Consider the following 56040-nt stretch of genomic DNA (forward strand, 5'->3'; position numbering starts at 1 on the left):
TGATGACCTCGACGCCTTCGGGGACGTGGATCTCCAGGCCGCCGAAGACGAGCGTGGCGGTGATGACGACGCGGTGGCTCTGCATGATGGCGTCGCGCAGGTCGAGCTTGGTGGTGCCGAACATGGCGGTCACCGCGAACTCCGACGGCACCACCCAGCGCCCTTCGCGCTGCTCCTTCTTGAAGATGGACGCCACGTTGCGCCCGCCCTCGATCCGCAGCGGCTGCTGGTCGGGCGGCAGCAGGTCGGTGGTGACGGAGGCGAGTTCGCCCAGCGTGCGCGCCTGGTAGGTGTAGGCGACGCGCTCCTCGAACTCCTCCAGGCGCAGCCTGCCGTCGGCGAAGGCGTCGTTGAGCACCTGGACGACGTGCTCCCTGTCGGCGTCGGAGGCCCGTAGTTCGTGCGGTTCGGGACCTTCGCTCTTCGGCCTTCTGCTCGACTGCCACTCTTCGGCCAGGCGTTCCCCGACCTCGGCCAGGCGCGGCAGCCACGACGATCCCGGGCGTTCATTCACACTTATCACGATATCCGCCTCTGTCCGATCGCGGAGTCGGCCGCGCCGCCGTACTCGGTGAGAATGCTGTGGAAGGGGCGCCTTTCGCCCGGCGTCGAGGAAGTGGGGGATGCGGGTGCGAGCGGTGGCGTGGGCCGGGCTGGCCGGGGTCGGGGTGGGGGCGGCGGCGGTCGTGGCGCTGGATGTGGCCGCTCTGGCCGAGCGGGATCCGCTGCGCCGGACGATCAGCGAGCACGGGCTGGGCGCGCACGGCTGGATCTTCACCTCGGCCGTGCTGGTCCTCGCCCTGGGCTCGGCGGCCATCGCGGCGGCGCTGGTGCGCGGGCGGCTCGCGGGTGTGTTCGGCGCGGTGACGATGCTGGGATGGAGTGCGGGGCTGGCCGTCACCGGGTGGTTCCCCAAGCACGACTGGTCGGTGGGGCCGAGCCTGAGCGGCGACATCCATCGGGCGGGCAGCCTGGTGGCGTTCCTGTGCCTGCCGGTGGCGGCGCTGGTCATCGCGCGCAGGGGTCCGGGCGTCAGGGCGGCGGCGCTCGCACGCTGGTTCGGCGCCGGGGCGCTGGTGTGGGTGGCGGGCATCGTGGCCACGGTGGTGTGGGGAGCGGGCGCGGGGCTGGCCTGGTGGCAGGTGATGCCGCTCGGGCTGGTCGAACGCGGCCTCGCGGCCATCGAGGTGGCGGCCGTCGCCGCACTGGGCGTCTGGGCGGCGACACAGGCGACACAGGCGCCACGGACGCCGTCCGGTCAGGGCCGCAGGGCCGCGATCACATCGTCGACGTAACCCCTGAACACGGTCGCCATGTCGACCCGGTCCGGATCGATCAGCCACTGGGTCTGCAGGCCGTCCATCATCGCGATCAGCCGATCGGCGTGCGCCTCGGCGTCGAGGTCCGGCCTGAACTCACCCGCCGCCACCCCCTGGCGCAGGGCCTCGGCCACATGGGCGCGCAGGCGCCGGTAGCGGAGCCTGGCCCACGCGTGGCCCGGATGGTCGGCCGTGACCGACTCGCCGCTGATCACGGAGAACAGCTGCACGATGCCGGGCACCCTGGAGTTGTGGTCGACGACGTCGGCCAGCGCCAGCAGCGCCGTCACGCCTCGCAGGTCGCTCGCGGCGAAGCGCCGTGCGTCCTGCTCGTCGCGGTGCTCCAGGACCGCGACGAGCAGCCGGTCCTTGCTCCTGAAGTGGTGCAGCAGCCCGGCCTGCGACAGCTCGGCCCGCTCGGCGATCCTGGCCAGCGAGGCGCCCCGATAGCCGTGCTCGGCGAACTCCTGCAGCGCGATGGCCAGAATGCGCTCGCGCCTGGCCTCCCCCGCCGGATAGCCCTTGCGCCGACCGTGCGCTGCCGCTGTCATGCCGATCACTTTAACAGCGACCTACCAAGCGATCGGTATGTACGGCTAGCCGCCGAGCACCCGGTCGAGCAGGGCGGCCCGCGCCCGCAGGTCGGCCACCGCGAGCGGCTCGGCGAGTTCGGGCGCGAGCGCGGCGACGGCCGCACGGCACGCCTCGGTGAACACGACCGTGCCGTCGGCCTCGATGCGCTCGACGCCGTCTCCCGCCGCCTGGCGCTCGTTGTAGGCCACCGCGTCGGCCCGCTCGACGCCCGGCGGCAGGTCGAGGACGACCGAGCCGTCGTCGATGCGCACGGGGTACCCGCCGGGCAGACCACCGGGCGAGGCCGCCGACCAGCGCAGCGGCTCGGCGCCCGGCAGCAGCGCGTGCAGCGCGGGCACGGCGGCGGCGGCCGTGACGTGGTTGTAGCGCGGACCGGGAGCCAGCGAAGGCGCCCGGTAGGCCAGCTCGTCCGCACGCCGCCCCTCCTCACCCAGGTACACCCGGGGCCGGTCGGCGGGATCGGCGGGATCGGCGGCCTGCAGCACGCCCGCCACCTGGGCGTGATGGGCGACGACCCGGATGAGCGGCGTCACGCCCTCGGGATCGGCGGCGCGCAGGGCGGCCCTGACCCGCAGCTGGATCATCGCCACATTGCCCAGCCCGAGCGTCGGCGCCAGCCCGAGCGCGGCCAGGATCGGCCCGGTCACATCGGGAAACGACAGGTTCGCCACCGGCCCGCCGTACCCGGCCTCGCGCACCCCTCGCATGACGGCCAACGGCACCGGCACCTGGTACGGCAGGCGCAACGCGAGCCCGGCGCGTGCCACGGCCGTCGCCGCCGGGTCCTGGCGCCCGGCCATCGCCCACGGGCCGCGCAGCGAGGCGCACTGCAGCACCAGGTCGGGCCGGACGCGCTCCAGCAGCTCGGCGACCTGCCCGCTGTCGGTGGCGTCGAGGGTGGCGGGCTCGACCAGGCAGTCGGACGTGCTGACGACCGCCGCGGCGACGGCCTCGACCGTGTGCGGCGAGCGCCCGGCCAGCACCAGGCGGCCGACGTGCCCGCCCTCCCCGAGGCGGCCCGCGAGCCGCTCGCCCATGTCGCCCATTCCGATGATCAGCACAGTGCTCATCCAGGCAGCATAGGAGCGGGCCGCGCGTTCGCACGCGAGGCGGAAGAAGGCCGTCGCCCATTGACCGGCCCAGCTCGCCGCCCTAGCCTGACGGAAACCTGACTCCGCCTCACGTTCCCATCGGGAGGTCGCCGTGCCGACCCCGCGTGACCGCAAAGCCCGCATCGCCACGTTCATCGTGTTCGCCGTGCAAGGCCTGTCGTTCGCCGCGCTCCTCACCCAGGTCGCCGCCATCAAGGCCGCACACGGCCTCGACGAGGGCGAGCTCACGCTCCTGCTGCTCATCGTGCCCGTGCTGGCCGGGGCCGGCAGCGTCGCCGCCGGTGCGCTCGCCGCCCGCCGGGGCAGCAAGTGGCTGCTGCGCCTGGCGCAACCGGCCGTCGCACTCGCCGTGGTGCTGGCCGGGTTCGCGCCTGGCGTGCCCATGCTGCTGGCCGCCCTGCTGCTGTTCGGCCTGGCGGTCGGCGCCGTCGACGCGGGGATGAACATGCAGGGCGTCGCCGTCGAACGCAGGTACGGCCGTGCCGTGCTCAACGGCTTCCACTGCGTGTGGAGCGTGGCCAGCCTCGCGGGCGCCTTGTGGGCCGCGTTCGTCGCCGAACGGCTGAGCCTCGGCCCGGCGATGGCCGTACCCATGGTGCTCGCGGTGATCGGCTCGCTGGTCGCCGGGCCCGCCCTGTGCACGGTCGAGGAGGAGAAGGTCGCCCAGGAGGCACACGCACGGGCCGGGCGCATCCCGTGGGGCCCGATCATCCCGCTGTGCCTGGCGATGGCCTTCCTGTACGTCGGGGACGCGGCGGTGTCCAACTTCAGCACCGTCTACATGCAGGACGTCCTGCTGTCGAGCGCCTCGGTCGTCCCGCTCGGCTATGCCGCCTACCAGGCCACCACCCTGCTCGTCAGGCTGGGCGGCGACCTCGCCGTACGCGCCTACGGCCCCGCGGCCGTCGTCAGGATCGGCGGCGCCATCGCCACGCTCGGCTTCGCCGGGATCGTGCTCGCGCCCAGCCAGCCGCTGGCCATCATGGCGTTCGGCCTGACCGGCGTCGGCCTGTCGGTGGTGGCGCCGCAGTCGTTCTCGGCCGCCGGGCGGCTGGACCCGGCGGGCACCGGTGTGGCCATCGCCAGGGTCAACCTGTTCAACTACGTGGGCTTCATCGTCGGCGCCGCCCTGGTCGGCGGGCTGGCCGACGCGGTCGACATGCAGATCGCGTTCATCGCGCCGCTGGTGCTCGCGGCGGGCATCATCGTGCTGGCCAAGGGCTTCCAGCCGAAGCTCACAGATAAGGACGCTGCTCCCGTTTCGCCGCCAGGTAGCCCTGCCTGATCTCACCGGGCTCGTCGGCCACCGGCACGTCCCACCACGCCTGCGAGCCCGGCGCGTCGCCTCCCGGCACGGTCCTGACGTACACGACGGTCGTCCGGGCCGCCCGCCTGGCCTGACGGAGCGCCGATCGCAGCTGCGCCCTGCCGGTCACGCGCAGCACGTCGGCGCCGAGGCTGGCCGCGTTGGCCGCCAGGTCGACCGGCACCGGCTCGCCGTCGAGCTCGCCTCCCGGCCCGCGCATCCGCAAGGCCGTGCCGAGACGACCGGCGCCGACCGCCTCCGACAGCCCGCCGATCGAGGCGAACCCCTGGTTGTCGACCAGCAGCACGACCAGCTTGACGCCCTCCTGCACGGCGGTGGCGAGCTCCTGGGCCATCATCAGGTACGACCCGTCGCCGACCAGCACGACGACCTCGCGCGAGGGATCGGCGAGCTTCACCCCGAGCCCTCCGGCGATCTCGTATCCCATGCACGAGTAGCCGTACTCCACGTGATAGGCGCGAGGGTCGTCGGTGCGCCACAGCCGATGCAGGTCGCCCGGCATCGAGCCCGCCGCGTTGACCACGACGTCCGTGGGTTCGAGCACGGCCCGCAGATCCGCCAGTACGGCAGGCTGCGTCGGCTCGTCGCCCTCGAACGCCACCCGCCGCCACCAGTCGTCGGCCAGCTCCCTCGCCCTGGCGCTCCAGGCGGCGTCGGCCCGCCAGGCTCCCAGGTCGAGGGCGTCCAGCGCCTGCCTGGCGTCGGCCACCAGCATGAGGCCCGCGTGCTTGGCCGCGTCGAAGGCCGCCACGTTCACATTGACGAACCTCGCCCCGCCGAACAGGGTGCGTGAGGCCGTGGTGAAGTCGGTGTACCTGGTGCCGATCCCGATCACGAGATCGGCCTCACGCGCCAGGGTGTTGGCCGCCGCCGTGCCCGTGTGCCCGATCGCGCCCACCGCGCACGGATGGCCGGAGGGCAGGCAGCCCCTCCCGGCCTGCGTCTCGGCGACGGGGATGCCGTGGGCCTCGGCGAACTCGCGCAGCCGATGCCAGGCCTCGCTGTGCACGACGCCGCCGCCCGCCACGATCAGCGGCCTGCGCGAGGCCGTGATCGCGGCGACGGCACGCGTGAGCGCCGCCGGTTCCGGCACCGGCCGCGCCACGTGCCAGACCCTGCGCTCGAACAGCTCCGGCGGCCACTGCCAGGACTCGGCCTGCACGTCCTGCGGCAGGGCCAGCGTCACCGCGCCCGTCTCGGCCGGATCGGTGAGCACCCGCATGGCCGACAGCAGCGCCGAAGGCAGCTGCTCGGGCCTGGTGACGCGGTCGAAGAACCTGGAGACCGGCCGCAGGCAGTCGTTGACCGAGACGTCGGCGCAGCGCGGGTCCTCCAACTCCTGCAGCACCGTGCCCGCCGCCCGCGTGGCGAACACGTCGCCGGGCAGCAGCAGCACCGGCAGCCTGTTGATCGTGGCGAGCGCCGCGCCCGTCACCAGGTTCGTCGCGCCCGGCCCGACCGACGTCGTACAGGCGAACGTCGACAGCCGCCCCCTCGCCCGCGCGAACCCGGCCGCCGTGTGCACCATGGCCTGCTCGTTGCGCGCCGAATAGTACGGCAGCGCCGAGCCCAGCCCCGCGCCCTGCGCGGCCAGCGCCTGGCCGATCCCGGCGACGTTGCCGTGGCCGAAGATGCCGAAGCACCCTTCGATCAGCCGATGCTCGACGCCGTCGCGTTCGGAGTGCTGCACGGCGAGGAAGCGGACGAGCGCCTGTGCGACCGTCGCCCTCATCGGTCGCCACGCCCGAACGGCAGCCTGGGGTCGAGCGGCTGGTCGAACCAGGTGCCCCTGATCCAGCTGTGCCTGGGGTCGTCGTGGAAGGCCATCGAGCGCACCGGGGCCGGGCCGGCCAGCACGTTGAGGTAGTACAGGTCGTAGCCGGGCGAGGCCATCGAGGGGCCGTGGTAGCCGCGCGGCACGAGGACGACGTCGCCGCCCGACACCTCGGTCAGCACCTCGTGCCCGCCGTACACGCGCTGGTAGCCGGGGCCGCCCTCGAAGTAGTAGATCTCCTCAAGCTCGGCCTCGCGCTCGGAGGCGGTGTCGTGCTTGTGCGGCGGGTAGGAGGACCAGTTGCCGCCGGGGGTGAGCACCTCGACCGAGACGAGCTTGTCGCAGTCGAAGGCGTCGGGTGCGCAGAAGTTGTTGACCTGCCTGCTGGCCTGGCCCGCTCCCCTGATCTCGACGGGCACCTTGCCCGCCGGGCCGTACCTGAAGGGGAAGCTCCTGGTGGCGCGGGCCGACGGCAGCGCGAAGCGACCGCCGCCCGTGAGACGGACCCGGCAGCCGATCGGCAGGTAGGCGAAGTCGCTCACCCCGTCGAAGACCGAGTCCCGTCCGGCCAGCTCGATACGGGAGCCCTCGGCCTCGACCACGCAGGAGCCGGTCAGCGGGAGCACCAGCATCTCCTCGTCGCCGGTCTCGAACGACAGGCTCTCGCCCGACAGCTGCACGACCTTCAGCCCGCAGTAGGTCCATCCCGCGGACTCGGCGGTGATCTCGACCGACCAGGGCGCCCTGGCGCTCGTGCCCGCGGGGATGTACGTCATCGGTCCTCCAGCATCGCGACCGCGCTGTCCACTGCTGTGGCCACGTCGTCGTCGGGAGGGTAGAGCAGTGCGCGCCCGACCACCAGACCACGCACGCCGGGCAGCCGCAGCGCCTCACGCCAGGCGGCACGGGCGAGGCCGGGCGCGGGGCCGGGATCGCCGCCGAGCAGCAGCGCGGGCAGCGTCGTGGCGCGCATCACGCGCTCCATGTCGTCCACGACGGGCAGCTTGAGCCAGGTGTGGGCCGAGGTCGCGCCGAGCCCCTGCCCGACGCTGATCGCCCTGATCACGGCGTCGGCCGACAGGTCATGCCCCGAACGGCCCGACCAGAACGGCTCCACCAGCGCGAGCAGGCCCTCGCCCGCCAGCTCGGTGACCGCCCTGGCGCACGCCTCCAGCGTGGCGGCCGTGCCCGGCTCCTGCAGCGCGATCCTGCACAACATCTTGCCGCCGTCCAGGCGCATGCGCACGATCGAGCGCGTGTCGTACGCGGTGAACCTGTCGTCGAACTCGAAGACGGCGCCCTGGAGGCCGCCCCTGTTCATCGAGCCGATGACCACCTTGTCGTCGAGCACGCCGAGCAGCAGCAGGTCCTCGACGACGTCCGGCGTGGCCAGCACCCCGTCGACGCCCGGCCTGGCCAGCGCCACGCACAACCGGCCGAGCAGGTCGACCCTGCTGCCCATGGCCAGCGGCCTGCCACCGACCCCGAGCGCGCCCCTGGCCGGGTGGTCGGCTGCGATGATCATGAGCTGGTCGCGTTCGGCGAGCAGCGGCCTGCGCCTGCGTACGGCCGCGGCCAGGGCGATGCGCTCGGGGGTGCGCGCCCTGATCGTCCTGACGTCGTCGAGCGTGACCGTCTTCGGCTCAGGCACCGGCCAGCACCTCTTCGACCTCGGCGACGGTCGGCATCGCCGGTGCGCAGGCCGGCCGTCCCGCCACGATCGCACCGGCCGCGTTGGCGAAACGCAGCACACGCTCAAGCGGCCATCCGGCCAGCAGCCCGTGACACAGCGCCCCGCCGAACGCGTCGCCGGCGCCGAGCCCGTTGACCACCTCGACCGCCACCGGCGGCACGACGACCGTCTCGCCGTTGGTCATCCCGAGCACGCCCTTGGCGCCCTGCTTGACGATCGCCAGCTTCACCCCTGCCGTGAGCAGCGTCTCGGCCGCGACGTGCGGCTCGGTCGTGCCGGTCGCGACCTCCATCTCCTCGATGTTGCCCACCGCGACCGTCACGTGCGCCACGGCCTCACGCGCCGCCGCCCTCGCCTGGTACGGCGAGCCCCAGAACGCCGCACGGTAGTCCAGGTCCAGCACGGTGAACGGCCTGCGCCCCCTGGCCCGCCAGGCGGCGAGGTGCGCCGAGCGCGAAGGCTCCTGCGACAGGCCGGTGAGCGTCGCCCAGAACACCCGCGCCGAGCCGATCGCGTCGAGGTCGAGCTCCTCGGCGGCGATCTCCAGGTCCGGCGCCTTGGGCGCGCGGTAGAAGAACAGCGGGAAGTCGTCCGGCGGCCTGATCTCGCAGAACGTCACCGGCGTGGGCAGCGACGGCACGGTGCCGACATGGGAGTCGTCGACGCCGTAGGAACGCAGGGCGTCGTGCAGGAAGGCCCCGAACGGGTCGTCGCCGGTCCGGGTGATCACCGCGCTCGACCGGCCGAGCCGGGCCGAGGCGACGGCCACATTGGCCGGGCTGCCGCCGAGGTACTTGCCGAACGTCTCGACCTCGCGCAGCGACAGGCCGATCTGCAGGGGGTAGATGTCGACCCCGATCCGTCCCATGGTCAGGACGTCATGGCTCACCCGAGGCTCCCGAGGTAGGCCAGACCCGTCCTGACGTCGGCCTGCGGGTCGTCGAGCTCGGAGGTGAGCACGACGTCCTGCTCCATGACGTACCACCCGGCGTAGCCTTCGGCCTCCAGCGCGGCGACGATCGCGGCGATGTCGGCGTCGCCCGAGCCGAGCGGCCGGTAGAGCCCCTGGCGCACGGCCTGGGAGTAGGTGAGCTCACGCGAGACGACCTTGGCGGCGAGTCCGGCCGAGACGTCCTTCAGGTGCACGTGCCCGACGCGGCCCGGCGCGGCCCTGACCAGCTCCAGCGGATCGGCGCCGCCGAGGAGCACGTGCCCGGTGTCCAGGCACAGCGGCACCGCGCTGCCGGCGAGCACGCGCTCGATCTCCGCACGCGACTCCACCATGGTGCCCACATGCGGGTGCAGGCAGACCGGGAGCGACGACGCCTTCGCGACCCGGTCGAGGTTGCGCAGCAGCGTCTTCCAGCCCTTGTCGTCGAGGACCGGCCTGGCGTCGTAGCCCTCGGTGCCGGTGTCGGCGGCCAGGACGAGCGTCTCGACCCCGCCCTCGGTGAAGTCGTTGAGCCTGCCGCGTACCTCGGGCAGCGGGTCGTAGCGCGGCTCGTGCAGCATGACGGGCACGAACCCGCCCACCGGCGTGAGCCCGTACCCGGCCAGCATCGCACGACGGCGCGTGGGCGAGGCGGGCAGGAAGCCGTCGGGGCCGAGTTCGGTGGCGTTCAGGCCGAGCTCGCGCATCTCCTCCAGCACACGCTCCCGGTCGAGCTGGAACCCCCAGCCGGGCACCTCGCACACCCCCCAGGAGATCGGCGCTGCCGCGATCTTCATCGGACCACCTCCACGACGGCGACGGGACGGGCTTCACGCCGCGAGGTCTCCGCGGCCTCGGCGACGTACAGGGCGGCCAGCGCGTCCTCGATCGAGCACGGCGTCTCGCGTTCGCCCCTGGCCGCCTCAAGGAAGGCGGCGAGCTCGGCGCGGTAGGCCTCTCGGAAGCGCGTGACGAAGTCGGGCCACGGCTCGCCGCCGGGTTGCAGGCCTTCGGCGCTGGTCAGCGGCGTGCGCGGGCCGAGCCCCACGGCCTGGGTACGGCGGGTGCCCGACACCTCCATGCGGACGTCGTACCCGGCGCCGTTGTAGCGCGAGCCTTGCAGGGTGGCCAGGGTGCCGTCGTCGAGGGTGAGCAGCGCGGCGCTGGTGTCGGCGTCCGCCGCTTCGGCGAAGTAGGCCGCTCCCCTGTTGGCGCCGGTCGCGTAGACGGTCTCGACCTCGCGCGAGGTGACCCAGCGCAGGATGTCGAAGTCGTGGATGTGGCAGTCGCGGTAGATGCCGCCCGAGTGCGCCACGTAGGCGGCGGGCGGCGGCGCCGGGTCGGCGCTCTGCATGTGCACCCGGTGCAGCTCGCCCAGCTCCCCTGCCCGCAGCGCCGCCCTGGCCGCGGCGTATCCGGCGTCGAAACGGCGCTGGAAGCCGATGTGCACGACATTGTCCCTGCGGGCCTTGAGCACCGCGATCGTCTCCTCGACGCTGCCCGCGACCGGCTTCTCGCAGAAGACGGGCAGGCCGCGTGCGCAGGCCTCGATCAGCAGGTCGGCGTGGGTGCTGGTCGGCGTCGCGATGACGAGGGCGTCGGTGTCGAACGGGTCGCCCGGCCTGCCCCATGGGCTGGTCCTGGCTGGGTCGGCGTCGGCCACGACGAGGTCGTCGGCCAGAGCGGCGAGGGTCTCGGCATGGAAGGCGCCGATCCTGCCCAGTCCCAACAGACCCACACGCATGACACCCTCCGCCGGTTTCGCGTGACATGCCGGACGGCTTCCAGTTCTAGGGCAGAATGTCGCAGTCAGTCAATCTTTTGTCCTGACATTCTGACCTTTGCGGCCAGCTCCCGAACGGCCTGATCCGCCCGGTGAGCAGGCACTCTGGCGAAGCCGATCACCACGGCCGGTGGCCCCGGCGTGAACCGCATCTGCCCGAGCGCCTCCCCGGCCAGCCCCACGCTCACCGCATCGGCGGCCACGGCCTCCTCGTCCCATCCTGTGGGCAGATCGGCGTAGATGTGGAGTCCGGCCTGGATTCCGCTGACACGCACGGGGGGCAGGTGCTCGGCCAGCGCCCTGACCATGGCGTCCCTTCGCCGCTTGTACTCGCGGCGCATGTGCCGCAGATGCCGTTCGTAGGCGCCGGTGCGCAGGAAGTGGGCCAGGGCGTACTGCTCGATGACCGGCGAGCCGAGGTCGAGCTCCTCCCTGGCCTTCCTGACGGCGACGGCGATGGCCGGGGGCGCGGCGATCCAGCCGAGTCGCAGGCCCGGCGCGAGTGCCTTGCTGGCGCTGCCCGACAGGATCACCCGGTCGGGGGCCAGGCCCTGCAGGCAGCCGACCGGCTCTCGGTCGAACCTCAGCTCGGCGTCGTAGTCGTCCTCCAGCACGATCCCGCCCCAGTCGACCAGCGCGGCGCGCCGCCTCGGCGAGAGCACGACGCCCGTCGGGTACTGGTGCGCCGGGGTCACCAGCGCCGCCTCGGCGCCGCTCGCCCGCAGGTCGTCCACCACCAGCCCCTCACGGTCGACCGGCACGGGCGCCAGCTCGGCGCCCGCCCTGCGCAGCAGCGGCACCTGGCGATGGCTCGTGGGGTCCTCCACGGCCAGCCGTACCCCGGCGCCCAGGACGTGCAGCACCAGGCTGAGCCCCTGGGCGACGCCGCCGACGACGGCGAGGTTCTCCGGGCGCACGTCGGCGGCGCGTACCCTGCGCAGATACCCGGCGAGCTCCTCGCGCAGCTCCGGCACGCCGCCCGGGTCGCCGTAGTCCAGGCCGTCCGACGGCACGGTCGCCAGCACGTGCCGCACCGCGGCCAGCCATCGCTCCCTCGGGAAGAACGTCAGGTCGGGCGAGGTCGCGCGATACCCGTGGTGCGGCGGCCCCGGCGGAGAGGCGGGCACGACCTCCTCGCGCGCCCTGGCGGGGGCCACCCTGGTGCCCGCGCCCACCTTCGCGGTGAGGAACCCCTCGGCGACCAGCTGCTCGTACGCCTCGACCACGACGCCGCGCGAGACGCCGAGATCGGCCGCGAGGTCCCTGCTGGCCGGGAGCCGCGTCTCGGGGGCGAGCCTGCCGCTCCTGATCGACTCGCGCAGCTCGGCGGCCACCTGTCCGGCGAGCGCGCCCCTGCCTCTGTCGACCGCGATGTGCAGGTCGGCCAATTGGACCTCGATTCCACCCTCAGATTGGACTCCACAAACGAACCAATACCTTCCTAGCATCTCCGCCATGTCCTTGCGAAGCCCTGCCCTCATGGCCGCGACCGCGATGTTCCTCGTCGGCACCCTCGCCGCGGTCTCCGCCCTGATCGGCGACTACCCCGTGTACGGCGGGCAGGCGGTGCGCTATCTCGCCGCCTCGGTCATCCTGCTCCTCGTGGCCAGGCTGACCGGGCTGCGCGCGGTCAGGCCCGGCGCGCGCGACACCGGGCTGCTGCTGGCGCTGGCCGCGCTCGGCCTCGTGCTGTTCAACGTGTGCGTCATCGAGTCGGCCAGGCACGCGGGCCCCACCCTCGTCGGCACCGTCCTGGGAACGGTCCCGTTGTTCCTCGCCATGGTCGGCGGGCGACCCGCCCTGCGCCTGGTGATCGGCGCGGGTGTCGTCGTGACCGGGGCGACGCTGGCCACCGGTCTCGGCAGCGGCAACCTGCCCGGCCTGCTGTGGGCGCTCGGCGCGCTCGGGACCGAGATGTCGTTCTCGCTGCTGGCCATCCCGCTGCTGCCCAGGCTGGGGGCGATCCGGGTGTCGGCGTACTCGACGGCGCTGGCCGTGCCCATGCTGGTCGCGCTCGGGCTGGTCTTCGAGGGGAGTGAGATGCTCCGGGCGCCCACGGCCGCCGAGGCGTGGGCGCTGACCTACCAGTCGGTGATCGTCACGACCGTGGCCTTCTTCCTTTGGTACTCCGCGCTGCCCAGGCTCGGCCCGAGCAGCGCGGGGCTGTTCGCGGGGCTGATCCCGGTCGGCGCCATCGCCGGGGGCCTGGTGATCGGCCTCGGTGCTCCCACCGGGGCCGACCTGCTGGGCGCCGGCCTGGTCGTCGCCGGGATCGGCGTGGGACTCAGCGCCCGGTCAGCGCGTCGGCCACTGGCCGTTCCTGATGCCCGTCAGGACGATGACGAGCAGCGAGACCACGAGCCCGGCCATGATGAGCACACCCAGGGCCATCACAGCGATATGTCCGGCTTCCATGATTCCTCCCGTTCTGAGCCTGTCGTGAGGTAGTTCGGTCCGCGCCGGTCACGGGGGTCCCTCGGACTGTTCATCTTCGAGGAGATATCGCGGCTTGCCGTACCCTCTATGAGGACCGAAAGGATCGAGGGACATGCCCGAGTTCGACTACACCGACCTGCTTCCGCTCGGCGCCGACGAGACCGAGTATCGGCTCATCACCGCGGAGGGGGTGCGGAAGGTCGAGGCCGCCGGGCGCACCTTTCTCGAGGTGGACCCCGAGGCGCTGAGGCTGCTGACCGAGACCGCCGTGCACGACATCTCGCACTTTCTCCGCTCCTCGCATCTCGCGCAGCTCCGCAAGATCATCGAGGACCCGGAGTCCAGCGGCAACGACAGGTTCGTCGCACTCGACCTGCTGAAGAACGCCTCCATCTCGGCCGGTGGCGTGCTGCCCATGTGCCAGGACACCGGCACCGCGATCGTCATGGGCAAGCGTGGCCGCCACGTGCTCACCGACGGGCGCGACGCCGAGCACATCTCGCGCGGTGTCTACGACGCCTACACCAAGCTCAACCTGCGTTACTCGCAGATGGCGCCGCTGAGCATGTGGGAGGAGAAGAACACCGGCAGCAACCTGCCCGCCCAGATCGAGCTCTACGCCGAGGGCGACGACGCCTACAAGCTGCTGTTCATGGCCAAGGGCGGCGGATCGGCCAACAAGTCCTTCCTGTACCAGGAGACCAAGGCGGTGCTCAACGAGAAGCGCATGCTGGCCTTCCTGGAGGAGAAGATCCGCTCGCTCGGCACCGCGGCCTGCCCGCCGTACCATCTGGCGATCGTGGTGGGCGGGACGTCGGCCGAGTTCGCGCTGAAGACGGCCAAGTACGCCTCGGCGCGGTATCTGGACTCCATCCCGACCGAGGGGTCCGCCTCGGGGCACGGGTTCCGCGATCTCGACCTGGAGGCCAAGGTCTTCGAGCTGACGCAGCGGCTCGGCATCGGGGCGCAGTTCGGCGGCAAGTACTTCTGCCACGACGTGCGGGTCATCAGGCTGCCCAGGCACGGCGCCTCCTGCCCCGTGGCCGTCGCCGTGTCGTGCTCGGCCGACCGTCAGGCGCTTGCCAAGATCACCGCGGACGGTGTGTTCCTGGAGAGGCTGGAGACCGACCCGGCCAGGTTCCTGCCGGAGACCACCGATGCCCATCTGTCGGACGACGTCGTGCGCATCGACCTCAACCGGCCGATGCCGGAGATCCTCGCCGAGCTGACGAGGTACCCGGTCAAGACGCGTCTTTCACTGTCCGGCCCGCTCGTCGTGGCCCGTGACATCGCCCATGCCAAGATCGCCGAGCTGCTCGACGCGGGTGGCGAGATGCCGCAGTACCTCCGCGACCACGCCGTCTACTACGCCGGGCCCGCCAAGACGCCCGAAGGTTATGCCTCCGGCTCGTTCGGGCCGACCACGGCCGGTCGCATGGACTCCTACGTCGAGCGCTTCCAGGCCGAAGGCGGCTCGATGGTCATGCTGGCCAAGGGCAACAGGTCCAAGCAGGTCACCGACGCGTGCCAGAAGTACGGCGGCTTCTACCTCGGCTCGATCGGCGGACCCGCCGCACGCCTGGCCCTGGACTGCATCAAGAAGGTCGAGGTGCTGGAGTACCCCGAGCTCGGCATGGAGGCCGTCTGGAAGATCGAGGTCGAGGACTTCCCCGCCTTCATCGTGGTCGACGACAAGGGCGAGGACTTCTTCACCGACACGACCGGCCCCGTCCTCACCATCGGCAAGGGCCCGCGCACCGGCACCCTGGCCTGACCCCTACGGCGAGACGTAGACACGCAGGGCGATTCCCTGCGTGGTGAAGTCGCAGGCCGCCCGCCAGCCCAGCCGTTCGTACAGGCGTACGGCGGGCTCGGCGGCCGGTGAGGTGATCAGCCAGCAGGCGCGGTCGGCGCTCACCTTCCCGACCAGCCGGGCGCCGAGCCCCCTGCCGCCGAAACGCGGATCGACGGCGACCTCCCTGAGGATGTGACGGCCCTGGAGGCCGGCGACTCCCTCGGGTCCGAGTCGCGCCTCGATCGCGTCATGGGTGGCGTCCCGCGGCCAGTGCGGCTCGGGCGGGAGCGTGTAGGCGAAACCGGCGGGCTCGCCGTCGGCCCACACACCTTCGAAGACGCAGCCGGGCACGGCCCTGTGCTGGTCCAGGCGCTGGGCGAAGGCGGCGAACTCTCCCGGTCCCTCGTTCCACGGCGGTTGCGCGAACGCCGCCGCGTAGACACGCCGAACCTCCAGTGCCTCCACGGCGACCCCCGGAGCCGGAGAAGCGTACGCGGACGGGCCATCGAGAGCCCGTCCGCGCAAGCAGGACCAAACTGACACCTGCCATGATGCTGTAATTGCGAGCAAGTTGCAATAACACGGAGTCCTAGGTCGCAAGACTGATGCACTTGCATGGAAGTTGCAATAGTGTCGGGATCGCAAAGATCAACTAGGAGGTAAGCCCATGGGTGACTACACCCTGCCGGACATGCCCTACGACTACTCGGCCCTGGAGCCCGCCATCACCGGCGAGATCCTGGAGCTGCACCACGCCAAGCACCACGCGGCCTATGTCAAGGGCGCCAACGACACCCTGGAGAAGCTGGCCGAGGCCAGGGACAAGAGCGAGTTCGGCGGCATCGTCGGACTGGAGAAGACGTTCGCGTTCAACCTCTCCGGGCACGTGCTGCACTCGATCTTCTGGGAGAACCTCTCCCCCGACGGCGGCGACCGCCCCGACGGTGTGCTCGGCGACGCCATCACCGAGCACTTCGGCTCCTTCGAGGCCTTCCAGAAGCAGCTCACCACGGCCACGACGCTCGTGCAGGGCTCGGGCTGGGGCATCCTCGCCTGGGAGCCGCTCGGCAAGCGCCTCATCGTCGAGCAGGTCTACGACCACCACGGCAACGTCGGCATGAACACGACACCGATCCTGGTGTTCGACGCGTGGGAGCACGCTTACTATCTGCAGTACCGCAACGTCAGACCGGATTACGTACATAAGCTCTGGGATCTGATCAACTGGAACGACGTCGCGCGGCGCTTCACTGACGCGACAGGTCAGACTTCCTGACTGAACATCGCAATAATTTATCGGCCCCGCCTCTACAGGTAGGTTTCCGCAAATAGGTAAGCTGCCACCCATGCGTGCGCCGTCCGGTTACCTCCTAGCCGCGCGCTATCGGCTGATGGAGCCGGTCGGCCGCGGCGGCATGGGCACCGTTTGGCGAGCTCATGACGAGCTTCTCGATCGCCATGTGGCGGTCAAGGAGGTCCGCATGCCGACGGTCCTCGACGAGGACCTGCGCGCCGAGCTGTGCGCACGCACCGAGCGTGAGGGCAGGGCCACCGCCATGGTCGCCCATCCGTCGGTCATCACCGTCTTCGACGTGGTCACCGAGGACGAGCGCCCCTGGATCGTGATGGAGCTGCTCCAGGCCAGATCGCTGGAGCAGCTCATCCAGGAGGAAGGACCGCTCCCGCCGCGCCGCGCCGCCGAGATCGGCAGGCAGATCCTGGGCGCGCTGCGCGCCGTGCACGCCAAGGGCATCCTGCATCGCGATGTGAAACCGAGCAATGTCCTGGTGACCGACGACCGCGCCGTGCTCACCGACTTCGGACTGGCCGCCTTCGAGGGCGACGCGTCCATCACCCAGGCCGGGATCGTACTCGGATCGGCCGGATATATCGCCCCCGAGCGCGTGCTCGGCGCCAAGGCCAGCCCCTCGGCCGACCTCTGGTCGCTGGGCGCCACCCTCTACACCGCCGTCGAAGGCAGGGGCCTGCACGGCCGCAGGACGGCCGCCGCCGCCCTGGCCGCCCTGACCAGCGGCGAGCCGATCCCGATGGCCAAGGCCGGGCCACTCGTCCCCGTGCTCGACGCCCTGCTGCGCATCGACCCCGACACGCGGCTCGACTCCGTGCGCGCCTCGCTCATGCTGGCCCGGGTCGCCGCCGGAGGATCGGCCGAAGAACCGCTGGCCCAGGCCGCGCGCAAGGCGGTGCGCACGCCGCCCTCGATCCCCGTGCCGCCCTTCAGCCGCAGGCCGAGCCACCGGGGCCTGCATCGGGCCGACGCCGTGCCGACCTCGCCCGTGCCGATGCCCCGAGGCCACCGGCGTCCGCTCGAAGGCAACCACCGCAAACCCCTGGACGTACGGCCGGATCCGACGCCGCTGACGAGGCTCCGGACCAAGATGATCAGGTTGTTCCTGCCCCGCGTCTTCTGGCCCAGGGAACTACGCAAGCGCGGGTAGCAACTCGCGGGTAGCAACTTCGCAAGCCCGGGTAAAGCGATATCCAAGTCAAAATGGATATCTTCATCTCATGCCGGAACAGCAGCCGCGCCTGCTCGCTGAACGATACGAGCTGATCACACCGATCGGCCGAGGAACCATGGGCACCGTCTGGCGAGCCCGCGACCGCGTGCTCGGCCGTGAGGTAGCGATCAAGGAGATCCGCCAGGACCGTGGTCTCAGCGAGGACCAGCGCCACGAACTACGCGAGCGCATGGTGCGCGAAGGCCGCACGGCGGCACGGATCAACCACCCGAGCGTCGCCTCCATCCATGACGTGCTCATTCACGACAACAGCCCATGGATCATCATGGAGCTGGTCGAGGCCCGATCCCTCGAACAGGTCATCGACGAGGAGGGGCCGCTGCCGCCCAGGCTCGTGGCCGAGATCGGCGTCGACCTGCTCAGCGCCCTGCGCGCCGCGCACCTGCTCGGCATCACCCATCGCGACGTCAAACCGGCCAACGTCCTGGTCACCGAGACCGGCCGGGTGGTGCTGACCGACTTCGGCATCGCCAAGTCCGAAGGGGATACGAACCTCACCAAGACCGGTATGGTCATCGGCTCCCCCGGATATACGGCGCCGGAACGCGCCAGAGGTGAGTACACCGGGCCGGAGTCCGACATCTGGTCGCTCGGGGCCACGCTGTACTTCGCCGTCGAGGGCCGCCCCGCCTACGAACGCTCGACGGTCGCCGAGACGCTCTCGGCCCTGATGTCGGAGAAGGTCGACACGCCGACCCAGGCCGGACCGCTGCGTCCCGTGCTCGACGGCCTCCTGCACAAGGACCACGTCAGACGGCTCAGCGCCGCCAAGGCCGAGACCATGCTCCGGATGATCGCCGACACGCCGTCGAGCGACTCGGGGCCGCATCCCGTGAGCGAGCCGCCAGGCGACTACGACCCGGACCGCACGGTCATGGTCGTCAGGCCCAAGGGCGGCTTCCCGCCCCGCCCCGCAGAGACCGCCCCACGCAAGCCCGCCGCCTCCCCCACCTCTGCCGACGACGAGGGCACGATCACCACCTCACGCATCGACATCGGCCGTCCCCGCACCGGCGTTCCTCCGATCGGCGCGCCCGACTCCCCGCAGCCGCCCGGCAGGCCGGTCTTCCCCGTACGCGACGAGCCCTCCTCCGCACGCCCTACGCCCGGCGCGAGGCCGCCCCTGGGCGAGCCCGGCACGCAGGGCCCCTCCCACGGACAGGGCGCCTTCCAGGCACGCCCGGACAGCGCCGCACCGGGAGGCGCGTTCGCCCCGGGCAACACCCCCGGCGCCGGGCACTTCGGAGCCGCCCATCCACAAGGCCCAGCCCATCCACAGAACCAGGCCCACCCGCAGGCCCCGCCCGGCGCACACCAGGGCTTCCCACCCTCGACACCCCCCGGCGGCCCCCAGAGCTTCCCCATGGACCCGAACAGCTATCCCGGCAACCTCCAGGGCAACCCCCCGGGCGCCCACCCCCACGACGCCTCTCCGGGCGGCCAAGACCCCCATGGAGGACCGATCCAGGGCATACCGAACAGCAGCCAGGGCCTGGGCACCGACCTGTTCGCCATCTCGAACGGCCCCCAGCCGTCGAAGGGCGCGAGAACCGGCATGCTCATCCTCATCGCCGTGGCCGCCGTCGCCGCCGTGATCATCGCCATCCTCATCGTCGCCGCCTTCGCCTCCTGAGGCCCGGCCCTCGCTCTCCACCCGAGCGAGGGCCGACAAGCCGACAACGGGCGAGGCGCCCCCGCGTCTCACCACCCGATCGCACAGACTGTGGTCATGAGCGACTATCGGATCGAGCACGACTCCATGGGCGAGGTACGCGTTCCGAAGGGGGCGCTTTGGCGGGCCCAGACCCAGCGGGCGGTGGAGAACTTCCCCGTGTCGGGCAGGGGGCTCGAACCCGCGCACATCGCCGCACTGGGCCTGGTCAAGGCGGTGGCCGCCGAGGTGAACGGCGAGCTCGGCGTCATCCGCGAGGACCTCGCCGAGGCCATCGCCGAGGCGGCGGCCGATGTGGCGGAGAACGAGCACGACGACCAGTTCCCCGTCGACGTGTTCCAGACCGGCTCGGGCACCTCATCGAACATGAACGCCAACGAGGTGATCGCCACCTTGGCCGAGCACAGGCTGGGCAGGCCCGTGCACCCCAACGACGACGTGAACGCCTCCCAGTCCTCCAACGACGTCTTCCCCACCTCCATCCACGTGGCCGCCGCGACCGAGGTCGTCTTCCACCTGCTGCCCGCCCTTGAGCACCTGGAGCAGGCCCTGCGCGCCAAGCAGGAGGAGTACGCCGACGTCGTCAAGGCCGGCCGTACCCATCTCATGGACGCCACGCCGGTGACGCTCGGCCAGGAGTTCGGCGGCTACGCCACCCAGGTGTCGCGCTCGGCCGAACGGGTGAGCGGCACGCTGGGACGGCTGGTGGAGCTCCCGCTGGGCGGCACGGCGGTCGGCACGGGCATCAACACCCCGCCCGGCTTCGCGAAGAAGGCGATCACGAAGCTGCGTGAGGCGACGGGCATCCCGTTCACCGAGGCGGGCGACCACTTCGAGGCGCAGAGCGCACGTGATGCCATCGTGGAGCTGTCGGGCCAGCTCAGAAGCACCGCGGTCGCCCTGAACAAGATCGCGAACGACCTCCGCTGGATGGGATCGGGCCCGCGCGCCGGCCTGGGCGAGATCAACCTGCCCGACCTGCAGCCGGGCTCCTCGATCATGCCGGGCAAGGTGAACCCGGTCATCCCCGAGGCCGTGACGATGGTCGCCGCCCAGGTCATCGGCAACGACGCGGCCATCGCGTTCGCGGGCGCTTCGGGCTCGTTCGAGCTGAACGTGCAGCTGCCGGTGATCGCACGCAACATCCTGGAGTCGATCAGGCTGCTGGCCAACGTCTCGCGCCTGCTGGCCGACCGATGCGTGAGCGGCATCACGGCGAACGTGGAACGCCTGCGCGAGTACGCCGAGTCCTCCCCCTCGATCGTGACGCCCCTCAACAGGCACGTGGGCTACGAGGAGGCGGCCAGGATCGCCAAGCAGGCCCTGGCCGAGCGCAAGACCATCCGCCAGGTCGTCGTCGAACGCGGCCACACCACCGGCGGCCCCCTTACCGAACCCGAACTCGACGCCCTCCTGGACGTCCTGTCGATGACCAGGCCCCCCGAAACCCCCTGAACGTACGGCAGGCCACCCCCTGCTCCCAGGTGAGCACGTGGCCGGGCCCCACCGCCCGACGCCCCTCACGCCGACTCCGGCGGGCCGCCGTCACATCGCCCGGCACACGGCCAGGCACCCGGCCCGGCACACGGTCCGCCGGTGAGGCCCATCCACACACCATGTCCTGCCTTTGTGTCCCCCACCCCCATGTCCCCTCGACGGGCGACCTGCCTAAGGTCTGCGGCATGGCAAGTGAGCTGAGCGGGCTGAGCGGGCTGAGCGGGCTGAGCGGGCTGGGCGGGCGGACCGCGCTGGTGACGGGCGCGGGCGGCGGCATCGGCCGGGCCTGCGCGCTCAGGCTGGCCGAAGGCGGCGCCCGGGTGGTGGTCGTCGACAGGCGTCAGGAGGCGGCCGAACGGGTGGCGGCCGAGGTGGACGGGATCGCCGTGGTGGCCGACCTGGCGGCGCCCGGTTTCGTCGAGGCGCTGCCCGACGTGCCCGTCGACATCGTGGTGAACAACGCGGGCTTCCAGCACGTGGCCCCCGTGCACGAGTTCCCGCCCGAGGTGTTCTCGGCGATCCTCAAGGTGATGGTCGAGGCGCCGTTCCTCATCGCCAGACACGTGCTGCCCGGCATGTACGCGAGGGGCTGGGGGCGGATCGTCAACATCTCCTCGGTGCACGGCCTGCGGGCCTCGCCGTACAAGTCGGCCTATGTCACGGCCAAGCACGGGCTGGAGGGCCTGTCGAAGGTGATCGCGCTGGAGGGGGCGGCGCACGGCGTGACGTCCACGTGCGTGAACCCGGCCTACGTGCGGACCCCGCTGGTGGAGAGCCAGATCGCCGCGCAGGCCGAGGCGCACGGGATCGGCGAGGACGCCGTGGTGAGCGACGTCATGCTGCGGCCCGCGGCGATCAAGCGGCTGATCGAGCCCGAGGAGGTGGCCGAGCTGGTCGCCTACCTGTGCGGGCCGCACGGGTCGTTCATCACGGGGGTGTCGCTGCCGGTCGACGGCGGCTGGAGCGCACGGTAACAGGCGGTAGCACAATGAACGCCATGAACGTCTACCTCGAACTCCTGGCCAGGGAGGCGCCCGCCGTGGAGTTCGAGGGGCCGGTGCTGCGCGCCAGGCACGAGGGCGCGGACCCGGCCACGATCGAGGAGCTCGAACAGGCCAAGGTGCAGGCGCTCAAGGTCAGGGCGATGCTGCGGCGCAGGGCCAGGCGCGAGGCCGAGCTGTCGGCGCTGTTCGACACGGCGGGCGACCTGGCGGCGCTGCGCGACCTCGACGCCGTCCTCGAGGCGATCGTGCACCGGGCCAGGCAGCTGCTCGGCACCGACACCGCGTATCTGACGCTCAACGACCCCGAGCACGGCGACACCTACATGCGGGTGACCGACGGGACGATCTCGGCGAGGTTCCGCGCGGTGCGGCTGGCGATGGGCGCGGGGCTCGGCGGGCTGGTGGCCCAGACGGCCACGCCCTACGCGACGGCCGACTACTTCGCCGACGCCCGTTTCGACCACAAGGCCGACATCGACGACGCCGTCACCGACGAGGGCCTGGTGGCGATCCTGGGCGTGCCGCTGCGGCTGGGGCGCAGGGTGATCGGCGTGCTGTTCGCAGCCGACCGCAGCTCGCGGCCCTTCCTCCAGGAGGAGGTCGCCCTGCTGGCCTCGCTGGCCGCGCACGCCGCCGTCGCGATCGACAACGCGCGCCTGCTGCAGGAGACGCGCACGGCGCTGGAGGAGCTGTCGGCCGCGCACCGCACGGTACGCGCGCACGGCGAGGCGGTGGAGCGCGCGGCCAAGGCGCACGACAGGATGACCTCGCTGGTCGTGCGGGGCGGCGGCATCGAGGACGTGGCCGCCGTGGTGACCGAGGTGCTGGGCGGCTCCCTGGCCGTGCTCGACGGCAGGGGCGGGCCGATCAGCGGCGGCGTCGGCGAGCTGGACGCGGGCGTGTTCGAGGCGGCGCGCTCCAGCAGGGCGCTCGGCCGCACGGTCAGACGCGGCGACCTGCTGGTGGCCTCGGTCGACGTCGGCGCCGAGCCGCTGTGCACGCTGGTGCTCAGGAGCGACGACGCCGACGAGCGCATCCTGGAGCGCGCGGCCCTGGTGTGCGCGTTGCTGCTGCTGTTTCGCCGTAGCGTCGCCGAGGCCGAGGGCCGGGTCAGGGGCGAGCTGCTCGACGACCTGATCTCGCGCGCCGCCGAGGATCCGGGCGGTCTGGCCGACCGGGCCCGCAGACTGGGCGTCGATCTGGGCTCGGCGCACGTCCTGGTGGTGGCCAGGCACGAGGGCGGCAGGGAGCGCGCCGCGTTCTGGGCCTCCTCGCACGCGGCCCTGTGTCACGGGCTCGCCGCCGGGCGCGGCAACGAGGTGGTGCTGCTGCTGCCCGGCGAAGCACCCGGCGCGGCGGCCGGGCGGGTGGCGGCCGAGCTGTCGGTGTCGCTGGGCAGCCCGGCGACGGCCGGTGCCGCCGGGCCGATCCGGGGCCCCGAAGGCGTGGCCGCGGCGCACCGGGAGGCCCAGCGTTGCGCTGAGGCGCTGCTGGGCCTGGGGCGCAGGGGTGAGGGGGCGGGCGCGGCCGAGCTGGGCTTCGTCGGCCTGCTCGTCGGTGAAGGCCGTGACGTGGCCGCGTTCGTCGAGAGCGCGCTGGGCCCGGTGACGGGCTACGACGCCAGACGCGGCACCGCGCTGCTGCAGACGCTGGTGGCCTACTTCGGCTCGGGCGGCTCGCTGCAGCGCACGGCCGAGGCCATGCACATCCACGTCAACACCGTCACCCAGCGCCTGGACCGGGTGGGGCAGTTGCTCGGCGAGGACTGGCAGCAGCCGGAGCGCGCCCTCGAACTGCAGCTCGCCCTGCGCCTGCACGGCCTCAGCGCAGCCACGGCCGCGACCCCCTGAACACCCTGCCGAGCGCGCCGGGGTCCTGCGCGGCCACGGCGCCGGCCAGCGCGCACCCGACGAGGCCGCCGCACACCACGGCGAGCCACGACTCCATGGCGAACACCACGCCGATGAGGCCGTACTTGCTCTCGTTCTCGCCGAGCACGCGCGGCATCACGTGCGAGGAGACCGCGCCGAGCACGACGGTGACCAGTGCGGACAGCACGCCGGTGCCCGCGAGCGCACGCCAGCGCACCCGCCCGCCGAGCAGCACGTAAGGGGTCCACCACCACAGGGCGAACGCGCACAGCCCGACGAGCACCGGCCTGACGGCCGTGAAGCCTTCGGTCATGCTGAGCGACAGATACAGCGTCTCCAGGTAGACCAGCAGGCCGACCAGCCAGAGCACGCCACGCCAGCTGCCCTTCAGCCCGAGCGGCTCCAGCTCCCACGCCCGTTCGTACACGCGTTGCAGCGCCCGGGTGAAGCTGGTGGCCGAGACGAGCGCCATCAGCAGGCCGACGGTCGTGACGATGCTGTGCCCCTCGCCCCGCGAGCCGCCGAGCAGCTGGGTCATCGCCGCGTTCGCCACGCCGTCCAGGCCGAGCCTGGTGGCCATGGCCGACTTGATGTCGGCGACGAGACCGGGCGCGTACACCGACAGCACCAGCAGCAGCGGGAACACCGAGAGGAACAGATGGGCGGCCAGGATGAAGGCGCTCTCGGTCGGCCGCACGTGCGCCCATCGGCGCAACACCTGCACGACCGGCCTGGACGAACGCGCCTGCCTCCACCCCATTCGAGCGAGGCTATGCAGCGCCGTGCCCGATGGCGCAGAGCGACATACCTCCTGCGCAGAGTATGGGTAATTGAGCTATATGAGTGACCTACGACACTTCGTACAGTGAGCCCACCCCTGAGAGCCAGAAGGTGGACCGCATGAAGATCCCGACCCCCAGGCTGACCCTGAACGTCCTGACCGCCGAGGGCAGGGACACGGGCGAACCCGTCCTGTTCGTCCACGGCAACGTGTCGTCGGCCGCGTTCTGGCGCGACGCCATGGCCGCGCTGCCGCCCGGGTACCGGCCGCTCGCCGTCGACCTGCGCGGCTTCGGCGACAGCGACCCCGAGCCGGTCGACGCCACCCGTGGCCTGCGCGACTACTCCGACGACGTGCTCGCCCTGCTGGACGCCCTGGAGCTCGCTCCCGTGCACATCGTGGGCTGGTCCCTGGGCGGTGGCGTGGTGCTCCAGGCGCTCAGGGACCGCCCTGAGGCGATCAGGAGCGTCACCCTGGTCAATCCGGTCTCGCCGTACGGGTTCGGCGGCACGGAGGGCGTACAGGGGCTGCTCACGCATGCCGACGGCTCGGGGGCGGGGGCCGGGGCCGCCAATGCGGACTTCGTGGCCAGGCTGCGCGACGGCGACCGAGGTGACGAGGCGCCGACCTCGCCGCTGTCGGTGTTCAGGTCCGCCTACGTCAACAACCGCCCGATCGCCGACGAGGCCTTCTACGTGGAGTCGATGCTCACCACCCGCGTCGGCGACGACCACTACCCGGGCGAGGCCGCGACCGGCGAAGGCTGGCCGGGCGTGGCGCCGGGCAGGCGAGGCGTGCTCAACGCGCTCGCCCCGACGTACTTCCGCCTCGACGACCTGCACGAGATCGCCGTCAAGCCGCCCGTCCTGTGGATCAGGGGCGCCGACGACGTCATCGTGTCCGACGCCTCGCTGTTCGACCTGGCCCACCTCGGCGTGCTCGGCGTCGTGCCCGGCTCGCCCGGGACCACCGCCCAGCCCATGGTCACCCAGACACGCGAGGTCCTGACCAGGTACGGCGCCCACACCGAGGTGGTGTTCGAGGACTGCGGCCACAGCCCGCACCTGGAGCACCCCGAGCGGTTCGCCCGGACGCTCGCCGCCCACCTCGCGCGCTCCTAGTCGCGCAGGTAGCGCCCCCTGCCCGCGCGTGCGGCCCGCAGCAGTGGCCGCGCGCCGGGGATGCGCCTGGCCCATCGGCGCAACATCGTGTCGGGCGGCAGGCCGATCCTGCGCACGGGATCGACGGCCGAAGCCGCGCACACCTCGATCCTGCTGCCCCTGAGCTCAAGGCCGAACCTGAGCCCGACCTCCCTGTCATCGGTCCTGAGCGAGGGCAGCCACGCGCCCGGCCCGAGCACGCCGTCGCCCGCCATCACCCTGCGCAGCGGCACCTTGGCCACCAGCCTGCCCGCCATGCGTCCCGGCAGGCCGGGCTCGACCAGCGCGGGCGCGCTCACCTCACGTTCCTTGCCGCCCGCCCGCCTGAGCACCAGCTCGATCGCGGGCCCTCCGCTCGGCGGCACGTACGGCACCGGCACCACGACGTAGGCGTGCCCCTCCCGCCTGACCACACTGGCGCCGGGCGAGACGAGTGCGATCGAGTCGGAGAACGAAGGCGGCTCGATGTAGAGCCCCAGCTCCCCCGTGTCGCTCCAGCACGGCACCACCAGCCGGGGCCTCGGCCGGTCGGCCAGCACGCCGAGACAGGTGAGCGGCCCCTCCGCCCGCTGGACCCTGGCCCTGGCCCGGTGCGCGCCGCCGTACATGCGCACGTGCACCTCCCACAGGCCCGAGCGCAGCGGTGCGCCGAGTGCGGCGGTGGCGACGTCGAGCCTGGCCCGGCCGCGTACCCGGACCCGGACACGGCCGCCCTCCTCGACCTTGACGACCTCGCTGGTGACGGGGGCGAAGTAGACGACGCCGCTGTCCTCGTGGCGCACGTAGACCTCGATGCGGGCCCGCTCGACGGCCGCCGTCACATCGGTGAGCCCGGCCTCGAACAGGGACGCGTCGACCGAGGAGGGCGGACGCCACAGCAGCCTGCCGCCCTCACGGACGAACATCGCCGGGCCGCCCTCGCCGCTGAGCACCTCGACCTCGAGGCCCATGACGAGGACGTCGTCGTCCCAGCGCGTCTCGCCGAGATCGGCACGCAGCCTGGCCTCCTTGGAGGCTCCGGCGAACACGATGAGCTGGTCGAGCCGCCCGGCGCGCAGCAGCGCCGCCACACCTCGCAGGTGCACGGGCAGATGGCGGTCGACCTCCTGCGGGAACCTGTCGCGCACCAGGTCCCCGAACACGGTGAACAGCCGGGTCCGGTCCTGCGACGACCCCGCGAACTTGGCCCCGGCGAACGGCCTGAGCACCACCGAGCGCAGCCAGTGCGCGTACATGCGCTCGCGCCGGGTCCCGGGCGCCGTGTGCTCGTCGACGACCGCGAGCAGCGCCCGCACCTCGGCCGCCGTCTCCCGAGGATCGCAGGCCGCCTCCTGGGGCCGCTCGGCCACATGACAGCAGACCTGGCCCGCGAGCACCGCGACCACCTTCGCCGCGAGATAGGCCCGCACCGAGAACGCCTGCTCGGCCACCCGCCCCCCTGGTACGGCGAAGCCGAGCCGCTGCTCCTCGATGAAGGCCCTTCTGATCAGCTTCTGCGGCGTGAGCTGGGTCAGCAGCCGGTCACGCAGCACGTCGGCCCTGGCCCGGTCGACCTCGAAGGCGACCGGCGGCGCGCCCCTGTCCCTGGCGGTCCTGGCCAGCAGGACGTCGGCGTCGCACTCGTCGGCACGCTCGACCATCAACCGCAGCGCGTCGCGCTCCAGCCGGTCGCCCTGCTCCATGAGGTAGACGTAGTCGCCGCGCGCGCTCGCCATGCCGACATTGCGGCCCCGCATCGGCGATCCGGTGCGGGGCAGGTGCAGCACGCGCACATTGGTCCTGACCAGGGCGACCGTGTCGAGCCGCTCGGCGATGCCGTCCGTCGAGCCGTCGTCGACGAAAATCACTTCATACTCGTCCTGCGGAAGCGTCTGCTCCAGGACGGAGCGGATGCACGCGTCGGCGCCGTCTCCGGGATTGCTGACGCTGACGACCACGCTGACCTTCACACCCATGCGGCCCAGCGTGGGCGGTCAGCCGGTCAGCGGGCGAGACGGCTTGCCGAAAACGGGGACAAGCCGTGACCGGTCAGTACCACCCCTTGGCCTGGGAGTGGGCCCACGCGCCGCAGGGCGAGCCGTATCGGCCCTTGATGTAGCCGAGGCCCCACTTGATCTGGGTGGCGGCGTTGACCTGCCAGTCGCCTCCGGCGCTCGCCATCTTGCTCCCCGGCAGCGACTGCGGGATGCCGTAGGCGCCGGAGTAGCGGTTCATCGCCCGCTCGTTCCAGCCGCTCTCCTTCATCCACAACTTCTCCAGGCAGCCCCACTGGGACGACCAGCCCATGGCGTCGAGCATCTGCTTGCCGAGCGCCTTGTTGCTGCCGGGGTTGGGCTTGCTGCCCACCGGGAAGTCGGCGGGGTCGAAGCCGTCGCCGCCCGGGGCCTTCGGCGGGATCTTCACCTGGTCGAGGCCGTCGGTCGCGGCCCTGCCGTCGGCGAGTGCGCGCTTCTTCGCCTGCTGGGCGGCCTCGGCCTTGAGGTGGTCGCTCGCCGGGTCGGCGCTGTAGAACCGGCCGCTGGTGAACGCCGAGAGCTGCTCGGGGGAGATCGGCGTGGGCGGGGTGTTGGCATTCTCGATCGCACGGTAGGCGACGAAGCCGCCTCCGGCCACGAGAACGACCGTCACGGTGCCGAAGATCAGGACGAGCTTCGGGGCGACCGACTTGCGTTTCGGGGCAGCCGACCTGCGCGCGCGGCGTGGCGCCTGACGCGGCGGGCGCTCCCTCAACTCCGGACCTGGATTCACGACCTCTGAGCTTGCCCTGAGATAGGGGGTGGTGCGCAACCGATCCTTGGCATTCGGTTGGCGTTCCATTGACTAACCGCCAGGTTAGACAGGGCTTTCCCATCAGATGTGATTTTCACCACATTGAGGCCCGCCCTTCGCGCCCCCGGTCCGAAGGGAGGACCGAATCCAGGCTCCCTGCTGTTCGTCCAGATACCGTGCACGGCTTGTCACAGTTTCATGACAGAGAACGCCATATGCCGATACGCAAGAATAATGTGCGGGTGGCAGGCATCCTCTTGGTCGAAGACGACCCCTCCGTCAGAACAGCTCTGGAGCTGGCGCTGACCCGGCAGGGGCACTCCGTGACCTCCTATGCCACCGGCGAGGAGGCGCTCGACCACATCAGGTCGCGCCGTCCCGAGATCGCCATCCTCGACGTCATGCTGCCCGGCATCGACGGCGTCGAGGTGTGCAGGCGCATCAGGCGCCTCGACCAGCTGCCCGTCATCCTGCTCACCGCCAGGGGCGACGACCTGGACGTGGTGGTCGGCCTGGAGGCGGGCGCCGACGACTACGTGGTCAAGCCGGTCGAGCCCCGCGTGCTCGACGCCCGGATCAGGGCCATCCTGCGCAGGGCCGAGTCGGCCGCCTCCGACCGCATCACGTTCGGCGACCTGGTGATCGACAGGGGTGCGCTGAAGGTCACCCTGGCGGGCAAGGAGGTGCACCTCACACCGACCGAGCTGCGCCTGCTGCTCGAACTCGTCCGCCACCCCGGCCAGGTGCTCAACCGCCGCTACCTGCTGCGCGTGGTCTGGGACCACACGCACGTGGCCGACTCCCGCCTGGTCGACGCCTGTGTCCAGCGGGTCCGGGCCAAGATCGAGCCGCGTCCGGCCGAGCCGGTCTTCATCCACACCGTGCGCGGCTTCGGCTACCGGTTCAATCCCCCGTGATGTCACGCTCCATCAGGCCTCCCGCCCGCCGGGGGCCGGCATGATCGCGCTGCTGACCGGGTTGCGGGCCCGTCTGGTCGTCACCTTCACCCTCGTCGCCGTCACGGCGTCGGCCCTGGTCGCGGGCATCGGCTACGAGCTGGCCAAGGGCACGCTCGTCGCACGCACCGAGAGCGAGGCCGTCGGCCGGATGACGCGCGAGCTCGAACGCGTGAACTTCCCCGTCGGCGAACTGCAGGCCGGGGAGAGCCCGCCCGACAGCGCCGCCTTCTTCGCCCTGGCCAACACGCTCAGCGGGCCCAAGCGCCGTGCTCTCATCGAGTACGACGGCTCGGTCTACCCCGACCAGTTCAGGCCGAGCACCTACGCCATCTCGGCCGACGACGTGGGCGGCGAGCTGCGCGGCCAGGCGCTCAGCAGGCTCGTCACCCAGCGCAAGGTCATCGACGACCGGCTCTGGCTGGTCATCGGCACGCAGGTCAAGCAGCAGCGCAAGGGCCGCGAGCCGATGCCGACCGGCCTGGTGGCCTTCGTCTTCGTCTCCCTCGAGGACGAGGAGAAGGTGCTGGCCGGGTTCAGGGGCGCCTTCGCCCAGGCCGGAGGCATCACGCTGCTCATCGCGCTCACCGTGGCCCTGCTGTCGGCGCGCAAGGTACTTTCTCCCGTGCGTCAGCTCAGCGCCGCCGCCCAGGCGCTCGGACAGGGCAAGCTCGACACCCGGCTGCCCGTGCACGGCCAGGACGAGCTGGCCGAGCTGACCTCGCGCTTCAACGACGCCGCCGCCGCACTCGAACTCAGCGTCGCCGAACTGCGCTCGCTCGAAGCCATGTCGCGCAGGTTCGTCGCCGACGTCTCGCACGAGCTGCGTACCCCGCTGACCGCGATGACCGCGGTGGCCGACATGCTGTCGGAGGAGGCCGAGCGCCTGCCCGACGCGCCCGCCGAGGCCGTACGGCTGGTGCTGCGTGAGGTGGAGCGGCTGCGGGAGCTGGTCGAGCACCTCATCGAGATCAGCAGGTTCGACGCGGGCACGGCGACGCTCAACCTGGAGCACATCGGGGTGGCCGAGGCCATCGACGACAGCCTGGAGATGCGCGGATGGAGTGAACGGGTCAAGGTCAGCGCGCCGCAGAACCTCGTCGTCAACGTCGACCCCCGCCGCTTCGACGTGATCGTCGCCAATCTGGTCGGCAACGCGCTCAAGCACGGCGCCGAGCCCGTCGTCGTCACCGCGAGAGGCACGGTCAACGGACTGGAGGTCAAGGTGCGCGACCACGGCAGAGGCATCCCGATCGAGGCGCTGCCCCATGTGTTCGACCGCTTCTACAAGGCGGAGGCGGGACGCCTGCGCAGTCAGGGCAGCGGTCTCGGCCTGGCCATCGCCAGGGCCAACGCCCAGCTGCACGGCGGCACGATCTCGGTCAGGACGCAGAACCCCGGGACGCTGTTCACGGTATGGCTGCCGCACTCATGAGACGCCTGACGCTCGCGGCGCTGCTGGCCGTACTCCTCGCCGGGTGCGGCATCACCCCGACCGGCGTGGTGGCCGTCGGCGACCCTCCGGTGATCAGTACGTCGATCGCCCAGTTCAGGGACATCTACCTGCCCAAGGGGCACAAGCTGGTGCGATCGGTCGTGCGGGTGTCGGGCGACGCCATCGACGACCGGCTGGCGGCGCTGTTCGACTCGGCCAACCAGCAGGGCGGCCTCGACGACCCCGGACCCGGGTACCTCAGCGGCCTGGCCATCAGCAGCAGCGAGACCGAGGCGCTGAGCGATCCCGTCCAGCGCAACGATCCCGACATCAGGGGCTACCGGCTGCACCTGGTCGTCAAGGGCCAGGTGCCGCTGCCGCGCGAGGGCCTGGCGCAGATCGTCTGCACGGCGACCCTGCACCCGGGAATCTGGGAGGTCGAGGTGACTCAGGTCATCCCGGGGCAGTCGGCCAAGTCGGGCGGAAGCCACAACTGCAGTGAGTTCCACGACCTCACCGCGGGCGGGCGGCCTACATCGTGACGTCTTCCAGCATCTCGGTGACGAGGGCGGCGATCGGCGAGCGCTCGGACCTGGTCAGCGTGACGTGGGCGAACAGCGGATGGCCCTTGAGCTTCTCCACCACCGCGACGACGCCGTCGTGCCTGCCGACCCGCAGGTTGTCGCGCTGGGCGATGTCGTGCGTGAGCACCACCCTGGAGTTGGCGCCGATCCTGGACAGCACCGTGAGCAGCACCCCGCGCTCCAGCGACTGGGCCTCGTCCACGATGACGAACGAGTCGTGCAGCGAGCGGCCTCTGATGTGGGTCAGCGGCAGCACCTCCAGCATGCCGCGCTCCAGGACCTCCTCGATCACCTCGGGCGTGGTGACCGCGCCCAGCGTGTCGTAGACGGCCTGCGCCCACGGCCCCATCTTCTCGCCCTCGGATCCCGGCAGGTAGCCGAGGTCCTGGCCGCCGACGGCGTAGAGCGGGCGGAAGACGACGACCTTGCGGTGCTGACGCCGCTCCAGCACGGCCTCAAGACCCGCACAGAGCGCCAGGGCCGACTTTCCGGTGCCCGCCCTGCCCCCGAGCGAGACGATGCCCACCTCGGGGTCCATGAGCAGGTCCAGGGCGATCCGCTGCTCGGCCGATCGGCCGTGCAGTCCGAAGACCTCGCGGTCGCCGCGCACCAGGCGGACCGACTTGTCCGGCAGCACCCTGCCGAGCGCCGAGCCGCGTGTGGACAGCAGCCGCAGGCCGGTGTGGGTGGGCAGGTCGCGCGCGTCGTCGAGTTCGGCGGTGCCGTGCTCGAAGAGGTTCTCGACGTCGTCGGTCGTGACCTGGATCTCGGCCATGCCGGTCCAGCCGGACTCCACCACGAGTTCGGCCCGGTACTCCTCCGCCGACAGGCCGATCGAGGCGGCCTTCACCCGCATCGGCAGATCCTTGGACACCAGCACCACGTCGCAGCCCTCCGCCGCGAGCGTCTTGGCCACGGTCAGGATGCGGCTGTCGTTGTCGCCGAGCCTGAACCCGACCGGCAGGATGGAGGGGTCGCTGTGATTGAGCTCGACCCTGATCGTGCCGTCTCCCGTCGGCATCGGCTCGTCGAGCCGGCCGTACTCCACCCGCAGGTCGTCGAGGTAGCGCAGCGCCTTACGTGCGAAGTAACCGAGTTCGGGATGGTGCCGCTTGGCCTCCAGCTCCGTGATCACGACGATGGGCAGGACGACCTCATGCTCGGCGAAGCGGGTCATTGCCGCCGGGTCGGCGAGAAGGACCGAGGTGTCCAGCACGTAGGTGCGCTTGGCGGTGGACGACGACTTGCTCGAGGACAGTGCCACACGTTCTCCCCCGGGCACCCGTGGGGTTGGGCGCCCTGCAGACGAGATGGGATTCGGACCGGAACTCCGCTCCTGCCCGCGACCGCGCGGAGAAAAGCCGTGTTCCGGCCCCCCTCAGCAGGTCGTTGCGCAAAGGCGGGCCCTCTCCGGAGCGACCGGCCTGTGGCCGGTCGCTACCAACGTTAGGTCCTGCATACCCCGTCCCCAATAGGTCAAGCCTGACCGAAAGGGGGTGTTCACCTGCCGTTTCTCCGGGGGCGGGCTCAGGAACCGTAGCGTCGGTGCCTCGCGGCGTAGTCGCGGAGCGCACGCAGGAAGTCCACTCTGCGGAAGTCGGGCCAGTAGGCCTCGCAGAAGTAGAACTCCGAGTGCGCGCTCTGCCACAGCAGGAATCCGGAGAGTCTTTGCTCCCCTGATGTCCGGATGACAAGGTCCGGGTCCGGCTGGCCGCGAGTGTAGAGATGCTCGGCGATGTGCTCCACATCGAGTACCTCCACGAGGTCCTCGATGCTCGCCCCCTTGCTGGCGTGCTCCTGGAGGAGAGAGCGCACCGCATCAGCGATCTCACGTCTTCCTCCATACCCAACCGCAACGTTCACAATCAGCCCTGGACGGTGTGATGTGACTTCTTTTGCGTTTTTCAGGACATGTGCCGTCCTGTCGGGCAGCAGATCGAGCGCCCCCACCGGGCTGACCCGCCATCCGTCGTCCACGATCTCCTGGACGACGTCCTCGATGATCTTCATCAGCGAGTCGAGCTCGCCCTTGGAACGGCTCATGTTCTCGCTGGACAACATCCACACGGTGACGATCTCGACACCGGCCTCACGGCACCACGTCAGCAGCTCGGCGATCTTGTCGGCGCCCCTGCGGTGGCCCGTGCTGACGTCCTCGAGGCCCATGGCGCGCGCCCATCGGCGATTGCCGTCGATGATGACGCCGACGTGCCGGGGGAAGTTCGCGCTGTCCTTGGACAGCTTGGCCTCCAGCCGGCGTTCGTACAGCCGGTAGACCAGGTCGCGCAGGCCCACGGAGTCCCTCCCGAGCGGTGCTGTGCCCACACTCGCACCACCGGGTGAATCACACCAGGCCGAACGAGCCAACAGGCAATTATCACCGCCTTTCGCCCCTGCCCGCCCCCTCAACCGGATTCCTGCCGAGTTCTCGCATTCCCAGGCAGCCTTCGGCCTCACGCACGAGGTCGCGCACGAACACCGCGAGCTCCCCCGACGTCAGCACCGCGCGCAGTCCCACACCGCCCGTGCCCCACGCCTCCAGGTAGGCGCGCCGCGTCAGCCGCCACTCCCCACCGGCCTCCTGGCCCGGCACCCAGATCGGGATCGTCCGCAGCTGACAGCGCAGCTCCCCGCCGCCCACGACGCCCGAACGCGTGCGATACCTGAAGGAGAACAGCTCGCTGTCCGGCTCGTCCTCGGGGAACCTGTCGTCGGGATCGGGCCACAGCCCGGCTTCGCCCTCCCCCTGCCGCGCCCGGTCCACCCCGTGCGCCAGCCGCGCGAGGAACCACCCGCACCGCTCCCCCACCATCCCGTACGGCGTGCCGTCCCGGTGCAGCTCAAGGGTGATCTCGTACGGCATGCCCACACTGTCCGTGCACGCCACGGGAGTGACGGACAGGTAAGATCCATCAACGCATCGTAGTCCCCCCACCTCAGTGAGGTTATCCACCCCCAACTCGGCCAAACCTCCAGAAACGGACAGCCGCCTCACCCGTCTAGGACGACCTCACCCCGACGACCTCACCCCGCGCAACCGGGCCAGCAGGCCGGGGCGACGCGGCGGCACGACCGGAGGCGACGCCATCAGCCCCCTGTCGACCAGCCAGGCGGCGAAGTCGGCCGCGTCGGCCCGGTACCCGGAAGGCGGCCCGGCACGCGCCCGCGCATAGGCGGCGAACTCCGCCGCCAGCGCGCCGCCCGCCGCGGCGGCGGCATCGGGCCTGATCCTGGCCACGATGCCGCGCCGCTTGCTGAGCAGACTGTGCGCCTGTACGGCCAGCCGCTCCCTGTCGAACCCGCCGGGCGGCTCGCCTCCGGCCACGAGCGCGGCCACGACCGCCTCCTGCGCGGCCCCGAGCCGCTCCCTGGCGGCCGCAAGGCCGTGCTCAGGCATCCGGACCCGTCGCGCCGGAGACGGCCTTGGCAGGCTTGGTGTAGGACCAGCCGCCGTCCTTGGCCCAGTCGCCCGCCGCGCACGAGTAGTGCAGCGCGCCGTCGGGGCTCAGCCCCTCGGGCCTGGCGGGCGTGCGCGCCACCCGTCTGTTCAGCTCCCTGTCGCGCACCTCGGCCAGGCCGTACAGGGCGACCCTGAAGGCCAGTTCGAGGCGCTCGCGGGGATGGCGGCGCATCGCCTCGGCGACCAGGCGGCCCCGCACCTGGGCGCGCCCGCTGACGCGGGACCTGAACCACAGGCCGAGGGCGTAGGCCAGGGCCAGGGCCCCGATCGCGGCCATCGAGGCGGGCCCGAAGGTGATCCAGTCGGCGGCCATCATCAGCGCCGCGACCGGCACGGCCCCGACGGCCAGCGTCTGGGCGTAGCCGACGAACCTCGCCAGCCTGGCGTAACGATCCCTCGACTCGGTCGTCGGCAGCACGCCGAGCGCGGCCAGCCGTTCGGCGGCGGGCGCCGCCGCCTGGCGCACGTCGACGCGTACGGTGGCCTCCCAGCTGTTCTGGAAGCTGGCCTTACGCCGGTAGGCGGCGTCCTCGTCCTCGCCCGGGTCGCCCGGCATCCAGGTCGGCGCACGGCCGCTGTCCACCCGGCCCACCCTGATCGCCTCGACGATGCGGTGCGGGCCGCCCGACAGGAAGGCGAGCTCGTCCCAGCCGAGGTCGTCGACCGTCGCGGCAGCGCCTCCCCGCTGCTCCTTCGCCATCCCGAGACCGAAAACCACCACGGCGAGCACCAGCAGCGCCGACACGATGTGCAGAGCCATGTCCATTGGTCAGGACTTCGCCTTTCTCCTCAGTCCCCGATCCCTTGACTCCCTGATCCGATCCAGCTCACCGGCCAGCACCGCGTCGCTGGGATAGTCGTCGTCCCACTCCAGCAGCACGCCCGGCGGGTCCACGCGTGCGCACAGCTCGGCCAGGACGGCGAGCACCGCGTCCGGCACGACGGCCGTGTGGGTGTCGTGCCAGATCCCGTCGTGCTCGTGCCCTCCGGCGACGTGGACGTAGGCCAGCTCCTCCAGCGGCAGCGCGTCCAGCGCCCGCGTGGCCGAGTGCCCGAGATTGACCTCGTTGTTGTGGAGGTTGGCGACGTCGACGAGCAGCTTGACGCCGGTGCGCGCGACGAGTTCGCCGATGAACTCCGCCTCGCCGATCTCGTCCTCGGGCCAGCCGAACATCGCGGCCACGTTCTCCAGCGCCAGCGGCACCGGGAGGGCCTCCTGCGCCCGCCTGATGTTCTCCGTCACGACGTCGAGCGCGTCACGCGTGCGCGGCACCGGCAGCAGGTGCCCCGCCTCCACGCCTCCCGCCCTGACGAACGCCAGGTGCTCGCTGACGAGCGGTGCGTCCAGGGCCAGCGCGCAGGCCGCCAGATGGGCCAGGCGGCGCTCGTCGGGCGGCGTGGCGTCTCCCAGGCCGAGCGAGACGCCGTGCGGCACCACGGGCACCCCACGGGCGCGCAGGACCCGCAGCGAGTCGGGCAGCCGGTCCGGCCTGACGTTCTCGGCGACGATCTCCACGAAGTCGACACCGGCCATCCGCTCGACGGTCAGGTCGATGTCGGGCCGCCATCCGATGCCCACGCCGAGCCTGCCGTGCCCTTCCTTCGCGCCTGGCACGCCCGTGCGCGCCGTACGCTCAGGCCGGTAGCTCGGCGCGGGCTCGCCCAGCGCCGCGGGCCCGCCGATCGGCGTGTGCCCGCTCACGGGCGTCGTCCGGTGCTCAGCCGCCACCGCAGCCGCCGCCGCATCCACCGCCGCCGCCGCAGCTCGATCCTCCGCCGCCGGAGTCGCCGCCTCCACCGGAGTCGCCGCCACCGCCGCCGAAGTCGCCTCCTCCGAACCCGCCGCTGCCGAAGTCGCCGCCTCCGTAGGAGCCGCCGCCGCACGCGCCCGCCGCGCAGCCGCTCCCGGTGTTCGACTGGTTGCGCACGATCTCCTGGTCGATCTCGTTGCCCAGGGTGGGGTCGCCGAGTTCGGTCAGGCCGTACAGCGCGACCGGCATGCCGACCGCGAACGCCAGGTCGGGCGCGTGCGAGCGGAAGCCCCGCACGTGCGCGCGCTGGGCCTGGCGCAGCTCCTCGTGCGCGGCGAGGCTGAGAACGTTCCCAAGAGCGCGCTTGTGCCTCTGGTAGGCCGCGAGGCCGGTCACGGTCGCGATGCCGAGCACGACGAAGGCGACGACGAAGAAGAAGTCGACGTCGGCCAGACCGACGACCAGCAGCGCGATGAAGATCAGCTCCGCCGCCATCGCCAAGCCGAGCGCCACGCGCACCCGCGTCAGATGGGAGCGCACGCCGTTGAGCTGCCCGTCGGGCACGAGCACGCCGGTGGCGAGCAGGTGGTACCTGAGCCCTTCGACCGCGGGGCCGTTGCCGACCTGCCTGCGCACCTCGGCCGAGGTGACGCCGCCGCGCGCGAGCACACTCAGTACGGCGTGCTCGACCGGGTCCGGCGAGGTGGCGCCCGCCACGGGATGCAGCAGGCCGCCTCTGGACACGCGCAGCGCGCCCGCCTTGGCCAGCAGGGCGACGGCAGTGTTGACCACACGTCTCGGCCCGCCCGACAGATAGGCCAGCTCGTAGTGCCCCAGCGGCCCGCGCGTCACGGCGGCGACCGAGCGGACACGGCGGTGCTCACGCTTCAGGCTGTTGACGGCCGAGCCGACCACACCCATGAGGACCACCGCGACGACGACGAGCAGGACTTGCGACATGTGCGCCTCCCGTGGGGGAAGGAGGATCCCCGTCTGAACGGATAGACGATCCCCGATGCCTGAGAGTTTCTCGCGAGAGGCCGCAAGTCGTACAGCACGGCCGGGGCACGAATGCCCCGGCCGCTGACGTGCGATAAAACGCCTGACCTGCCGGAAACGACGGCAGACTAGCCCAGACGGTCGACTAGCGCCGCGTGCTCGTCCCACAGTTCCTGGGGCAGCTGCTCGCCGAACGTGGCGAAGTGGCCGGGGATCAGCGCGGCCTCCTGCCTCCACACCTCGGTGTCGACCGACAGCAGCGTGCGCAGGCCGTCCTCGTCCAGGTCGAGGCCCTCGACGTCGAGGGCGACGGGCAGCAGGCCGATCGGCGTCTCGACGGCATCGGCCTCGCCGTTGAGCCGCTCGACGATCCACTTGAGCACGCGGCTGTTCTCGCCGAAGCCGGGCCAGATGAAGCGGCCGTCGGCGTCCTTGCGGAACCAGTTGACGTAGTAGATGCGCGGCAGCCGCGCGCCTTCCTTGGCGCCGACCTTGAGCCAGTGCGCGAAGTAGTCGCCCATGTTGTAGCCGCAGAACGGCAACATCGCGAACGGGTCGTGACGCAGCTCGCCCACCGTGCCCTCGGCGGCGGCGGTCTTCTCGGAGGCGACGTTGGCTCCGAGAAAGACGCCGTGCTGCCAGCTCAGCGACTCCGTCACCAGCGGCACCGCGGTGGCGCGGCGTCCGCCGAACAGGATCGCCGAGATCGGCACGCCCTTGGGGTCCTGCCACTCGCGCGCGATGGTCGGGCACTGCGCGGCAGGGGTGGTGAAGCGGGAGTTCGGGTGGGCGGCGGGCTCGGGCGAGTCCGGCGTCCAGTCGCGGCCCTTCCAGTCGGTCAGGTGCGCGGGCGGCTGCTCGGTCAGGCCCTCCCACCACACGTCGCCGTCGTCGGTGAGCGCGACGTTGGTGAAGATGCTGTTGCCCCACAGCGTCTTGATCGCATTGGCGTTGGTGGCCTCACCGGTGCCCGGCGCGACGCCGAAGAACCCGGCCTCGGGGTTGATGGCGTAGAGCCTGCCGTCGTCGCCGTAACGCATCCAGGCGATGTCGTCGCCGATCGTCTCGACCTTCCAGCCCGGGATGGTCGGCTCCAGCATGGCGAGGTTCGTCTTGCCGCAGGCGCTCGGGAAGGCCGCGACGACATAGCGGGCCTCACCGGCGGGCGGGGTCAGCTTCAGGATGAGCATGTGCTCGGCCAGCCAGCCCTCGTCCCTGGCCATGGTGCTGGCGATGCGCAGCGCGTAGCACTTCTTGCCGAGCAGCGCGTTGCCGCCGTAGCCGGAGCCGTAGGACCAGATCTCCCTGGTCTCGGGGAAGTGGCTGATGTACTTCGTCGAGCTGCACGGCCACGCCACGTCGTCCTGGCCGTGCTCCAGCGGCGCCCCGACGGAGTGCACGGCCTTGGTGAACGTCCCGCGCTCCTCGATGAGCCGCAGCGCCTCGTCGCCCATCCTGGTCATGACCTTCATGGAGACCGCGACGTACGGCGAGTCGGTGAGTTCGACGCCGAGCTGCGAGATGTCACCGCCGAGCGGGCCCATGCAGAACGGCACGACGTACATCGTGCGGCCCCGCATGCATCCGGCGAACAGCTCGCCGAACGTGGCGCGCATCTCGTCGGGAGCGATCCAATTGTTGGTCGGCCCGGCGTCCTGCTCGCGCTCGGAGCAGATGTAGGTCCTGTCCTCGACCCTGGCGACGTCGCTGGGGTCGGAGGCGGCGTAGAAGCTGTTGGGGCGTTTCGCGAGACGCTTGAACGTGCCCTGCTCGACCAGGAGGTTCGTCAGGCGCGTCCACTCGGCCTCCGAACCGTCGCACCATTCGATCCGGTCGGGCTGGGTGAGTGCGGCGATCTCCCGGACCCAGGCTGCCAACTCGGAGTTGGTCGTCGGGGCGGGTACTTCCAGGGAAAGGGACACGGCGTACGCTCCTCCATCTTCTCAGGGCCAAAACATCATCGACGAGGTGTCCACGAGAAATCCAATTGGCATAGACCTTTGGATTCCCGCAGGCAGTCGGCCCGGTGATTGGAGGAGCACTACCCAGCGGAATCGATTCTAAAAAAGTGGTCCAGTCCTTTGCGAGAGGTCTAAACCAATAACACAAATGGTTTAGTCCAATTTTTTATGCCTCATTGTGGCGCGATGTCCGGTCCGGCTGCGCGCACTCTGTCGACATGCTGGAGCGCGTCGCGAAGTTCGGCCAGCCAGGAGTCGGTGTGCTTGCCCACCAGGCGCACACACCACGCGAGGGCGTCGCTGCGGCTGCGCGCCACTCCCGCCGCCACCAGTGTGTCGAGCACCTGTCGCTCCGACTGTCGCAGTCGTGTCATCACCGGCACCGAAAGAGTGGTGAACATCACCGTCTCGCCGCCCGCGACCGCCCCCCACGAGACCTTCCGCCTGAAGCGCCGCTCGGCCTCGGCCGCGATCTCGATCCGCCGCTCGCGCGTCTCCTCACGGAAGCGCCCGACCATGCCGTCGAGCGTCGCGGCCCGCTCGACGTCGGTCAGCTCGCCCTGCGGCTCGGGCAGCGACCCGAGCACGGTGATCTCCTCCCGATCGAGCACGATCTCGACCGGCCCCGTGAACCACCCCTCGGGAAGCCGCCCGGTGAACCAGGCACGCAGTTGCGCCGTTGCTTCGTCTGTATCCATGTAATCAACATTACATCCCACCTCCTTAATGGCAAGCACCCGCGACCGGCCCTCCCCTAAGGTGATCCACCATGTGGATTCGCCCCCTTGTCGCCGCATTGACCGTCTTGACCACCACGGCCACCCCGGCAACCGCCACCCCTCAGCCGATCAGGATCGCCACCTGCCAGCCATGGCATCTGGCCCCGGGCACCTCCGGCGAGTGCGACGCCCTCTTCGACGCCCTCTACACCGGCCTCGTGGAGTACGACCGCAGGACCGGCGGAACGGTCAACGCCATGGCGGAGTCCATCGTCACCAAGAACAACAGGACCTTCGCCATCACCATCAAGCCCGGCTGGACCTTCCACGACGGCACACCGGTGACCGCGAAGCACTACGTCCAGGCGTGGAAGCGGGTCAAGGCGACGGACGAGTCGGGATCCATCCTCCTCGGCGACGTCTCCGCCCTGCGTGTCACCGGCGCTCGCTCTTTCACCGTCACCCTGACGCGTCCCTCCTCCACCTTCGTCAACCGGCTGGGCAACGTGGCCCTTTCCCCCACTCTGGGCAAGCTCTCCCGAGCGGTCGTCGGAACCGGCCCCTTCAAGCTGGTGCGCTGGCGCAACTACGAGTCGGCCGAGGTCGTCAGGTTCGCCGGATACAAGGGCACCGCCGCGCCCGCGCCCGCCATCACCTTCGTGATGACCACCTCCGACGCGCGAAGCGCCGCCGACTTCGCCTCAGGCGAGGTCGACATCGCCTCCGGGCTGCCCGCACACGCGCGTGGCGCCACGGGCGTGGAGAAACTGCTGACGTCCTCGACGTCCTCCCTGGTCCTTCCGCTCACGATCCCGGAGATCAGCGGCAACGCGACCTTCCGCAAGGCGCTGTCGCGCGGCATCGACCGCGCCGCCGTCGCCAGGAGCATGGCGCAGCACTTCTTCGCCCTGCCCGCCGACTCCATCGCGGCCCCGCCGGTCGCGGGCTCGCGGGCCGGTTCGTGCGGGAGCTCCTGCGTGTACGACCCCGCCGCGGCCAGGCGCCTGCTCGGCGCCTCGGGATTCACGCCGCCCAACCCCTTCCCGATTTTCCACACCCCCGACCCCGACTCCGAGACGTGGGCCAAGGCCTTGGCCGCGAGCCTGAACAAGACTTTCGCCGGCAAGCTCAACGCCGTGCCGCAGAAGGGACCCGAGTGGGTGCCCCTCCTGGACCGCTCGCTCAAGCGGAAGCTGAAGGGCACACACAATGTGAGCTGGCATCCCGATCATCCGCACATCGCGAACATCCTCGGCGTGCAGTTCCGTACCAAGGCCGCCTACAACTACTCGGCCTACAGCAACGCCCGTTTCGATCGGCTGCTCGACGCCGCCGACCGCGCGACGTCGCCGGCCAGGGCCGTCGCCCTCTACCGTCAGGCCGAGCAGGTGCTCATGCGGGACATGCCGGTCATCCCGGTCACCTTCGGCGCGCGGCTCGTCGGGCACAGCAGCCGGGTCGCCGCACCGGCCCTGGCTCCGGGCGGTCACGTCGACCCCATGACCGTCAGGCCGATCGGCTAACGCACCCTCGCCGCCACCGCCGGACTGATCCGCACGGCCCCCGCGTAGTTGGCCGTGCGGAACGGCGAGATCTTGACGACGTCGCCGGTGCGCGGGGCCTGGAGCATCTTCCCGTTGCCGAGATAGATGGCCACGTGCGAGATGTACCCGGGATTGGTGGGATCGTGGCGCCAGAACAGCAGGTCGCCGGGAATGAGCTGGGCCATCGGCACCTGCGGCCCGGCCACCCACTGCTGGTGCGTCACGCGCGGCACCCGGATGCCGGCCTGCCCGAACGCCCACTGCACCAGCCCGGAACAGTCGAACGTGTCCGGCCCCTCGGCCCCCCAGACGTACGGCCTGCCGATCTTGCTCATCGCGGCGGCCAGCATGACCTGGATCTGCTCGCCGGTGACCAGGCTGCCCGTCGACCAGATCTTGCGCGCCTGCGGCTTGGACAGCGTGGGGGTCATGGTGGCGACCTGGGCGCCCTTGGGCAGGGCCGCCAGCAGGGCCTTGCGCAGCTTGGCCGCGTCGCGACCGGGGGCGCTGACGATGAGGGCGTTGTCGCGGGGCAGTCCGAGGATCTTGGCGGTGTCGCGGGAGACGATGGCGTCGATGGCGCCCATCCCGGTGGTGGCGTAGGCGCCGATGCGTAAGGGCCCGGCGTGGCTGTCGACCGTACGGCCGAGGCTGAGGCCGCCGTCGTTGCCCAGGACGAAGGAGACGGCGACGTCGCCCGAGGCCACATTGGCCCACAGGCCGTCGGTGGCGGCGGTCACCTTGGGGGTGTAGGCGCGGAAGGTCGAGGGGTTGACGCCGAGCGTCGGCACCCGTTTGCCGTCCATCGTCACGGTGGCGGCGTCGGCCAGCTCCAGCGCGGAGATGCCCTTGATCTTGGCGACCTTCTCCAGCACCTCGCGCGTCAGCGGCTTGCGGGTGACTGCGAACAGATGGGGTTTGTGCAGTTTGCCGAGCGGCTCGACGGCGGACCCGGCCGTGGGACGGGCCTGCGGTTGCGCCGGCGTGACGACGAGGCTGCTCTCCTCGGGCGCCAGCCGGTGCTGCACCGCGACCGGCGAGGAGCTCTGCTCGAGCTCGCCGAGCAGCAGCACGTCGGTGACCAGCACGGCGGCCAGCGTGCCCGCGATGAGCGGGATGAGCCTGCGATGGTCACGCGGCGGCCTGTACGGCTTCTGCTGCCGGTGCGGGCCGCGGACGAGAAACGCCAGATCCTGCCCGATCCCGGACGCGCCGAACTGATCCGCCGGGCTCCCGTCTGCCCGGCGGACCTTCTCAGCGGGTGTCAGTTGCCGATGTACGGCACGGCCTCAAGAATCTCGACCGTGTTCTGACGGCCGTTGGGCATGGCATAGGTCGCCTTCTCGCCGATCTTCTTACCGTTGATCGCCGCGCCGAGAGGGGACCGGGGAGAGTACACGTCGATCGGGGCGCCGCTCTCCTCGCGCGAGGCCAGCAGGAAGGTGACTTCGTCCTCGTCGCCGACGAAGCGGATCGTCACCGTCATACCGGGGCCCACGACTCCCTCTGCCTTGGGAGCCTCGCCGACCTTCGCGTTCTCGATGATCTGGTGGAGGTGGAAGATGCGGGCCTCCATCTTGCCCTGCTCGTCCTTGGCGGCGTGGTAGCCGCCGTTCTCCTTCAGGTCACCCTCTTCGCGCGCGGCTTCGATCTTCTTGGCGATGTCGACGCGACCGGGACCCGAGAGATGCTCATACTCCGCCTTCAGGCGGTCGTACGCCTCCTGGGTCAGCCAGGTGACGTTCTCATCGCGAGAGTCGGCCACGGGTTCTCCTTGCATCCTTGGGGGCCCTGAGTCTTGGGGAAAGCGAATCTCGACAGGCTAACAAGTCAGCCCGGCGAGCGCTTCCCCAAATGTCTCACTATACGAGATTGCAGTACTGGATGTGGACTGAAGTGGCCTGGGCACTGGTGTCCAGACTCCTCTTGAGACGGTTAATACCCTCACCAGCAGGAATCCTTACCTCCAAGCTGCCGACTTCTACATGGTTCACGTCGGTCGCCCGGAGGCGGCACAGGGCCACCCTGTCAGCATCTTTGACGATCTCGAAAGTGATCTCGGCCTCCGTGGGGCTGGAGGCGTCGAACGCGACCACCTGGTTGTACACCTCGGCGTCGCCCGTGGCGGTCCACATGATCCAGCCCCAGCCGCCTGCGATGATCGCCACCAAGGCCCCGATCACGACATGCACGACGAAGCGACCGCGCTGCTCAGGGCGGTCCGGGTAGTCGTCGGGTGTGCCGAGAACCGGACCGTTCCCGACATCTCTGGTGGCCATGACGGAATCTCCCTGCACTCCCTCGGCGTTATCCGAGACAATTGTCGCCCGTGGGGGTCTCGCCCTCGCGACCGCCTAAGAGAAACTAACCTCTCTAGGTGAGTGAACCTGTCCCGTTGCCTGAGGAGACATCGAGCCCGTGAGTGCACAGCTGCGGCTGATGGCCGTCCACGCCCATCCCGACGACGAGTCGAGCAAGGGCGCCGCCACGATGGCGCGCTACGTGAACGAGGGCGTCGACGTGCTGGTCTGTACTCTCACAGGCGGCGAACGCGGCTCCGTGCTCAACCCCAAGATGGACCGCCCCGAGATCGTCGAGAACATCGGCGAGGTGCGGCGGCTGGAGATGGAGCGCGCACGCGAGATCCTCGGCGTGAGCCAGCGTTTCCTCGGTTTCGTCGACTCGGGCCTGCCCGAGAACGAGGAGGAGGAGCTGCCCGAAGGCTGCTTCGCCCTGCAGCCTTTGGAGATCGCCTCGGCGCCGCTGGTGGCGGCCGTGCGCGAGTTCAGGCCGCATGTGATCATCACGTACGACGACGACGGCGGCTACCCGCACCCCGACCACATCATGACCAACCGCGTCTCGGTCGAGGCCTTCGAGGCGGCGGGCGACCCCGACCGCTACCCGGGCACCGGCGACCCGTGGCAGCCGCTCAAGCTCTACTACCAGATGGGCTTCACCAAGGAGCGCTTCGAGGCGCTGCACGAGGCGATGACCGAGCGCGGCATGGGCTCGCCCTACGCCGACTGGATCTCGCGCTGGGAGGACCGCCCCGAGAAGTGGCCGGTCACCACGAAGATCCCCTGCGGCGAGTACTTCGAGACCCGCGACCTCGCCCTCATCGCGCACGCCACCCAGGTCGACCCGGACGGCTTCTGGTTCGTCTGCCCGCGTGAGCTGCAGGAGGAGGTCTGGCCGACCGAGGACTACCACCTGGCGCGCTCGCTGGTCGACACCACGCTGCCGGAGGCCGACCTGTTCACCGGCATCCACGCCGACGAGCCGGCCGCCGCGCCCGCCTGCCACTAGGGGCACGGGCAGGCGCGGCTAAGGTAGAAGGGTGACCATCTTTGCTACAGGCGACGTGAGCCCGGGAGTCCTCGGGTTCCTCGTCGTCGCCGCGCTGGGCTTCGCACTGTTCTTCCTCGTCAAGTCGATGAACAAGCAGATCGCCAAGATCGAGGTGCCGCACGAGGCCGACTGGGACAAGAAGTGATCGAGATCGTCGACAACCGGGAGGCGAGCCGGTTCGACCTCCTCGTCGACGGCGAACTCGCCGGCTTCGCCGAGTACAAACTGCGGGCGGAGAAGATCTACTTCACCCACACCGAGGTCGGCTCGGCCTACGAGGGGCAGGGGCTGGCGGGCAAGCTCGTCACCCACGCGCTCGACGCGAGCCGTGACGCCGGTCTCAAGGTCGTCCCGCTCTGCCCCTATGTGGCGAAGTTCATCAGCCGTCATCCCGCCTATGCCGATCTGGTGACGGAAGCCTGACGGTGAAGCACGCCCCCTCGCCCGGGGGTGACGTAGCGGTGGCCGTGCCGCCGTGCGCTTCGGCGACCGCCGCGACGATGGCCAGGCCGAGCCCGGCGCCGCCGTGGTCGCGTGAGCGCGAGGACTCCACGCGGTAGAACCTCTCGAAGACCCGCAGGCACTGCGCCTGCGTCAGGCCCGGCCCCGCGTCCGCCACCTCGATGACCCCGCCCGCCAGCACCCGCACGGTCGCGGGCGTGCCCTCGGGCGTGTGCCTGCGCACGTTGGCCAGCAGGTTGTCCAGCACCTGCCGCAGCCGTACGGCGTCGCCCTGGACCACCACGTCGGCCACCTGCAGCGACAGCGGCCTGCCCGGCTCGACGGCATGGGCGGCGGCGACGGCCTCGGTGGCGAGCACGCCCAGGTTGACCGGCTCGCGCTCCAGCGGGCGGCCCTGGTCGAGCCTGGCCAGCAGCAGCAACTCGTCGACGAGCACGCCCATCCTGGTGGCTTCGGACTCGATCCTGCTCATGGTCGCGGCCAGGTCGTCCGGCCTGACCGCGGCGCCGCGCCGGAACAGCTCGGCGTAGCCCCTGATGGCGGCGACCGGGGTACGCAGCTCGTGCGAGGCGTCGGCGACGAAGCGCCGCAGCCTGGACTCCGAGGCCTCGCGTTCGCGGAAGGCCGCCTCGATCTGGCCCAGCATGGAGTTCAGCGCCAGACCGAGCCTGCCCGCCTCGCTCCTGTCGTCGGCGGGCTCGACCCGCCTGGCCAGGTCGCCCTCGCCGATCGCCTTGGCGGCCACCGCGATGCGCTCCAGGGGGCGTACGGCTCGCACGATCATCCGGTAGGCGAGCAGGGCCAGGACGACGAGCACCACCATGATGATCAGCATCTGCACGCCGGTGAGCCGCCCGGCCAGGTCGTCGCCGTCCCTGCCCGCGGCGCCCCCGAGCAGCAGCAGCCGCCCGTCAGGCAGCCGCGAGGTGCGCACCAGCAGGTCAGGGCCGATGCCGAGTTCCTCGCCTTCGAAGTAGAGCGGCAGGTCGGGTGGCGGATCGGGGATCGGCGGCCGCTCCTCGCGCAGCAGGCCGAGCCCGGCGACGGACGCGGCGGACTGGGTGATCGTCCCGTCGGCCTCGCGGATCTGCAGGAACGACAGCGAGGCGATCGCGGTACGCACGACGGGGAGCGGCAGCCTGCCGTCCGGGCCGATCTCCGCGGTCAGCGTCGCCGCCATCGCCTCCAGCTCGCGGGAGTCGCGCGACTCGGCGACCCGGTCGGTCAGCCGCCACGTCGTCAGCGGAACGGCGACCATACCGGCCGCTAGCAGGGCGACCACGATGAGGACCAGCCTGGTCCGCAGGCTCATCGCGGCATCCGCAGCACGTAGCCGATCCTCGGCACGGTATGGATGAGCTGCGGCCCCTCGTGGTCGACCTTGCGCCGCAGGTAGCTGACGTAGGTCTGCACGACGCCGTCGCTGCCGCCGAAGTCGTAGTCCCACACGTGGTCGAGTATCTGCTGCTTGCTGAGCACTCTCCCGGCGTTGACCAGCAGGTAGTGCAGCAGCCTGAACTCCGTCGGCGTGAGCTCCACCAGCGTGCCACCCCGCCGTACCTCGTAGGCCTCCTCGTCGATGGTGAGGTCGGCGAACACCAGCCGGGGGCGGTCCGACGGCCGGGTACGGCGCAGCACGACGCGGATCCTGGCGATCAGCTCCTCCAGGCTGAACGGCTTGGTCACGTAGTCGTCGCCGCCGGACGTCAGGCCGGTGATCTTGTCTTCGGTGGCGTCCTTGGCGGTGAGAAAGACGACAGGCGTCTGTACGGCCTGCCGCCGAAGCCGTCCGCACACCTCCATGCCAGACATGTCGGGCAGCATGATGTCGAGCACGACGAGGTCGGGGGCGAAGTCGGCGACACGGGCGAGCGCGTCGGCGCCCGTGCCCGCCGTCGTCACCTCGAACCCCTCGTAACGCAGGGCCATGGCGACCAGGTCGGCCAGGTTCGCCTCGTCGTCGACGACCAGAATGCGGGCTTTCACGCCTCCCAGTCTCGGCGAACGACCTTAGAGAACGCAGAGAGCCGGGCGCTCAGTCGTCGTCCTCACGCGTCCAGGCCACCTCCAGCGCCTTGGGCAGGCCCCACCAGCCCAGCGGCGTGAGCACCTCGCTGCCGTCGACGATGCCGAGGTACTTCCACAGCGGCGTCACCGACAGGAAGAGCATCTCGGTGGCCCGCAGGTCGTCGGGGTCGTCGAGTTCGACGTCGATGTCGTCGGACTCGGCGATGAACCTGGCGATGCGCTCGGGCGAGGCCAGCACACCCGGCCCGCGCCTGGCCAGCTCGGCGACCGCGGCCAGCCAGTCCACGTAGTCGATCGTGGACAGCGAGGCCAGGATCTGGTCCTCCTCGTCCAGGTCGCCTTCGAGATCGGTGAAACGCTCGACGGTGTCGTCGGACTCGGGCAGGTCGGAGATCGGCCCCGCGATGCCCGCCGCCACGCGCAGCCACAGCTCCTCGTCGTCCTCGACCGGCTCGGCCTCCTCCAGGTCGGCGCAGGCCCGCAGGACGTTGCCCGGATAGCCGGGCGCCGCCAGCAACTCGCGCAGCGCCGCCGCGGCCGAGGCCAGGGCGGCGTCGGGGCGTGGCGGCGGCGAAGGCAGCTCCGAGACGATGCGGCGCAGCTCGCCGAGTGCGAACGCCTCCTCCTCTTCCCTGGCGAACAGCTCGGCGTCCTGCTCATCGGCCACGGCCTCGACCCTGGTCCTGCCGTCGGGCAGGCGCTCCTGGAGCCATTCGATCTGGCGTCGCTCGTAGTCGAGCCTGGCCTCCTCCTCACCCCTGGCCAGGGCGTCGGGGTCGATCTCGCCGTCCTCGACCAGGGTCTCCAGGTGGTGGACGAGCTGGTCGTAGAGGTCGTCGCTCTCCGGGCCGCGTTCGTCCTCCTCCGGCCAGAAGAACATCAGGCTCGGGAGCAGCTCGATCGGGTGCGTGCCCGTGGCTTCGAGCCACCGCCCGACGTCGCCGAACGTGGCCGCGCCCGACTCGATCGTGCTGAGCGTGCGCCTGGCGAAGTCCCAGAACGGCAGGCTCAGCGGGTTGCCGGCGGCCAGCATCGCCCGCTTGAGGTCGGGCAGCGCCACCAGGGCCGTGCCCGAAGGCACGTCCAGCAGCGCCCTGGCCACGTCCCTGCGGGTCAGGGCCTTGGCGGGGCGGCCGGCATGGGCACAGACGAAGTCGAGATCCACGCTCGCTGAGCCTACGCCTGTGACGCCCTCACCACACCTGTCACCGCGGCCTTGCCCGTCGGCGTCGCGGGTGACCAGGCGTCGCTGGTGATCAGGCGTTGTTGATCCCGGAGTCGTGGATCCTGGAGTCGTGGATCCTGGAGAACAGCTCGTGCAGGTCCACGATGGACGGCGCTCGCGGCTCGTCGGCCTCGGTGCCCGGTCTGGGCAGGCGCTCCAGCATCCTGGTCCCGACGATCCGCGAGCCGAACACCGCGTGCAGCCGTACCAGCCCGCCCGAGACGTTCCTGAAGCCGTGCGGGGTGCCCGGCGGTACGAAGATCACCGCGCCCGGCCCGACCAGCCGCCGCTCCTCGCCCAGCACCGCCTCGGCCTCGCCCTCGTCGACGATCAGCACCTCCTCGGCCGTGTGCTCGTGCAGCGGGATGCCCTCCCCGTCGGCCAGCTCTTCGAAGTTGAGCACCAGCTCCTTCACGTACCGCCCGTCGGCCCGCACCGGATCGACGACGGGCCAGAGCCTGGAACGCGGCTTGTAGTTGTCCGGATCCCCGTCCGGAAAGGGAAGGAACACACCCCTGTCGATGATCGTCATACCCCGACTCTCGCGCACCGCCCGCCCGCCGTGAAGCAGGCACTTCCCCCTGCTCAGGGCACCGCCCGATAACCATGCAGGTGAGCCTTGTCCCCGTCTGGGAGCGACCGGCCCGGGGCGAGACGTGCCGATGCCGCGATGGCCGTGCGAGTAGGCCCGATCACGTCCTAGCCTGAAGGCTAGGAAAGGCGGTGTCGATGAGCGCGCAGCCCGTTCACCCTGAGCACCCACGAGTGCCGCGGACCATCGGCGGGATCTCCGGCGCGCTGCGGGGAGCACGCCGGGCGCAGTTCTTCGCCGAGCTGCTCGAAGCCCACCAGGGGCCGGAGCTTGACAGTGTGCTGACGGCCTGGTGGGGCCGGGCGATGCTGGATGCCGACCCGGACCGTGATCGAATCCGCGCGGCGGCCGAGGCGGGAACCCTCACGACGTCCAGCATGGCGGAGATCGCCCGCCGGCGCGGGGGCTGTGAGCGACAGCGAGGACGACCTGTGGCCGGTCGTTCCGTCCGAGACCGTGTCCGAGACGCTGGCCGATCCGGCGGTCTCGGCTGAGGTGCTCTCCGCTGTGGTCACGCTCACCGTGGCGATCTGTGAAGATCCATGGCTTCCGCAGAGCGACCAAGTGGGCGTGGACCCCGACTGGCGCGAAGTCCTGATCGCCCATGGCTTCGGTCTCGCCGAGTACTACGTCAACCGTCAGGAGCGTCGGGTGCTTCTCACCCGGATCATCCTGTTCTGACAGGATGAGGCAATGAACCGGCTCGGGGGCGAGACGTCTCCCTACCTGCTGCAGCATGCCGACAATCCTGTGGACTGGTGGCCTTGGGGTGAGGAGGCGATGCGGGAGGCCAGGCGGCGGGATGTGCCGTTGCTGATCAGTGTGGGGTACTCAGCCTGTCACTGGTGTCATGTGATGGCGCACGAGTCGTTCGAGGATCTCGCGACCGCGCAGCTGATGAACGCGCACTTCGTCAACGTCAAGGTGGACCGCGAGGAGCGGCCGGACGTGGACGCGGTGTACATGAGCGCGACGCAGGCCATGACCCAGCACGGCGGCTGGCCGATGACGGTGTTCGCGACGCCCGAAGGCCACCCTTTCTACTGCGGCACGTACTTCCCGCGCCCGGCCTTCCAGCGCCTGCTGACCGGCGTGCACAACGCGTGGACGGGCGACAGGCAGGCGGTCCTCACGCAGGGCTCCCAGGTCGTCGAGGCGCTCACCCAGGGCAGCACGCTGCCGTCCGGACCGCTGCCCACGGCCGAGACGCTGGAGCGCGCCGTGGCCGATCTGGGCCGCGCCTTCGACCCGGTGCGCGGCGGCTTCGGCGGCGCGCCCAAGTTCCCCCCGTCGATGGTGCTGGAGTTCCTGCTCAGGTACGGCCCGGCCGACGAGGCGGCGGCAATGGCCGCGAGCACCCTGGAGGCCATGGCCAGGGGCGGCATCTACGACCAGCTCGGCGGCGGCTTCGCCCGCTACAGCGTGGACGCCGAGTGGGTCGTGCCGCACTTCGAGAAGATGCTCTACGACAACGCCCTGCTGCTGCGCGTCTACACGCACTGGTGGCGTTCGACCGGCTCCCCGCTGGCCCGCCGGATCGCCGAGGAGAGCGCCGACTGGCTGCTGCGCGAGATGCGCACGCCGGAGGGCGGCTTCGCCTCCGCGCTCGACGCCGACAGCGAGGGCGAGGAGGGCAGGTTCTACGTCTGGACGCCCGAGCAGCTGGCCGAGGTGCTCGGCGCCGATGACGGGGCCTGGGCGAGCGCCTGCTACGAGGTGACGGGCACGTTCGAGCACGGCGCCTCGGTGCTGCAACTGCTCCAGGACCCCGACGACCCCGACCGCCTCGCCTCCGTGCGCGCCCGCCTGCTGGCCGCGCGCGAGCACAGGGTACGGCCGGGCCGCGACGACAAGGTGGTCGCGGCGTGGAACGGCCTGGCGATCGCGGCCCTGGCCGAGGCCGGACTCGCCTTCGAACGTGACGACCTGGTCGAGGCGGCCGTCGAGGCGGCCGAGCTGCTACGGCGCGTGCACGTCGTCGACGGACGCCTGGTGCGCACCTCCAGGGACGGCCTGATCGGCTCGGGAAACGCCGGTGTCCTGGAGGACTACGCCGACGTGGCCGAAGGCCTGATCGCCCTGTACGGCGTGACGGGCGACACACGCTGGTTCGACCTGGCCGGAGTGCTGCTCGACGCCGTGCTGGACAGGTTCGGCGACGGGCGCGGCGGGTTCTACGACACGGCCGACGACGCCGAGCGGCTCTTCCAGCGTCCGCAGGACCCCACCGACAACGCCACGCCTTCGGGGCAGTTCGCCGCGGCCGGGGCGCTGCTGGCCTATGCGGCGCTGACCGGGTCGGCGCGGCACCGGAGCGCGGCCGAGGAGGCGCTCGGCACGGTCTCGGTGCTGGCCGCCCAGCATGCCAGGTTCGCCGGGTGGGGCCTGGCGGTGGCGAAGGCGGCGCTCGGCGGGCCGGTCGAGGTGGCCGTCGTGGGCGCGCTCGACGACCCGCGTACCCGCATGTTGCAGCGGGCCGCGCTGCTCGCCGACGTGCCCGGCCTGGTCGTGGCGGTGGGCGAGCCGCCTTCGGGCGAGGGGACGGTCGTGCCCCTGCTGGAGGGGCGCGGGCTGGTCGGCGGCGAACCGGCGGCCTACGTCTGCCGGGGCTTCAGCTGCCGCATGCCGGTCACGACCGTCCGCGAGTTGCGCGCCGAACTGGCCCGCTGAGCGCGCCGGGTCAGCCCTGGCCTTCTCCGCGGCCCGCGGGCTCGGAGTTGGCCGTGGGCGGGGTGATCGGCGGGTCTCCGTCGTCCGGCCCCTCACCCTGACCGTCGCCGTCGCCCTCGCCCTCTCCCCCGGGGTCGGTGGTGGGCGGGTCGGTGGGCTCGGTGGTGCCGGGGTCGGTCGGGTCGGGGACGACCGTGATCTCCTCGTCCGGCTCCTGGGTCTGCTGCTCGTCGGGGGTGCCCTGCTGGTCCTGGCCCGAGTCGTAGGTGGAGGAGCCGTAGCCGTAGTCGGAGGGCTCGGGGAACTCCACGACCGGCTTGCCGGTCATCGCCTCGGACATGAACGCCCGCCAGATCTGCGCGGGAAGCGACCCGCCGTACAGCTCGCCGTAGCCGGGGACCGAGACGGTCTTGTTGTCGTCGCGGAACATGTTGACCGCGGTGGACAGCTGCGGGGTGTACCCGGCGAACCAGACCGAGCTGGAGGCGTCGGAGGTGCCGGTCTTGCCCGCGACGGGCCGGTCGTAGAGCCTGGCGGCGGTGCCGGTGCCGTACTTGACGACCTGCTCCATGGCGTAGGTGGTGTCGGCGGCTGCCTGCTTGCTCACCACCTGGGTGGAGGTGGGCTTGATGACGGTCTTCTTGCCCGCCGGGTCGGTCACCGACCTGATGACGTGCGCCTCCTCGTGCACACCGGCGTTGGCGAAGCTGCCGAAGCCGGAGGCGTTCTGCACGGCGCTGATGGAGGCGACGCCGAGCGGGAGGGTCGCGGCCTGGGCGTGCGGGGTGAGCTGGTCCTTGGGGATGCCGGCGGCTTCGGCGATCTTGACGACTTTGTCGAGGCCGACCTTCTGGCCGAGGTCGACGAAGGCGGTGTTGACCGAGCTCTGGGTGGCGCGCACCAGGTTGACCATGCCGAACGACCTGCCGCCCGAGTTGGGGATGCGGGCCGAGGCGATGCGCATGGGCGAGTTGCCGTTGACCCTGGTCGACAGCGACATGCCGTTGTCCAGGGCGGCGGCGAGCGTGTAGGGCTTGAACGTCGAGCCGGCCTGGACCTTGGCCGAGAAGGCGTTGTCGTACTGGTTGGAGGCGTCACGGCCGCCGTAGAAGGCGACGACCTCGCCGGTGGCCGGGTCGACGGCGGCCAGGCCCGCGCGGACCTTCTTGGAGGTGCCTTCGGGAAGGACGGCGGTCACGGCGCGCTGGGCGGCGGCCATGAGGTTCTTGTCGAAGGTCGAGACGATCTTGAGTCCGCCGCCGTTGATGTCCTCGTCGGTGTAGCCGCGCTGGTGCAGCTCGGCCCTGACCTGGTCGAGCATGTACTGGCCCTGGCCCTTGAGGGTGAAGGTGGCCTTCGGCTTGCCGAGCGTGGGGAACTTCTCCTTGGCCGCCTGCTCGGGGGTCAGCGCCTTGGTCTCGACCATGGCGTCGATGACCGACTGCCACCTGGCCTTGGCCGCGTCGAGGTCGGCGCCCTTGGGCTCGGCGAACCTGCTGGGCTGCTGGATCACCGCCGACAGGTAGGCGCCCTGCGAGACGGTGAGCGCGTCGACGTCCCTGTTGAAGTACGCCTGGGCCGCCGCCTGCACGCCGTTGGCGCCCCGGCCGAAGTAGATGGTGTTGAGGTACTGCTCAAGGACCCAGTCCTTGGACTTGGACTGGTCGACCTTGATGGAGATCAGGATCTCCTTGAACTTGCGGACGACCGAGCGCTCCTGGCTGAGGCCGCTGTAGTAGTTGCGGACCATCTGCTGGGTGATGGTGGAGCCGCCCTGCAGCTGCTGGCCGGTCACCGTCGACCAGACCGCGCGCACGGTGCCCTTGAAGGAGACGCCGCTGTCGTCGTAGAAGCTGCGGTTCTCGGCGGCGATGACGGCGTCGCGCACGTGCTCGGGCACCTTGTCGAGCGACACGTTGCGCCGGTTGACCCCCTGTTTGGCCAGAACGGTCTTACCATCGCGGTAGTAGATCACCGAGCCCTGCGCGGTGGCCTGTTTCTGCGTGCTGTCGGGAATGGGAGTCATGGCCCAGGCGATGCCGAGAAGCCCGACCATGGCGACGATGCCCACGCCGAACGTGATGAGCACCACCCGGAGAATCCGTCGCTTCCGCACCTTCTTCTCCCCACCGCTTTGCACGCGCATCCCCCGATCGCAAGCCGCAGCAAACCCCCGTCAGCTGGGCGAACGTCAAGGGTAACCCTTGCGTAACGGTGCTCGGGCCCGCACTCGGATAGTACGTCTAACGCGTGGCCCTGCGCGGAACATCGCCCACCAAGGGCAGAACCCGGTATGGGACAGGCGTATCCAGTGCGATGACCGATGAAGTGCGCATGATGCCGTGTACCGCCACGATTCTGTCGATGACCCGCTGCAGATCGGCATTGCTCCTGGCGACCACGCGGCAGAGCAGGTCGCCGCCTCCGGTGATGGTGTGCACCTCCAGGACCTCGGGGATGCGCGCGAGCTGGTCGACGACCGGATCGTGCCCGGTGACCTGCCGGATCTCCAGCGTGACGAAGGCCGTGACGTCGTAGCCGAGCGCGGCGGGTGAGACGTCGGGCCCGTACCCGGTGATCACCCCGCGTTCGGCCATGCGGTCGAGTCTGGCCTGCACGGTCCCCCTGGCGACGCCGAGCCGCCGCGAGCACTCCAGGACGCCGAGACGGGGTTCGCGGGCCAGCAGCGCGATGAGCGAGGCGTCCAGCTGATCAATCGTCATGATGTGCAGATCTCCCGGTACTACCGCCGAATTACTAGACAGATTGTTCACCTATTTTTGCAACTCTTGCACAACTCGTCCATGGGAAACGAGAGTGGGCCCCATGAGCGAGCGAGACGTATTCCCTGTCAACGGTATGGACGCCGTGGTCTTCGCGGTGGGCAACGCCAAGCAGGCGGCCCACTACTACTCGACGGCCTTCGGCATGAAGCTGGTCGCGTACAAGGGTCCGGAGAACGGCAGCAGGGACGAGGTCGGCTATGTGCTGACCTCCGGCTCCGCCCGTTTCGTCCTACGCGCCTCCGTGCGTCCGGGCACCGACCTGGCCAGGCATGTCGCCGATCACGGTGACGGCGTGGTCGACCTGGCCATCGAGGTGCCCGACGTCGACGCGGCCTACGCCCAGGCCCTGTCGGCGGGCGCCCAGGGTCTTGAGGAGCCGTACTCCATCGAGGACGACCACGGCAAGGTGCGCCTGGCGGCCATCGCCACCTACGGCGAGACGCGGCACACGCTGGTGGACAGGTCCAACTACAGCGGGCCCTACCTGCCCGGCTATGCGGCGGCCGACCCGCTCGTGGCGCCGCCCGAGACCAAGAACCGCCGCGTGTTCCAGGCCGTCGACCACTGCGTGGGCAACGTCGAGCTCGGCAAGATGGACGAGTGGGTGGAGTTCTACCGCAGGGTGATGGGCTTCACGAACATGGCCGAGTTCGTCGGCGACGACATCGCGACGGAGTACTCCGCGCTGATGTCCAAGGTCGTGGCCGACGGCACCCGCAAGGTGAAGTTCCCGCTCAACGAGCCGGCGATCTCCAAGAAGAAGTCGCAGATCGACGAGTACCTGGAGTTCTACGGCGGCCCCGGCGTGCAGCACATCGCGCTGGCCACCAACGACATCCTGACCACGGTCGACCACATGCGCGAGGCGGGCGTGCGCTTCCTCGACACCCCCGACTCCTACTACGACGACCCCGAGCTGCGCGCGCGCATCGGCGAGGTGCGCGCCCCGATCGAGGAGCTCAAGAAGCGCAAGATCCTCGTGGACCGCGACGAGGACGGCTACCTGCTGCAGATCTTCACCAAGCCGGTTCAGGACCGCCCGACGGTCTTCTTCGAGCTCATCGAGCGGCACGGCTCGCTCGGCTTCGGCAAGGGCAACTTCAAGGCGCTGTTCGAGGCCATCGAGCGCGAGCAGGAGCTGCGCGGCAATCTTTAACGATTGCTGGCTTTGTCCCCGGTGCGTGGTGGTGATCACCCTTCCATGGGAACACCACCGCCACCGCCCGACGCCACACCGCCGGAGTGGACACCGCCGCCCGCCTCACCCCCGCCACCGCCGTACGGCATGCAGGGCCCGCCGCTCTCCGGCGGTCTGCCCGCGCTCGCCGGGCGGTGGCGTCGTCTGTTCGCGGGCATCCTGGACGGCATCATCGTGGGCATCATCTCCGCGCCGTTCTCCTGGACGTCCTATCGATGGGTGTACGACTCCAACAGGGACCTCTGGGAGCAGATCCCG

54 protein-coding genes (2 of these 54 running past the window's edge) are annotated in these 56040 nt (G+C 70.8%); 22 read left to right on the forward strand and 32 right to left on the reverse strand.

Going from position 1 to position 56040, the window contains the following annotated elements; genetic code table 11:
* Positions 1–514 carry the 5' portion of a DUF1707 SHOCT-like domain-containing protein gene (locus ACTWNK_RS38340; protein ID WP_474309820.1) on the reverse strand. 137 nt of this gene lie to the left of the window's left edge, so only the first 514 of its 651 coding nucleotides appear in the window; it begins with the start codon at positions 512–514; its stop codon lies beyond the left edge, outside the window.
* Positions 515–623: 109 nt separating this feature from the next.
* Here ACTWNK_RS38340 and ACTWNK_RS38345 point away from each other — a divergent pair, with 109 nt between their 5' ends.
* Positions 624–1295 (forward strand): DUF998 domain-containing protein, encoded by a 672-nt coding sequence (locus ACTWNK_RS38345; RefSeq protein ID WP_474309821.1) that lies wholly within the window; start codon positions 624–626, stop codon positions 1293–1295.
* Here the strand turns inward: ACTWNK_RS38345 and ACTWNK_RS38350 are convergent.
* A complete protein-coding gene (locus ACTWNK_RS38350) occupies positions 1259–1870 on the reverse strand; it encodes a TetR family transcriptional regulator (RefSeq protein ID WP_474309822.1) in 612 nt (203 codons plus the stop codon). The genes ACTWNK_RS38345 and ACTWNK_RS38350 overlap by 37 nt on opposite strands.
* 45 nt (positions 1871–1915) lie before the next feature.
* Positions 1916–2983 (reverse strand): Rossmann-fold NAD(P)-binding domain-containing protein, encoded by a 1068-nt coding sequence (locus ACTWNK_RS38355; RefSeq protein ID WP_474309823.1) that lies wholly within the window; start codon positions 2981–2983, stop codon positions 1916–1918.
* A 133-nt stretch (positions 2984–3116) separates the two neighbouring features.
* Between ACTWNK_RS38355 and ACTWNK_RS38360 the strand changes: the two genes are divergently transcribed.
* On the forward strand, positions 3117–4310 hold the full coding sequence (locus ACTWNK_RS38360) for an MFS transporter (protein WP_474309824.1): 1194 nt from the start codon (positions 3117–3119) through the stop codon (positions 4308–4310).
* Here ACTWNK_RS38360 and iolD read toward each other — a convergent pair.
* The 7 genes from iolD to pdxR form a co-directional block, all read right to left on the reverse strand.
* Positions 4261–6084, reverse strand: coding sequence for a 3D-(3,5/4)-trihydroxycyclohexane-1,2-dione acylhydrolase (decyclizing) (iolD, locus tag ACTWNK_RS38365; RefSeq protein WP_474309825.1), 1824 nt, complete (start codon positions 6082–6084; stop codon positions 4261–4263). The two genes, ACTWNK_RS38360 and iolD, sit on opposite strands and share 50 nt — an antisense overlap.
* Positions 6081–6902, reverse strand: coding sequence for a 5-deoxy-glucuronate isomerase (iolB, locus tag ACTWNK_RS38370; protein ID WP_474309826.1), 822 nt, complete (start codon positions 6900–6902; stop codon positions 6081–6083). The genes iolD and iolB overlap by 4 nt, the downstream gene beginning before the upstream one ends.
* A complete protein-coding gene (locus ACTWNK_RS38375) occupies positions 6899–7777 on the reverse strand; it encodes a Cgl0159 family (beta/alpha)8-fold protein (protein ID WP_474309827.1) in 879 nt (292 codons plus the stop codon). Before ACTWNK_RS38375 ends, iolB begins: the two co-directional genes overlap by 4 nt.
* Positions 7770–8708 carry a 5-dehydro-2-deoxygluconokinase gene (gene iolC / locus ACTWNK_RS38380; RefSeq protein WP_474309828.1) on the reverse strand — a complete coding sequence of 313 codons (939 nt, stop codon included), beginning with the start codon at positions 8706–8708 and terminating at the stop codon, positions 7770–7772. Before iolC ends, ACTWNK_RS38375 begins: the two co-directional genes overlap by 8 nt.
* Positions 8705–9547 (reverse strand): TIM barrel protein, encoded by an 843-nt coding sequence (locus ACTWNK_RS38385; protein ID WP_474309829.1) that lies wholly within the window; start codon positions 9545–9547, stop codon positions 8705–8707. The genes iolC and ACTWNK_RS38385 overlap by 4 nt, the downstream gene beginning before the upstream one ends.
* The gene (locus ACTWNK_RS38390; protein WP_474309830.1) at positions 9544–10494 is read right to left on the reverse strand and encodes a Gfo/Idh/MocA family protein; all 951 of its coding nucleotides are present in this window, start codon (positions 10492–10494) and stop codon (positions 9544–9546) included. Before ACTWNK_RS38390 ends, ACTWNK_RS38385 begins: the two co-directional genes overlap by 4 nt.
* A 65-nt stretch (positions 10495–10559) precedes the next feature.
* Positions 10560–11921 carry a MocR-like pyridoxine biosynthesis transcription factor PdxR gene (gene pdxR, locus ACTWNK_RS38395; RefSeq protein WP_474309831.1) on the reverse strand — a complete coding sequence of 454 codons (1362 nt, stop codon included), beginning with the start codon at positions 11919–11921 and terminating at the stop codon, positions 10560–10562.
* 67 nt (positions 11922–11988) lie between these two features.
* Here pdxR and ACTWNK_RS38400 point away from each other — a divergent pair, with 67 nt between their 5' ends.
* Both ACTWNK_RS38400 and ACTWNK_RS38405 read left to right on the forward strand, forming a co-directional pair.
* Positions 11989–12981 (forward strand): DMT family transporter, encoded by a 993-nt coding sequence (locus ACTWNK_RS38400; protein WP_474309832.1) that lies wholly within the window; start codon positions 11989–11991, stop codon positions 12979–12981.
* A 100-nt stretch (positions 12982–13081) separates the two neighbouring features.
* Positions 13082–14743 carry a fumarate hydratase gene (locus ACTWNK_RS38405; protein WP_474309833.1) on the forward strand — a complete coding sequence of 554 codons (1662 nt, stop codon included), beginning with the start codon at positions 13082–13084 and terminating at the stop codon, positions 14741–14743.
* Between the two features lie 3 nt (positions 14744–14746).
* Here the strand turns inward: ACTWNK_RS38405 and ACTWNK_RS38410 are convergent, their stop codons facing one another.
* Complete coding sequence (locus ACTWNK_RS38410) at positions 14747–15229, reverse strand: GNAT family N-acetyltransferase (RefSeq protein WP_474309834.1); 483 nt, start codon at positions 15227–15229, stop codon at positions 14747–14749.
* Positions 15230–15431: 202 nt separating this feature from the next.
* Between ACTWNK_RS38410 and ACTWNK_RS38415 the strand changes: the two genes are divergently transcribed.
* The 6 genes from ACTWNK_RS38415 to ACTWNK_RS38440 all read left to right on the forward strand — a co-directional run bounded on the left by ACTWNK_RS38415 (position 15432) and on the right by ACTWNK_RS38440 (position 23330).
* On the forward strand, positions 15432–16040 hold the full coding sequence (locus tag ACTWNK_RS38415; RefSeq protein WP_474309835.1) for a superoxide dismutase: 609 nt from the start codon (positions 15432–15434) through the stop codon (positions 16038–16040).
* 70 nt (positions 16041–16110) lie between these two features.
* Positions 16111–17223 (forward strand): serine/threonine-protein kinase, encoded by a 1113-nt coding sequence (locus ACTWNK_RS38420; protein ID WP_474309836.1) that lies wholly within the window; start codon positions 16111–16113, stop codon positions 17221–17223.
* Positions 17224–17293: 70 nt separating this feature from the next.
* Positions 17294–18940, forward strand: coding sequence for a serine/threonine-protein kinase (locus ACTWNK_RS38425; protein ID WP_474309837.1), 1647 nt, complete (start codon positions 17294–17296; stop codon positions 18938–18940).
* 96 nt (positions 18941–19036) lie between these two features.
* A complete protein-coding gene (locus ACTWNK_RS38430) occupies positions 19037–20434 on the forward strand; it encodes a class II fumarate hydratase (protein ID WP_474309838.1) in 1398 nt (465 codons plus the stop codon).
* Between the two features lie 227 nt (positions 20435–20661).
* Positions 20662–21450, forward strand: coding sequence for a 3-hydroxybutyrate dehydrogenase (locus ACTWNK_RS38435; protein ID WP_474309839.1), 789 nt, complete (start codon positions 20662–20664; stop codon positions 21448–21450).
* Between the two features lie 23 nt (positions 21451–21473).
* Positions 21474–23330 (forward strand): helix-turn-helix domain-containing protein, encoded by a 1857-nt coding sequence (locus ACTWNK_RS38440; protein ID WP_474309840.1) that lies wholly within the window; start codon positions 21474–21476, stop codon positions 23328–23330.
* Here the strand turns inward: ACTWNK_RS38440 and ACTWNK_RS38445 are convergent.
* Entirely contained in the window at positions 23302–24111 is an 810-nt protein-coding gene (locus ACTWNK_RS38445; protein ID WP_474309841.1) for a hypothetical protein, read from the reverse strand. The genes ACTWNK_RS38440 and ACTWNK_RS38445 overlap by 29 nt on opposite strands.
* 140 nt (positions 24112–24251) lie before the next feature.
* Here ACTWNK_RS38445 and ACTWNK_RS38450 point away from each other — a divergent pair, with 140 nt between their 5' ends.
* Positions 24252–25253, forward strand: coding sequence for an alpha/beta fold hydrolase (locus ACTWNK_RS38450; RefSeq protein ID WP_474309842.1), 1002 nt, complete (start codon positions 24252–24254; stop codon positions 25251–25253).
* On the opposite strand, the gene ACTWNK_RS38455 is transcribed toward ACTWNK_RS38450, so the two are convergent.
* Entirely contained in the window at positions 25250–27247 is a 1998-nt protein-coding gene (locus ACTWNK_RS38455) for a glycosyltransferase family 2 protein (RefSeq protein ID WP_474309843.1), read from the reverse strand. The two genes, ACTWNK_RS38450 and ACTWNK_RS38455, sit on opposite strands and share 4 nt — an antisense overlap.
* Positions 27248–27320: 73 nt before the next feature.
* Positions 27321–27920, reverse strand: a complete 600-nt coding sequence (locus tag ACTWNK_RS38460) for an aggregation-promoting factor C-terminal-like domain-containing protein (RefSeq protein WP_474309844.1) — start codon at positions 27918–27920, stop codon at positions 27321–27323.
* 383 nt (positions 27921–28303) lie between these two features.
* Between ACTWNK_RS38460 and ACTWNK_RS38465 the strand changes: the two genes are divergently transcribed.
* From ACTWNK_RS38465 to ACTWNK_RS38475, 3 genes are read left to right on the forward strand one after another with little or no spacing between them, the layout of a single operon-like run.
* Positions 28304–28978 (forward strand): response regulator, encoded by a 675-nt coding sequence (locus ACTWNK_RS38465; RefSeq protein WP_474309845.1) that lies wholly within the window; start codon positions 28304–28306, stop codon positions 28976–28978.
* 40 nt (positions 28979–29018) lie between these two features.
* Positions 29019–30452 carry an ATP-binding protein gene (locus ACTWNK_RS38470; protein WP_474309846.1) on the forward strand — a complete coding sequence of 478 codons (1434 nt, stop codon included), beginning with the start codon at positions 29019–29021 and terminating at the stop codon, positions 30450–30452.
* A complete protein-coding gene (locus ACTWNK_RS38475) occupies positions 30449–30994 on the forward strand; it encodes a hypothetical protein (RefSeq protein WP_474309847.1) in 546 nt (181 codons plus the stop codon). Before ACTWNK_RS38470 ends, ACTWNK_RS38475 begins: the two co-directional genes overlap by 4 nt.
* Here ACTWNK_RS38475 and ACTWNK_RS38480 read toward each other — a convergent pair.
* The 9 genes from ACTWNK_RS38480 to ACTWNK_RS38520 all read right to left on the reverse strand — a co-directional run bounded on the left by ACTWNK_RS38480 (position 30984) and on the right by ACTWNK_RS38520 (position 39905).
* Positions 30984–32300 carry a PhoH family protein gene (locus ACTWNK_RS38480; protein ID WP_474309848.1) on the reverse strand — a complete coding sequence of 439 codons (1317 nt, stop codon included), beginning with the start codon at positions 32298–32300 and terminating at the stop codon, positions 30984–30986. The genes ACTWNK_RS38475 and ACTWNK_RS38480 overlap by 11 nt on opposite strands.
* Positions 32301–32563: 263 nt before the next feature.
* Positions 32564–33331, reverse strand: a complete 768-nt coding sequence (locus tag ACTWNK_RS38485; protein WP_474309849.1) for an isoprenyl transferase — start codon at positions 33329–33331, stop codon at positions 32564–32566.
* A gap of 82 nt (positions 33332–33413) precedes the next feature.
* Positions 33414–33899 carry a hypothetical protein gene (locus ACTWNK_RS38490; RefSeq protein ID WP_474309850.1) on the reverse strand — a complete coding sequence of 162 codons (486 nt, stop codon included), beginning with the start codon at positions 33897–33899 and terminating at the stop codon, positions 33414–33416.
* Between the two features lie 147 nt (positions 33900–34046).
* Entirely contained in the window at positions 34047–34433 is a 387-nt protein-coding gene (locus tag ACTWNK_RS38495) for an SCO6045 C-terminal-like domain-containing protein (RefSeq protein ID WP_474309851.1), read from the reverse strand.
* Positions 34426–35256, reverse strand: a complete 831-nt coding sequence (locus ACTWNK_RS38500) for a DUF2207 domain-containing protein (RefSeq protein WP_474309852.1) — start codon at positions 35254–35256, stop codon at positions 34426–34428. The genes ACTWNK_RS38495 and ACTWNK_RS38500 overlap by 8 nt, the downstream gene beginning before the upstream one ends.
* A gap of 9 nt (positions 35257–35265) precedes the next feature.
* A complete protein-coding gene (locus ACTWNK_RS38505; protein WP_474309853.1) occupies positions 35266–36225 on the reverse strand; it encodes an MbnB/TglH/ChrH family RiPP precursor modification enzyme in 960 nt (319 codons plus the stop codon).
* Positions 36215–37207: a TIGR04222 domain-containing membrane protein gene (locus tag ACTWNK_RS38510; RefSeq protein ID WP_474309854.1), complete on the reverse strand. Its 993-nt coding sequence runs from the start codon at positions 37205–37207 to the stop codon at positions 36215–36217. Before ACTWNK_RS38510 ends, ACTWNK_RS38505 begins: the two co-directional genes overlap by 11 nt.
* Before the next feature lie 167 nt (positions 37208–37374).
* Positions 37375–39168, reverse strand: coding sequence for a phosphoenolpyruvate carboxykinase (GTP) (locus ACTWNK_RS38515; RefSeq protein ID WP_474309855.1), 1794 nt, complete (start codon positions 39166–39168; stop codon positions 37375–37377).
* 212 nt (positions 39169–39380) lie between these two features.
* Positions 39381–39905, reverse strand: coding sequence for a hypothetical protein (locus ACTWNK_RS38520; RefSeq protein ID WP_474309856.1), 525 nt, complete (start codon positions 39903–39905; stop codon positions 39381–39383).
* Positions 39906–39976: 71 nt separating this feature from the next.
* Between ACTWNK_RS38520 and ACTWNK_RS38525 the strand changes: the two genes are divergently transcribed.
* Positions 39977–41449, forward strand: coding sequence for an ABC transporter substrate-binding protein (locus tag ACTWNK_RS38525; protein ID WP_474309857.1), 1473 nt, complete (start codon positions 39977–39979; stop codon positions 41447–41449).
* Here the strand turns inward: ACTWNK_RS38525 and ACTWNK_RS38530 are convergent.
* The 3 genes from ACTWNK_RS38530 to ACTWNK_RS38540 all read right to left on the reverse strand — a co-directional run bounded on the left by ACTWNK_RS38530 (position 41446) and on the right by ACTWNK_RS38540 (position 43749).
* Positions 41446–42558 (reverse strand): C40 family peptidase, encoded by a 1113-nt coding sequence (locus ACTWNK_RS38530; RefSeq protein WP_474309858.1) that lies wholly within the window; start codon positions 42556–42558, stop codon positions 41446–41448. The two genes, ACTWNK_RS38525 and ACTWNK_RS38530, sit on opposite strands and share 4 nt — an antisense overlap.
* Positions 42559–42734: 176 nt before the next feature.
* The gene (gene greA / locus ACTWNK_RS38535; protein ID WP_474309859.1) at positions 42735–43235 is read right to left on the reverse strand and encodes a transcription elongation factor GreA; all 501 of its coding nucleotides are present in this window, start codon (positions 43233–43235) and stop codon (positions 42735–42737) included.
* Between the two features lie 97 nt (positions 43236–43332).
* Positions 43333–43749, reverse strand: a complete 417-nt coding sequence (locus tag ACTWNK_RS38540; RefSeq protein WP_474309860.1) for a DUF4307 domain-containing protein — start codon at positions 43747–43749, stop codon at positions 43333–43335.
* Positions 43750–43888: 139 nt separating this feature from the next.
* Between ACTWNK_RS38540 and mca the strand changes: the two genes are divergently transcribed.
* Genes mca through ACTWNK_RS38555 form a run of 3 tightly spaced genes read left to right on the forward strand, consistent with a single transcriptional unit; the run spans position 43889 to position 45244 of the window.
* A complete protein-coding gene (gene mca, locus ACTWNK_RS38545) occupies positions 43889–44779 on the forward strand; it encodes a mycothiol conjugate amidase Mca (protein WP_474309861.1) in 891 nt (296 codons plus the stop codon).
* Between the two features lie 31 nt (positions 44780–44810).
* Positions 44811–44966, forward strand: a complete 156-nt coding sequence (locus tag ACTWNK_RS38550; RefSeq protein ID WP_474309862.1) for a hypothetical protein — start codon at positions 44811–44813, stop codon at positions 44964–44966.
* On the forward strand, positions 44963–45244 hold the full coding sequence (locus ACTWNK_RS38555) for a GNAT family N-acetyltransferase (protein ID WP_474309863.1): 282 nt from the start codon (positions 44963–44965) through the stop codon (positions 45242–45244). Before ACTWNK_RS38550 ends, ACTWNK_RS38555 begins: the two co-directional genes overlap by 4 nt.
* Here ACTWNK_RS38555 and ACTWNK_RS38560 read toward each other — a convergent pair.
* From ACTWNK_RS38560 to ACTWNK_RS38575, 4 genes are all read right to left on the reverse strand, one after another.
* On the reverse strand, positions 45201–46595 hold the full coding sequence (locus ACTWNK_RS38560; protein ID WP_474309864.1) for a sensor histidine kinase: 1395 nt from the start codon (positions 46593–46595) through the stop codon (positions 45201–45203). The genes ACTWNK_RS38555 and ACTWNK_RS38560 overlap by 44 nt on opposite strands.
* A complete protein-coding gene (locus ACTWNK_RS38565; protein ID WP_474309865.1) occupies positions 46592–47269 on the reverse strand; it encodes a response regulator transcription factor in 678 nt (225 codons plus the stop codon). The genes ACTWNK_RS38560 and ACTWNK_RS38565 overlap by 4 nt, the downstream gene beginning before the upstream one ends.
* 49 nt (positions 47270–47318) lie before the next feature.
* Positions 47319–48476: a hypothetical protein gene (locus tag ACTWNK_RS38570; RefSeq protein WP_474309866.1), complete on the reverse strand. Its 1158-nt coding sequence runs from the start codon at positions 48474–48476 to the stop codon at positions 47319–47321.
* Between the two features lie 91 nt (positions 48477–48567).
* Complete coding sequence (locus ACTWNK_RS38575) at positions 48568–49068, reverse strand: cupin domain-containing protein (RefSeq protein WP_474309867.1); 501 nt, start codon at positions 49066–49068, stop codon at positions 48568–48570.
* 468 nt (positions 49069–49536) lie between these two features.
* Between ACTWNK_RS38575 and ACTWNK_RS38580 the strand changes: the two genes are divergently transcribed.
* Together ACTWNK_RS38580 and ACTWNK_RS38585 are read left to right on the forward strand one after the other, a co-directional pair.
* On the forward strand, positions 49537–49809 hold the full coding sequence (locus tag ACTWNK_RS38580) for a hypothetical protein (RefSeq protein ID WP_474309868.1): 273 nt from the start codon (positions 49537–49539) through the stop codon (positions 49807–49809).
* A gap of 12 nt (positions 49810–49821) precedes the next feature.
* On the forward strand, positions 49822–51798 hold the full coding sequence (locus ACTWNK_RS38585) for a thioredoxin domain-containing protein (protein WP_474309869.1): 1977 nt from the start codon (positions 49822–49824) through the stop codon (positions 51796–51798).
* Between the two features lie 10 nt (positions 51799–51808).
* On the opposite strand, the gene ACTWNK_RS38590 is transcribed toward ACTWNK_RS38585, so the two are convergent.
* Both ACTWNK_RS38590 and ACTWNK_RS38595 read right to left on the reverse strand, forming a co-directional pair.
* Positions 51809–53914, reverse strand: a complete 2106-nt coding sequence (locus tag ACTWNK_RS38590) for a transglycosylase domain-containing protein (protein ID WP_474309870.1) — start codon at positions 53912–53914, stop codon at positions 51809–51811.
* 127 nt (positions 53915–54041) lie between these two features.
* Entirely contained in the window at positions 54042–54521 is a 480-nt protein-coding gene (locus ACTWNK_RS38595) for an Lrp/AsnC family transcriptional regulator (protein ID WP_474309871.1), read from the reverse strand.
* 103 nt (positions 54522–54624) lie between these two features.
* Here ACTWNK_RS38595 and hppD point away from each other — a divergent pair, with 103 nt between their 5' ends.
* Together hppD and ACTWNK_RS38605 are read left to right on the forward strand one after the other, a co-directional pair.
* On the forward strand, positions 54625–55740 hold the full coding sequence (hppD, locus tag ACTWNK_RS38600) for a 4-hydroxyphenylpyruvate dioxygenase (RefSeq protein WP_474309872.1): 1116 nt from the start codon (positions 54625–54627) through the stop codon (positions 55738–55740).
* Between the two features lie 45 nt (positions 55741–55785).
* Positions 55786–56040, forward strand: the 5' end (the start) of a protein-coding gene (locus tag ACTWNK_RS38605; RefSeq protein WP_474309873.1) for an RDD family protein. Its footprint extends 291 nt past the window's final position; the window shows 255 of its 546 coding nt (coding positions 1–255); it begins with the start codon at positions 55786–55788; its stop codon lies beyond the right edge, outside the window.

The organism is Nonomuraea sp. IBHARD001 (genome assembly GCF_056106265.1).

What these genes read in the sequence shown, in the direction of transcription:
- ACTWNK_RS38345 (WP_474309821.1), top strand. Translation starts at nt 624, where the DNA reads ATGCGGGTGCGAGCGGTGGCGTGGGCCGGGCTGGCCGGGGTCGGGGTG.
- ACTWNK_RS38350 (WP_474309822.1), bottom strand. Translation starts at nt 1,870, where the DNA reads ATGACAGCGGCAGCGCACGGTCGGCGCAAGGGCTATCCGGCGGGGGAG.
- ACTWNK_RS38355 (WP_474309823.1), bottom strand. Translation starts at nt 2,983, where the DNA reads ATGAGCACTGTGCTGATCATCGGAATGGGCGACATGGGCGAGCGGCTC.
- iolD (WP_474309825.1), bottom strand. Translation starts at nt 6,084, where the DNA reads ATGAGGGCGACGGTCGCACAGGCGCTCGTCCGCTTCCTCGCCGTGCAG.
- iolB (WP_474309826.1), bottom strand. Translation starts at nt 6,902, where the DNA reads ATGACGTACATCCCCGCGGGCACGAGCGCCAGGGCGCCCTGGTCGGTC.
- ACTWNK_RS38385 (WP_474309829.1), bottom strand. Translation starts at nt 9,547, where the DNA reads ATGAAGATCGCGGCAGCGCCGATCTCCTGGGGGGTGTGCGAGGTGCCC.
- ACTWNK_RS38390 (WP_474309830.1), bottom strand. Translation starts at nt 10,494, where the DNA reads ATGCGTGTGGGTCTGTTGGGACTGGGCAGGATCGGCGCCTTCCATGCC.
- ACTWNK_RS38400 (WP_474309832.1), top strand. Translation starts at nt 11,989, where the DNA reads ATGTCCTTGCGAAGCCCTGCCCTCATGGCCGCGACCGCGATGTTCCTC.
- ACTWNK_RS38405 (WP_474309833.1), top strand. Translation starts at nt 13,082, where the DNA reads ATGCCCGAGTTCGACTACACCGACCTGCTTCCGCTCGGCGCCGACGAG.
- ACTWNK_RS38415 (WP_474309835.1), top strand. Translation starts at nt 15,432, where the DNA reads ATGGGTGACTACACCCTGCCGGACATGCCCTACGACTACTCGGCCCTG.
- ACTWNK_RS38420 (WP_474309836.1), top strand. Translation starts at nt 16,111, where the DNA reads ATGCGTGCGCCGTCCGGTTACCTCCTAGCCGCGCGCTATCGGCTGATG.
- ACTWNK_RS38425 (WP_474309837.1), top strand. Translation starts at nt 17,294, where the DNA reads ATGCCGGAACAGCAGCCGCGCCTGCTCGCTGAACGATACGAGCTGATC.
- ACTWNK_RS38430 (WP_474309838.1), top strand. Translation starts at nt 19,037, where the DNA reads ATGAGCGACTATCGGATCGAGCACGACTCCATGGGCGAGGTACGCGTT.
- ACTWNK_RS38435 (WP_474309839.1), top strand. Translation starts at nt 20,662, where the DNA reads ATGGCAAGTGAGCTGAGCGGGCTGAGCGGGCTGAGCGGGCTGAGCGGG.
- ACTWNK_RS38440 (WP_474309840.1), top strand. Translation starts at nt 21,474, where the DNA reads ATGAACGTCTACCTCGAACTCCTGGCCAGGGAGGCGCCCGCCGTGGAG.
- ACTWNK_RS38445 (WP_474309841.1), bottom strand. Translation starts at nt 24,111, where the DNA reads ATGGGGTGGAGGCAGGCGCGTTCGTCCAGGCCGGTCGTGCAGGTGTTG.
- ACTWNK_RS38450 (WP_474309842.1), top strand. Translation starts at nt 24,252, where the DNA reads ATGAAGATCCCGACCCCCAGGCTGACCCTGAACGTCCTGACCGCCGAG.
- ACTWNK_RS38455 (WP_474309843.1), bottom strand. Translation starts at nt 27,247, where the DNA reads ATGGGTGTGAAGGTCAGCGTGGTCGTCAGCGTCAGCAATCCCGGAGAC.
- ACTWNK_RS38470 (WP_474309846.1), top strand. Translation starts at nt 29,019, where the DNA reads ATGATCGCGCTGCTGACCGGGTTGCGGGCCCGTCTGGTCGTCACCTTC.
- ACTWNK_RS38475 (WP_474309847.1), top strand. Translation starts at nt 30,449, where the DNA reads ATGAGACGCCTGACGCTCGCGGCGCTGCTGGCCGTACTCCTCGCCGGG.
- ACTWNK_RS38490 (WP_474309850.1), bottom strand. Translation starts at nt 33,899, where the DNA reads ATGCCGTACGAGATCACCCTTGAGCTGCACCGGGACGGCACGCCGTAC.
- ACTWNK_RS38495 (WP_474309851.1), bottom strand. Translation starts at nt 34,433, where the DNA reads ATGCCTGAGCACGGCCTTGCGGCCGCCAGGGAGCGGCTCGGGGCCGCG.
- ACTWNK_RS38500 (WP_474309852.1), bottom strand. Translation starts at nt 35,256, where the DNA reads ATGGCTCTGCACATCGTGTCGGCGCTGCTGGTGCTCGCCGTGGTGGTT.
- ACTWNK_RS38510 (WP_474309854.1), bottom strand. Translation starts at nt 37,207, where the DNA reads ATGTCGCAAGTCCTGCTCGTCGTCGTCGCGGTGGTCCTCATGGGTGTG.
- ACTWNK_RS38520 (WP_474309856.1), bottom strand. Translation starts at nt 39,905, where the DNA reads ATGGATACAGACGAAGCAACGGCGCAACTGCGTGCCTGGTTCACCGGG.
- ACTWNK_RS38525 (WP_474309857.1), top strand. Translation starts at nt 39,977, where the DNA reads ATGTGGATTCGCCCCCTTGTCGCCGCATTGACCGTCTTGACCACCACG.
- ACTWNK_RS38540 (WP_474309860.1), bottom strand. Translation starts at nt 43,749, where the DNA reads ATGGCCACCAGAGATGTCGGGAACGGTCCGGTTCTCGGCACACCCGAC.
- ACTWNK_RS38560 (WP_474309864.1), bottom strand. Translation starts at nt 46,595, where the DNA reads ATGAGCCTGCGGACCAGGCTGGTCCTCATCGTGGTCGCCCTGCTAGCG.
- ACTWNK_RS38575 (WP_474309867.1), bottom strand. Translation starts at nt 49,068, where the DNA reads ATGACGATCATCGACAGGGGTGTGTTCCTTCCCTTTCCGGACGGGGAT.
- ACTWNK_RS38585 (WP_474309869.1), top strand. Translation starts at nt 49,822, where the DNA reads ATGAACCGGCTCGGGGGCGAGACGTCTCCCTACCTGCTGCAGCATGCC.
- ACTWNK_RS38595 (WP_474309871.1), bottom strand. Translation starts at nt 54,521, where the DNA reads ATGACGATTGATCAGCTGGACGCCTCGCTCATCGCGCTGCTGGCCCGC.
- hppD (WP_474309872.1), top strand. Translation starts at nt 54,625, where the DNA reads ATGAGCGAGCGAGACGTATTCCCTGTCAACGGTATGGACGCCGTGGTC.